The 56722-nt window shown below is 46.0% G+C and carries 48 protein-coding genes, 1 pseudogene and 1 riboswitch; of the genes and pseudogenes, 23 read left to right on the top strand and 26 right to left on the bottom strand.

All coding sequences use genetic code 11. From position 1 onward, the window contains the following. Nucleotides 1-31 precede the first annotated feature (31 nt). Nucleotides 32-633 (bottom strand): annotated as a pseudogene (locus HGP28_RS13670) (IS4 family transposase); the annotation flags it as partial. A gap of 339 nt (nucleotides 634-972) precedes the next feature. Here HGP28_RS13670 and HGP28_RS13665 point away from each other — a divergent pair. Further along, a complete protein-coding gene (locus HGP28_RS13665; RefSeq protein ID WP_168837029.1) occupies nucleotides 973-1590 on the top strand; it encodes a hypothetical protein in 618 nt (205 codons plus the stop codon). Between the two features lie 214 nt (nucleotides 1591-1804). Here HGP28_RS13665 and HGP28_RS13660 read toward each other — a convergent pair whose 3' ends face one another. Together HGP28_RS13660 and HGP28_RS13655 are read right to left on the bottom strand one after the other, a co-directional pair. Beyond that, nucleotides 1805-3172 carry a DEAD/DEAH box helicase gene (locus HGP28_RS13660; RefSeq protein WP_168837028.1) on the bottom strand — a complete coding sequence of 456 codons (1368 nt, stop codon included), beginning with the start codon at nucleotides 3170-3172 and terminating at the stop codon, nucleotides 1805-1807. Then, nucleotides 3166-3690 carry a VspR family transcription factor gene (locus tag HGP28_RS13655; RefSeq protein WP_168837027.1) on the bottom strand — a complete coding sequence of 175 codons (525 nt, stop codon included), beginning with the start codon at nucleotides 3688-3690 and terminating at the stop codon, nucleotides 3166-3168. The genes HGP28_RS13660 and HGP28_RS13655 overlap by 7 nt, the downstream gene beginning before the upstream one ends. A 103-nt stretch (nucleotides 3691-3793) precedes the next feature. On the opposite strand from HGP28_RS13655, the gene HGP28_RS13650 reads away from it, so the two are divergent. Then, on the top strand, nucleotides 3794-4111 hold the full coding sequence (locus HGP28_RS13650; RefSeq protein ID WP_168837026.1) for a helix-turn-helix domain-containing protein: 318 nt from the start codon (nucleotides 3794-3796) through the stop codon (nucleotides 4109-4111). A 142-nt stretch (nucleotides 4112-4253) separates the two neighbouring features. On the opposite strand, the gene HGP28_RS13645 is transcribed toward HGP28_RS13650, so the two are convergent. The 13 genes from HGP28_RS13645 to rsxA form a co-directional block, all read right to left on the bottom strand. Then, nucleotides 4254-5399 (bottom strand): hypothetical protein, encoded by a 1146-nt coding sequence (locus tag HGP28_RS13645; protein ID WP_168837025.1) that lies wholly within the window; start codon nucleotides 5397-5399, stop codon nucleotides 4254-4256. Between the two features lie 23 nt (nucleotides 5400-5422). Beyond that, nucleotides 5423-6166, bottom strand: coding sequence for a helix-hairpin-helix domain-containing protein (locus HGP28_RS13640; protein ID WP_168837024.1), 744 nt, complete (start codon nucleotides 6164-6166; stop codon nucleotides 5423-5425). A gap of 358 nt (nucleotides 6167-6524) precedes the next feature. Beyond that, complete coding sequence (locus HGP28_RS13635) at nucleotides 6525-6944, bottom strand: hypothetical protein (RefSeq protein WP_168837023.1); 420 nt, start codon at nucleotides 6942-6944, stop codon at nucleotides 6525-6527. A gap of 10 nt (nucleotides 6945-6954) precedes the next feature. Further along, nucleotides 6955-9267 (bottom strand): hypothetical protein, encoded by a 2313-nt coding sequence (locus HGP28_RS13630; RefSeq protein ID WP_168837022.1) that lies wholly within the window; start codon nucleotides 9265-9267, stop codon nucleotides 6955-6957. Beyond that, on the bottom strand, nucleotides 9264-10916 hold the full coding sequence (locus HGP28_RS19235; RefSeq protein ID WP_168837021.1) for a hypothetical protein: 1653 nt from the start codon (nucleotides 10914-10916) through the stop codon (nucleotides 9264-9266). The genes HGP28_RS13630 and HGP28_RS19235 overlap by 4 nt, the downstream gene beginning before the upstream one ends. Beyond that, on the bottom strand, nucleotides 10906-12231 hold the full coding sequence (locus HGP28_RS13620) for a site-specific integrase (protein ID WP_168837020.1): 1326 nt from the start codon (nucleotides 12229-12231) through the stop codon (nucleotides 10906-10908). Before HGP28_RS13620 ends, HGP28_RS19235 begins: the two co-directional genes overlap by 11 nt. Nucleotides 12232-12337: 106 nt before the next feature. Then, nucleotides 12338-12991 (bottom strand): endonuclease III, encoded by a 654-nt coding sequence (gene nth / locus HGP28_RS13615; protein WP_168837019.1) that lies wholly within the window; start codon nucleotides 12989-12991, stop codon nucleotides 12338-12340. A 58-nt stretch (nucleotides 12992-13049) separates the two neighbouring features. Then, nucleotides 13050-13742: an electron transport complex subunit E gene (locus HGP28_RS13610; RefSeq protein ID WP_168837018.1), complete on the bottom strand. Its 693-nt coding sequence runs from the start codon at nucleotides 13740-13742 to the stop codon at nucleotides 13050-13052. Beyond that, the gene (gene rsxG, locus HGP28_RS13605; RefSeq protein ID WP_168837017.1) at nucleotides 13735-14370 is read right to left on the bottom strand and encodes an electron transport complex subunit RsxG; all 636 of its coding nucleotides are present in this window, start codon (nucleotides 14368-14370) and stop codon (nucleotides 13735-13737) included. Before rsxG ends, HGP28_RS13610 begins: the two co-directional genes overlap by 8 nt. Before the next feature lie 2 nt (nucleotides 14371-14372). Continuing rightward, entirely contained in the window at nucleotides 14373-15425 is a 1053-nt protein-coding gene (rsxD, locus tag HGP28_RS13600) for an electron transport complex subunit RsxD (RefSeq protein WP_168837016.1), read from the bottom strand. Beyond that, entirely contained in the window at nucleotides 15425-17905 is a 2481-nt protein-coding gene (gene rsxC / locus HGP28_RS13595) for an electron transport complex subunit RsxC (protein WP_168837015.1), read from the bottom strand. Before rsxC ends, rsxD begins: the two co-directional genes overlap by 1 nt. A gap of 8 nt (nucleotides 17906-17913) precedes the next feature. Next, nucleotides 17914-18498, bottom strand: coding sequence for an electron transport complex subunit RsxB (gene rsxB, locus HGP28_RS13590; protein WP_168837014.1), 585 nt, complete (start codon nucleotides 18496-18498; stop codon nucleotides 17914-17916). A 2-nt stretch (nucleotides 18499-18500) separates the two neighbouring features. After that, entirely contained in the window at nucleotides 18501-19079 is a 579-nt protein-coding gene (gene rsxA / locus HGP28_RS13585) for an electron transport complex subunit RsxA (protein WP_168837013.1), read from the bottom strand. 875 nt (nucleotides 19080-19954) lie between these two features. On the opposite strand from rsxA, the gene uvrB reads away from it, so the two are divergent. The 3 genes from uvrB (at nucleotide 19955) to HGP28_RS13570 (ending at nucleotide 24194) form a co-directional block, all read left to right on the top strand. After that, a complete protein-coding gene (uvrB, locus tag HGP28_RS13580) occupies nucleotides 19955-21985 on the top strand; it encodes an excinuclease ABC subunit UvrB (RefSeq protein ID WP_168837012.1) in 2031 nt (676 codons plus the stop codon). A gap of 387 nt (nucleotides 21986-22372) precedes the next feature. Further along, nucleotides 22373-23758, top strand: coding sequence for a quorum-sensing sigma-54 dependent transcriptional regulator LuxO (gene luxO, locus HGP28_RS13575; protein ID WP_439333861.1), 1386 nt, complete (start codon nucleotides 22373-22375; stop codon nucleotides 23756-23758). 76 nt (nucleotides 23759-23834) lie between these two features. Then, complete coding sequence (locus tag HGP28_RS13570; protein WP_168837011.1) at nucleotides 23835-24194, top strand: Hpt domain-containing protein; 360 nt, start codon at nucleotides 23835-23837, stop codon at nucleotides 24192-24194. 30 nt (nucleotides 24195-24224) lie between these two features. On the opposite strand, the gene yvcK is transcribed toward HGP28_RS13570, so the two are convergent. Then, the gene (gene yvcK / locus HGP28_RS13565; protein WP_168837010.1) at nucleotides 24225-25136 is read right to left on the bottom strand and encodes a uridine diphosphate-N-acetylglucosamine-binding protein YvcK; all 912 of its coding nucleotides are present in this window, start codon (nucleotides 25134-25136) and stop codon (nucleotides 24225-24227) included. A gap of 204 nt (nucleotides 25137-25340) precedes the next feature. Then, nucleotides 25341-25538: riboswitch (molybdenum cofactor riboswitch) on the top strand. On the opposite strand from yvcK, the gene moaA reads away from it, so the two are divergent. The 12 genes from moaA (at nucleotide 25527) to HGP28_RS13505 (ending at nucleotide 37074) form a co-directional block, all read left to right on the top strand. Next, entirely contained in the window at nucleotides 25527-26516 is a 990-nt protein-coding gene (moaA, locus tag HGP28_RS13560) for a GTP 3',8-cyclase MoaA (protein ID WP_168837009.1), read from the top strand. (Overlaps the previous riboswitch by 12 nt.) A gap of 99 nt (nucleotides 26517-26615) precedes the next feature. Then, nucleotides 26616-27128 (top strand): molybdenum cofactor biosynthesis protein B, encoded by a 513-nt coding sequence (gene moaB, locus HGP28_RS13555; RefSeq protein ID WP_168837008.1) that lies wholly within the window; start codon nucleotides 26616-26618, stop codon nucleotides 27126-27128. A gap of 9 nt (nucleotides 27129-27137) precedes the next feature. After that, nucleotides 27138-27623 (top strand): cyclic pyranopterin monophosphate synthase MoaC, encoded by a 486-nt coding sequence (moaC, locus tag HGP28_RS13550; RefSeq protein WP_168837007.1) that lies wholly within the window; start codon nucleotides 27138-27140, stop codon nucleotides 27621-27623. Further along, on the top strand, nucleotides 27620-27865 hold the full coding sequence (gene moaD / locus HGP28_RS13545; RefSeq protein ID WP_168837006.1) for a molybdopterin synthase sulfur carrier subunit: 246 nt from the start codon (nucleotides 27620-27622) through the stop codon (nucleotides 27863-27865). The genes moaC and moaD overlap by 4 nt, the downstream gene beginning before the upstream one ends. Before the next feature lie 2 nt (nucleotides 27866-27867). Beyond that, a complete protein-coding gene (moaE, locus tag HGP28_RS13540) occupies nucleotides 27868-28317 on the top strand; it encodes a molybdopterin synthase catalytic subunit MoaE (protein ID WP_168837036.1) in 450 nt (149 codons plus the stop codon). Between the two features lie 473 nt (nucleotides 28318-28790). Beyond that, complete coding sequence (locus HGP28_RS13535) at nucleotides 28791-30419, top strand: ABC transporter substrate-binding protein (protein ID WP_168837005.1); 1629 nt, start codon at nucleotides 28791-28793, stop codon at nucleotides 30417-30419. 255 nt (nucleotides 30420-30674) lie between these two features. Beyond that, the gene (oppB, locus tag HGP28_RS13530) at nucleotides 30675-31595 is read left to right on the top strand and encodes an oligopeptide ABC transporter permease OppB (RefSeq protein WP_168837004.1); all 921 of its coding nucleotides are present in this window, start codon (nucleotides 30675-30677) and stop codon (nucleotides 31593-31595) included. Between the two features lie 12 nt (nucleotides 31596-31607). Continuing rightward, complete coding sequence (oppC, locus tag HGP28_RS13525; protein ID WP_168837003.1) at nucleotides 31608-32510, top strand: oligopeptide ABC transporter permease OppC; 903 nt, start codon at nucleotides 31608-31610, stop codon at nucleotides 32508-32510. A 12-nt stretch (nucleotides 32511-32522) separates the two neighbouring features. After that, nucleotides 32523-33491, top strand: a complete 969-nt coding sequence (locus HGP28_RS13520; RefSeq protein ID WP_168837002.1) for an ABC transporter ATP-binding protein — start codon at nucleotides 32523-32525, stop codon at nucleotides 33489-33491. Then, a complete protein-coding gene (gene oppF, locus HGP28_RS13515; protein ID WP_168837001.1) occupies nucleotides 33491-34480 on the top strand; it encodes a murein tripeptide/oligopeptide ABC transporter ATP binding protein OppF in 990 nt (329 codons plus the stop codon). Before HGP28_RS13520 ends, oppF begins: the two co-directional genes overlap by 1 nt. A 528-nt stretch (nucleotides 34481-35008) precedes the next feature. Continuing rightward, nucleotides 35009-36031 (top strand): ABC transporter substrate-binding protein, encoded by a 1023-nt coding sequence (locus tag HGP28_RS13510; protein ID WP_168837000.1) that lies wholly within the window; start codon nucleotides 35009-35011, stop codon nucleotides 36029-36031. Further along, entirely contained in the window at nucleotides 36031-37074 is a 1044-nt protein-coding gene (locus tag HGP28_RS13505; RefSeq protein WP_168836999.1) for a histone deacetylase family protein, read from the top strand. Before HGP28_RS13510 ends, HGP28_RS13505 begins: the two co-directional genes overlap by 1 nt. Before the next feature lie 248 nt (nucleotides 37075-37322). On the opposite strand, the gene HGP28_RS13500 is transcribed toward HGP28_RS13505, so the two are convergent. Then, entirely contained in the window at nucleotides 37323-37712 is a 390-nt protein-coding gene (locus HGP28_RS13500; RefSeq protein WP_168836998.1) for a DUF302 domain-containing protein, read from the bottom strand. Nucleotides 37713-38185: 473 nt separating this feature from the next. Between HGP28_RS13500 and HGP28_RS13495 the strand changes: the two genes are divergently transcribed. Next, complete coding sequence (locus HGP28_RS13495) at nucleotides 38186-39463, top strand: MgtC/SapB family protein (protein WP_168836997.1); 1278 nt, start codon at nucleotides 38186-38188, stop codon at nucleotides 39461-39463. Nucleotides 39464-39951: 488 nt separating this feature from the next. Here the strand turns inward: HGP28_RS13495 and HGP28_RS13490 are convergent, their stop codons facing one another. The 5 genes from HGP28_RS13490 to HGP28_RS13470 form a co-directional block, all read right to left on the bottom strand. Continuing rightward, the gene (locus HGP28_RS13490; RefSeq protein WP_168836996.1) at nucleotides 39952-40866 is read right to left on the bottom strand and encodes a hypothetical protein; all 915 of its coding nucleotides are present in this window, start codon (nucleotides 40864-40866) and stop codon (nucleotides 39952-39954) included. Continuing rightward, nucleotides 40863-42671 carry an ORC-CDC6 family AAA ATPase gene (locus HGP28_RS13485; RefSeq protein WP_168836995.1) on the bottom strand — a complete coding sequence of 603 codons (1809 nt, stop codon included), beginning with the start codon at nucleotides 42669-42671 and terminating at the stop codon, nucleotides 40863-40865. The genes HGP28_RS13490 and HGP28_RS13485 overlap by 4 nt, the downstream gene beginning before the upstream one ends. Further along, a complete protein-coding gene (locus tag HGP28_RS13480) occupies nucleotides 42661-43854 on the bottom strand; it encodes a metallophosphoesterase family protein (RefSeq protein ID WP_168836994.1) in 1194 nt (397 codons plus the stop codon). Before HGP28_RS13480 ends, HGP28_RS13485 begins: the two co-directional genes overlap by 11 nt. A 485-nt stretch (nucleotides 43855-44339) precedes the next feature. After that, complete coding sequence (gene pta / locus HGP28_RS13475) at nucleotides 44340-46484, bottom strand: phosphate acetyltransferase (RefSeq protein WP_168836993.1); 2145 nt, start codon at nucleotides 46482-46484, stop codon at nucleotides 44340-44342. A 136-nt stretch (nucleotides 46485-46620) separates the two neighbouring features. Then, nucleotides 46621-47817, bottom strand: a complete 1197-nt coding sequence (locus HGP28_RS13470; protein ID WP_168836992.1) for an acetate kinase — start codon at nucleotides 47815-47817, stop codon at nucleotides 46621-46623. Between the two features lie 405 nt (nucleotides 47818-48222). On the opposite strand from HGP28_RS13470, the gene yfbV reads away from it, so the two are divergent. The 4 genes from yfbV (at nucleotide 48223) to HGP28_RS13450 (ending at nucleotide 51916) form a co-directional block, all read left to right on the top strand. Then, on the top strand, nucleotides 48223-48675 hold the full coding sequence (yfbV, locus tag HGP28_RS13465) for a terminus macrodomain insulation protein YfbV (RefSeq protein WP_168836991.1): 453 nt from the start codon (nucleotides 48223-48225) through the stop codon (nucleotides 48673-48675). 476 nt (nucleotides 48676-49151) lie between these two features. After that, on the top strand, nucleotides 49152-50117 hold the full coding sequence (locus HGP28_RS13460; protein ID WP_168836990.1) for an ABC transporter substrate-binding protein: 966 nt from the start codon (nucleotides 49152-49154) through the stop codon (nucleotides 50115-50117). A 75-nt stretch (nucleotides 50118-50192) separates the two neighbouring features. Then, nucleotides 50193-51125, top strand: coding sequence for an ABC transporter permease (locus HGP28_RS13455; protein WP_168836989.1), 933 nt, complete (start codon nucleotides 50193-50195; stop codon nucleotides 51123-51125). Beyond that, complete coding sequence (locus HGP28_RS13450; protein WP_168836988.1) at nucleotides 51122-51916, top strand: ABC transporter ATP-binding protein; 795 nt, start codon at nucleotides 51122-51124, stop codon at nucleotides 51914-51916. Before HGP28_RS13455 ends, HGP28_RS13450 begins: the two co-directional genes overlap by 4 nt. Before the next feature lie 207 nt (nucleotides 51917-52123). Here the strand turns inward: HGP28_RS13450 and dusC are convergent, their stop codons facing one another. Beyond that, entirely contained in the window at nucleotides 52124-53080 is a 957-nt protein-coding gene (gene dusC / locus HGP28_RS13445; RefSeq protein ID WP_168836987.1) for a tRNA dihydrouridine(16) synthase DusC, read from the bottom strand. Between the two features lie 156 nt (nucleotides 53081-53236). Here dusC and HGP28_RS13440 point away from each other — a divergent pair, with 156 nt between their 5' ends. Continuing rightward, on the top strand, nucleotides 53237-53845 hold the full coding sequence (locus HGP28_RS13440; RefSeq protein WP_168836986.1) for a YecA family protein: 609 nt from the start codon (nucleotides 53237-53239) through the stop codon (nucleotides 53843-53845). Nucleotides 53846-53949: 104 nt separating this feature from the next. Here HGP28_RS13440 and dsbB read toward each other — a convergent pair whose 3' ends face one another. Together dsbB and nhaB are read right to left on the bottom strand one after the other, a co-directional pair. Beyond that, entirely contained in the window at nucleotides 53950-54492 is a 543-nt protein-coding gene (gene dsbB / locus HGP28_RS13435) for a disulfide bond formation protein DsbB (RefSeq protein ID WP_168836985.1), read from the bottom strand. A gap of 81 nt (nucleotides 54493-54573) precedes the next feature. Continuing rightward, nucleotides 54574-56160 carry a Na(+)/H(+) antiporter NhaB gene (gene nhaB / locus HGP28_RS13430; RefSeq protein WP_168836984.1) on the bottom strand — a complete coding sequence of 529 codons (1587 nt, stop codon included), beginning with the start codon at nucleotides 56158-56160 and terminating at the stop codon, nucleotides 54574-54576. Nucleotides 56161-56722: the final 562 nt, after the last annotated feature.

Raw genomic sequence — 56722 nt, 5'->3', positions numbered from 1 at the left:
GAATATGAAAACGCCCGCTAAAGCGTATGAATTAGCGGCTTAAGTTGTCCAATTTCGGCTGGGTCATTACAGCCCAGTGATATTGGGATTCTTTGATCCGGTATCGTCGATGACTTCGAGCCTCTTTTCCTAACCTTGGGATTGATAAAACACAACGATGCTTGATGGTATTGGCTTGGAAGTCATAGTGCCATTTTGCTTGCATGGTGATTAAGCCATTCCACCACATGATAATTTCGGCCATCAATGCCATAAGCAGTAAGATATCAATGCGTTTGGTGCAGCGAGTTCGGTTATGGCGCAGTGCCAACCCATAGGCTGGACTTTTTAGATCTCGGAATGACTCTTCAATTTGCATTCTTTTAGCGTACAAACGGGTAATCTTAATACCATTAAGCACATGATTGGGGATGTTGGTGACCAAAAGCCAAGGTTCTTTCGCTCCTTTATTGAACACTTTTCCCGCAGAGTGTTTCTGGCAGGTTCGACTGTGCCTATGGGCTTTCTGCCTTTGGGGTGACTCTTGTATAGGTAAGCAAAGCACTTGAGTGGCGAGCGTTTAGCGAGTTGGCTTTCCCCTAAAAATGTTGGTTTGTCTGTTGCTTGAGGGTAGAAGGTTTTGTTCCACTGCCAATGTAATGGCACACCGAATTGGGTCTCATAGTTAGATTAGAAATAATATGACAAATTAAGCCTTGGGATTTATGTGTTAAATCTGTCGAAACAAGGAATGGGGCAATTCTGAGTTACGAAGTGCCATCTGTGAAAGTTCTGGACAAAAATGAGTTTGAATTCGGGTCATACCAACACCGCGTTAAGGGGCAAAGGACAGCGGCTCGCCGCGTCGTTGCCTTTGCCCCTGAGGAACCTACTTAAACGCTATGTTAGGCATTTTCTGTGTATTCCTCTGCCGTGTACCCAAACAATGACGTTGACAAAGATCAATACAACTACCTGTAAGAGACCAAACAAATGAAAAAGACATTAGTAGCACTAGCAATCCTATCAACATCAGTTTCATTTGCTGCTGATGCAGCATTCCGTTCTAACAACTGGACTGATGACATGACTGATACCAAGGTATTCAGTGAGTACACATCAGTTAAGTCATCAGGGCATAACAACTATCAGCAGTTCGGTTGGGAATGCCGTTTACGTGATGGGTCTGATTCAGCTAAGACTATTGAATTGATGTATGACGGTGATGAAGCTATAGCAACACCAAATTCAATCACTGATGTTCAACTCCGTGTTGATAAGGGTAAGGTATACAAATTAAAAGGGCGTAACTACAGCAATTCATATCGTGGTGGTCTGATTCATAATGTCCCTTCTGAGTTGTTCAGTGAGCTTAAATCAGGTAGCAAACTACACGTTAAGATTGGCAATCTAGGTTCAGTTGATGTGATGGAGACATTCAGCTTATCTGGTTCGACAGCTTCACTAAATAAGATGGTGAAAAACTGCGGTCTATCAATCGGTGAATCTGCTGATGTAGTAGCGGCTAAGAAAGCAATCAATGATAAATACGATGTAATGATTGCTGACCTTGAGAAGCAACGAGCAAAAGAACTTAAAGCTATTAAGTAAGTATAAATAACAAAGCCTATTCGTATTGAGTGGGCTTGATTGCATGCGCAATCGCGAGACACCAATTTACTAGAACGTTTTGGGGCAAAAACAATTCACGAAACAAGATGCTTAGCAATAGGGCAACAGCTTGTTGCCCAAATAAATCTCGACATGGTTATAGCGCTCGCTATATGTCTGGGGCTATAGATAGGCTATACAAACATCACACAGTCTAACCAAACGCAGATATAACACGTTGCTTGAACGCTTGAAGTGAGAGTTCATCGGAATGTTTACCAGCTTGCTTCGACACTAAATCGCTACTACCTACTCTCCAATCAACAATGCCTGTTGGATCATTTTCACCAATTGCATTCCCGCAGATCCAATTACGCAAAACCTGAAAATCCTCCGTATCACAGTTCTTCTCAAGCTTCACCATCACACATGAATCGGGAATATCCTGCTCAAGTCGCTCTGCAAACTCGACTAAGTTTTGCTCAGCAAACGTGAACAGCCAAGCTTCTTGCGGCGTAGTACCATTAGCGCGTAGCACTCGGCCAAGCACTTGCCGGAAGTACAGTTCCGTTTTTATAGCGCTTAAATGGCAGCAAACTTGAAGCCTTGGAATATCTGTACCTTCGCTAATCATCCCGACACTGACGATCCACTGCTGATTGCTACTTCTAAATCGTTCAATTTCCGCTAATGGCTGCTCATGTTTGTACGTGACAATAATCGTCGATTGTCCAAACTCACTGATCAGTAGCTGCTCGATTTGTAAAGCATGTTCGACAGAGGTGGCGACCACAAGACCTGCTGCATCTGGGTTATGTATTCTCAAGTGATTCAGCTTTTCACAGGCCAGTTTGAGCAAATGTATCATCGCTTCCTGGTTGTGGATGACATGCTGGTATGAATTATCTGTTCGCTTCAACATTTCTGCGATGGAGGTGAATGATTGAGAGGACTCTTTGCCAACTACCGACAGTTGATTGCTATCAACCAATACAATTTTCGGTGATCGACACACGTTATCGATAACAGCCTGTTTTAAAGTGTATTGGTAATCTACTCGCAGGGTGCCAGGTTCATTGGTGTAATTGGCCATTACGATTGGTAAGGCATCGGAACGCCACGGTGTACCTGATAATGCGAGAGTATAGGACGCAACTTTCTGAATCTTCGCTAGAACTTGTTTACCCCACACATTGCCGTCACCGATTTCTGAGCCAGCACAATGATGAATCTCATCAAAAACAGCAAAGACCCTGTAACGACTGAGCTCGAGCAAGAATTCATCATTAATAAACTGCAGTGATTGGTAGGTCATTGATTGACCTACCGAACCTAGTGCGCCACTTAATGGTCGACCTAATATTGTTGAAAAGGTTGTTTTCATCCCATCCGCGATAGTTCGTGATGGAGAAAAACAAAGAACGAGATCAACAAAATTCAGCTCAAGAAGCCTTGATGCAATGGTCGCAGCAAGCACTGTTTTCCCCGCTCCTGGCGTTGCCTGACAGAAGAAATGACGTTCACCACTGAGATATTTATTGACGGCCGCTGTGGCGCATTCTTGTTGCCAAACCCTCAACATGCCTTTTGCTCACGCGCGATCGTATCAAGGACCGTCGTCAACACATTCACCTTACCTAGCAACTGCGCAGAACGCTCTCTGGCTTGATTCAGCAACAGAGCAAGTTTTGGTTCAAGTTCAGGGAAGCGTTGAATTAATAACTGGTATTCACCCACTTCACCAAGTGCTATCTCCAATTCACCACGCGACTCATTCCGCTCACTGGCTAATACCGACCAAGTGGGGCTTTTTGCCTCAATGACTTCGACAGACGCGGGTTTCGGTACAAACTCATTGGCATGTAGCGACTCCGTTTGAAAATAGCGTTTATTGGTACGTGAGCCTTCAACTCTCAGCCAATTGTTGCGTTCAAAGCGCAATAATTGTCGATAGAGCCGCAAACGCAGCTCAACCAAATCACAGCTTTGATCAACGTAAGGCAGAGATGCATCACGTAATTCGACGACTGAAAAACCATCCATTCTTTTTTCAATCAATAGCTTGTGCATTAGTGCATCAACTTTTCTAGTTCGTCTCATTGATAACTCAAACAACCGTTAAAACTAAGGATTGCTTAGTATACGCAAATCAGCAAAACTAAGAAAATCTTAGTTTGACAAAGACTACCAATATGATGACTACGTGCCATTCCAAAACCCATTTCCGCAGCGCCTCAAAGAGGCCCGCAAGCAAGCAAGCTTATCCCAAAAAGCCTTGGGTATTCTCATAGGCATGGATGAGAGTACGGCGAGTGCGAGAATGAACCAATACGAGAAGGGACGCCACACGCCAGATGTACAAACTTTGAAACTCATCGCTGATGCGCTTGAGGTACCACTGAATTACTTTTTTTGTGAGGATGAGGTGTCGGCAGAACTCGCCATTGCAATCTCAAAACTCTCTGCCGACCAGAAGAAGAGAATAGCCGAGATCATCGCCAGTCTTCCTTCTGAAGAATGACGATGTTGATTAAATTAAATTTAGTAACAGTTCTTCAGACCGCCACAGAAGATTCCAACCAAATCACTTTTGGACAAAAGTGTTTTAGGACACTCACTCTGAATCATTTGTTTATTTTAGTTAAACTTGAGAAGTCAGCCGTCTAAAATTCATCAGTTGTTCCTATAAACTTAGTCCCAGCATTTTTACCTTCATGAGTTTTAGTAAATACCATTCGTTTGGGTTCATTTGGAGACAATCCCCCAACTGAAAGGGCTAAATTAGATAGCAAACCATGTATTTTGTTTGCATATTCTAGGCAATCATATTTCCCATATTCATCAAGCGACTTTTCACATAAAGCATCAAACTGTTCAATGTACTTGCGAAAGTCCCCTCTACGACACCGATCTTTGTAGACCGATTCAATGTTATCTGGTAGAGGAAACCTTACCGAGGGAAGCTGCTTTCCATCAGGAAACTCGTGCACAATTTGAATAGCATACAAATGATGGCTGGCAATGCTAATGGGAGCAGTATGCATAACGAGATCCCTGTATATTCCTAGCTCGAATAACCACCCATCAGGTGCCATACTTACCTTAAGTTGCTCTTCCAACTCTGACAGTTCAGGGACATTATTTAACGCTTTCAGCAAACCGTTTGCAGTTGTAATCTCTTTTATTTTTTCAGAGTTCTTATGCGTCAATTTTAAACCAGCGGTTGAAGAAAAATTGTAAACATACTCGCACAGGTAATCTCTTAATATTCCTGCTTCAAACAGGAATGAATGGAACTCTTGATACACGAGATTGGTAAAGCCATCATGGAATCTTTGTCCATCGATAAAGTCATTCTTTAAGACAATTGCATTAAGCTGATCTCGATACTTAATTGATAGATTCTTAAGCTTATCGTTGAGGGCATTTAATTGATATGAAATACGATTTGATAAGTCGTAACCAAGTCCATCTTTGGCCTCAAAAGAAGAAAGTGCTAGGCTGCGCCATAACTGAAATGCATCCCAATTTGGCCAGATTTTCTGCTGTTTAGCATAACCTCGAAACTGTGTAGGAGCCTCTCCTAAATACTCACTTTGATCAGTTATAAACTCAACACCAACAATACAAAAGTCGTATTTCTCCAGCGCATAATATAATCGTCCAAAAGTCGGGATCGATATTTGGACCTCCTTGCCATCGGTACTTTGGGGCCACAAGATAACTTGGTCACTCATAGGTTCGACTTGGGCAGTCAGACCACCTGCAAGGTGTACAATTCTCCCACATGGGGGCCAATTTTTTGTCATAAGTAACTCATATTCGTAGACGTTCAAAGCACTCGACTAAACTGTGCTAAGATTTCCTGTGCTCTTACTCTTCCAATACCCTTGATGTTAATCAAGTCATCTTCTGTAAGGTACGAGAGCTCTTTGATTGTTTGGATGCCTGACTCTTTTAAAGAGGATGCAATTTTATCGTTAACGCCGTTTACAAGAGTAAGTTTTTCAGGCTTATCTAGATAGTATTCAAAACGTTCTGATTCCGTGATATAACGGACCATCACATCAACGATGCTTGACTCCCTATAACATTTCAAAATACCTTGTTCTATCTGTTTTTTTTCTTCGCTATTTTCAGCATAAGACACTGCTTCAGCCATTTTTTCTGAAATGGTTTTATCTGATTCAAAAATACGCAGAAGCCCGATAGCATAAGCTATATATTCTTCAGCTTTTACTTCCCCTGCATCTGACGAACAAGTCCTGCTTTCGGCAAGAAAGTCATAAGCACTATCTAACTTTGCAATCCATACTCCATCTTGAGGACTGCCATATTTTGGAGGCTCACCTTCACCTAAATAGACTTCTCCATGCCTTTCTAATACAGCTATAGGAGTGCGCAGTTGGCATGTTGCATGAAACTGCATTCCCTCTATTAAGTCTGCATTCTGTGAGGCTAATGTTTTATATTGCTTAGGGGCTTGCTTTACCTCTGATGAAACTTTGTTAGTTTCATCGTTTTTAACTTGCTCTATAGATTTTCTTTTACCAAAGATAATGTCAAAGATTCCCATTAATCAATCCTTATCGTTTGCTGAGTGCAGATAGATTACATGCATAAGAAAAAATAGGTCAAACAACCTCTTTTCGTGATGAGGTACAGAACAGTTCTAGCTTGGAATGGGGCATTAACGAGTTTGAAATTGCTAACTCAATAGTTCTTTCAGGTAGCTATTCCGCTTATGAGAGTGACTAGGTGCCTCGGTGATCTGCCTCATGTCATCACTACTTCCAACGATATGAATTTCGCTTTCTGCTCTTGTAATTGCCGTATAGAGCCATGCTCTATCGACTATTCTGCGCTTTCTGCTGACCACTTGCCATTTTAAGCCCTCAATTAGATCAAAAATACAAAGAGTTGCGTTTAGTTCTTTATTTACTGTCCTCGATACTCCGCATCGCTCTTTGAAAAATAGTCATTACATTTGGATCGCTTTGACCGATATTGGCGATTTTTTGAATAAACGCTTGTAGATAACCGATTTCATCTTTTGCCACTTTTAATTCCGCTTCTAGCTGAATGATTTTTTCTGCTAAATCAATATCTTTTTGTAGATAGGTAAGTAGCTCAGTATTGTCAGCGGAAACAGTTTGCCCTTTGAGTGAGCGTTTTCTATCTTTGTATTCATTTTTTATATTGAGATATTTATCAAGTGTTTGCCGCGTCGTAGTGATCGCAAGGCTAGAGTCAATTTTCGTGACTAATAAATCCCAAGTCAGCTTTCCTTCCCAACTTCTAATTAACGCTTGAATGGAGATTTGTTGATCAGTGTCTAATGATTTAGTTGCCATGTGTATTTCCCTATACTGATCCCAAAAAGCCTAAAAAGTTATCTTTAGCGGAGTCGTTATTTGTTTGGGTTGTTGCAGCAAGAGCCGCTTGAAGAGATTCTTTCGCATCTGGTAGCGATAGCTTACGTTCTGTTACTGTCTTGGTTTCTAAATCTGTAACTCGCATGACATTTGAACGAGTCAAAAAACGAACAATAGCCCCTTCTTTGATGGAGTCGTCTGATAGCACTTCAATAAGACTCTTGAGCATACAAGTATTTTGGTAGTGGGTTTCATACCATTGCTGCATTCCTTTGCTGGTTGCAAAGTTAATGGCCTCCTGAACTTGCTTTAGGTTGTGTTTCTGGATTGTTAAATCCTTATTTAGCAGTTCAATCGCATCTTTATCATGCGCAATATGGCATGAGGATGAACAGAGTGTGCATTGTGTTTCAAATTCCGTCATGTAAGTGCAAGGGGTTAACGTTAAATCTTGGGTGCAAAAGCCGACCTCACTGACAAAAGTTGGGCTTAAGTTATCGGTGGCATCATCGTATTGAGCTTTACTCTGTAGGCGTTTGCCAACCTTATCTTGTACTTCTTCCTCGGTTTCTTTTTCATATAAAATATCACTGATCACTGAGGCATTTTGGGCATCAGTCGTGTGGATATAGGTGAGTGTTTGCTCAGGGTTTTTACGGCCAGACAGCATCGTTATGAGTAAGTGGGGCAAACCCTTATTGGCTAGGTAGTTATTTTGCCAATGCCTGAATTGGTGAGGGGTGATTGCGAAACCTGTTGAGAAACTATGCCGCTCAAAGATGGTAGCGTAACTGTCTTTGCGTTTTTTGATGTTTCTGTCAAAAAGAGAACCTAAAGATTCGATGGGAACTAACAGGAAGTGAGAGGCTTGCCGAGTGCTTAATTGTTTTTCTGTATAAGTAAATAAAGCCTGCTCATAATTGACACGCTTGGTCTTAACTTTATTGTATCCTGACATAGCTTGTTGATTAATTGTAATGTAATGGTTTTGAAATTCTGCAACCGTCATTTCTGTTTGACCATTGAAATATTTACTCAATTGGGATTTTCCGCTGACAGCAGCGCCAACAAGTAGGGGTGGATAAGGACATTGGCTTTTAATTTCTAGTTTATCGAATGGCAGCAGCTTGGTGATGTGTTTGATAAATAAAGGGAAACCTTTATTTTTTGTGGTATCAATCGCACCCTTGGTATCGAACGTAACACGGGCATAGCCATCGCTGCCATCATAAAAGCCCAATAAAAAACCAAGCTGGATCAGGTTGGTCGGTTTACTGTCGTTGGGTTTGAGTGCATCTAGGTTTTTGGCACTTGGCTTAAACTCACCTAACACCTTTTTTAAACTTAGGTTTGGGTTTTGATAAAACCTTGCTAATACTCTCGCTGGCTCAGTTACAAGAGCGGTATAGTGTAATGCTCGGTCTAGGCTTTCGGCCATTTCAGCATTGATATGATTCTGATAGTCTTTATATCCTTTGGACCCACGCCAATTAAGGTAGTAGACAGTATTAATGTCGTTATCGACCGTTTCATTATGGGCTTTCACTCGTTGCTTGGTTAGTAACACTTGCTCTGCTGCCGCTCGATTGGGGGACGACATCGCAAGTGCTGACATGGTGCAAACATAACTATCGAGTTGACTCGTTGTTGGATGGATGAGAGCAGCCCAAGAATTTTTATTCTTGATGTCTTGATAAGGCGGGATGGCATCATAAAAGATCGCCCCGAGTGCCAATAACGCCTTTTCATCAGGCAGTTTACTGTTTTCAGCCTCGATAGCGTCATCACCGCTTTTGGCTCTTGTTGAGTTTACCGCCTTGGTTAAGTTCGGAGTCATACTCGCTGGAAGCATCTTATGGGCATTTAGCCACTCAAAAAATGCAGAAAGAGTCTGGATATAGTTCATTTCATCGATGGTGTTTTGAATCTCATCCAGACTGGAAGAAGCGATATTTTCATTAAGAGCAATAAGAATTTTTCTTGCTGCAGTGACTTTATCTTTCTTCCTAGTGTTAGAAATATTTTCTTTCAGCACATCAAGAGCAAAGGCAAAGAGTAGATGGTGCGTATGTTCATCGAGCCTGTCTTTATCGGAAAAAGTTGAGTTAATCTTAGCGTGGGGTTGATTATCGTTATTAAAAAGGAGGTTAATAGGGATCCCTTTGTTGCTGGTAAAGGTAACAGCAATGTCCCCCCACGTTGCTTGCTTTCCTGATGGTGTGGTAAAACCAAGTAACGGCTGTTTTTTCCTTTCGGCGATATAAGCGTGTTGATTGGTTATGTAACGGTTGAGCGTGTTCATTTTTCATCTCCAAGCTTAGCCGTTTTTCTTTCTTCACAAATGGCTATGGTCGCCTTGATGTATAGAATGATTTTCTTGAGGCGTTTCACTGTAGCAGGGTGTGCTGATTGACTATTTATCACCAGTTTTCTTTCCGCTTTATCAAGATATTGTTGATGGTTTGCCGTTTCTAGAGGCCTAAAGTTGTCACAGGGATAACAGGCCATAGGCGCACCGCCTTTTGACTGACAACTGGAACAGTTAGCAGGATTGAGTTTATGGCCAATTTCTTCATCAAACCTGCTTTTTACTTTGAAATCATCGTGCGTTTGCAACTCTTTTACCGACAGGCTATCAAATCGCTTGATGATATGGTTCCCAGCATACGCCTCATCAATTTTTATTCGCTCTGAGGTTTTCAAATCAAGATAGGGAGTAATCGCTTCAATGGTGACGCCTGTTATGGCAGCAAGGTGGGCAGGGCTTAACCCATATTTTGCACCTTGGGTGAGAATGGTGTGTCGCCAGCGATTGTTACCAAGTCGCAAAGAATCGTTTGGACATCTATCGCTGTTTGGCTTGAGTTTGTTTTCGAATAAATAACGTATATTCGCTCCAAGGGTGACCGAATTCATATGATAGGCTTTTGAGGTATCACTGATGGAGATAAACAGTTCTGCTTTAGATTCAAAACTAGAGCTAAATAAGCTTTGGTCAGGCAATACAGGTAGGCGTCTCATGAGTTCTTTAGTTTCATCTTCACCTAATGAAATATATTGCGTTGAAAGCGAATGTAAAAGGTAGTGTTCATAAACCTGATAGTAACGCAAAAGCAGTCGAGAAAAGTCTGACTCTAGGCGGTGTGAGCGTGATTCCGCATCACCGCGAAATTGTCCATCCTTGCCTTTAAAGGTGCGAACGTGCAATTGCTCCACATCTGAGAACAAGTGTTGAGTAACGGGTTTCCAGTTAAGGTTTGATTCTTTATGAGATAAAAAGGTTTCCCCTACAGGTAATACATCACACCATTTAAGTTGCACAAGCTGAATTGGTCGTCTTATCAGGGCGAGAAGTAACTGACTGGCTATGACATTCCGTAGTGCGGTAAACTTGTTTTGCGATAGTATTTCAACCTCTAATACTTGCTGTGTTTCAATTCTTAAGCTTTCAAGAATATTGTCGTGCTCAACTTCACTGTAAGCACCAGTTTTTGGATCAAGAATGCCTTTCATTACATCTTGGCGCTTTAAATTTTCATCTTTAACTGTGTCATATAACGGTTGGAGAGTATGACAGGTATAACCATTTCTTGGGTGGCATAGGGCGTATAAGCTATCTCTGACATTTTTCTTGTAAGTATCTAGTGTGAGCCACCACGCCTGAAAATCGTAAATGTCGAGATATTTTACAATGGATTTGAGGGTGCTAACGTGGCTGTATAGAGAGTTATAACTGTAATGCTTTGCTGCATGAGCTATTGCTAACCTTAAATCCAGATAGGTATTTGTATCAATATTTAGTTCATTCAGCCAATTTAGATATAAATAGGATTTATAACCAAGCTCCCACGTATCTGAAAGCACATCAAACGAGTAACCATCTTCTCTTGCATTGAATATGCGCTGCCCATCGTAATCCTTTTTTAACGTTGTGATATGGTTATGACTCATGATCACCTCCTAACCTCGGAACAGCTTTAGATTGGGTTTTAGCGGAAATATCAGCCACAGTGACCGCCAATTGATATTCGTTATATACGGACGCCATTTTCGAGTCTTCAACCCAGCCCATTGCATATTTGCGTAAATCTTCAATTTTTTCAGGCGTTAACCCATGCTCTCTCGCCTTATCTTCAAAAACTTCATTCCACTTATGACGAAGTTTGTGAGGGTGGAGCTTGATACCTAATGCCTCACCAAGTTTATCTACGATTTTGTGAATGGATTTATACGTGAGCGGTTGCCCTGATGTTGCCCCTTTTTCTGAGATGAACACAAAGTCATGTTCACGGGTGGTTGTATTTTCTGCTCGCACAGTTTGTATGTAGAGCTTGATAAGCTTCATTAACTCTGAGGAAATAGAAACCGATAGCGCTTTGGTTTTATTTGATGGGCGTTCTAACCTTGGATCAGTCGGATCATTGGGAGTTCTGGTCAATAGGAAGCGAGGATTATCCCAATCGTCAATCAAGTCACTGACTTTTAGCTTTAAAACCGCACCAACGCGAACTCCTGTGTTAATTAGAATTTGCATGATGAGTTGGTTTCTTAATTTGCTGGATTTAAATGGGTTCGCAGGTGAACTCTCTTTGATGATATCAAGCAAATAAAAGAACTTATCTGAAGGTATTACCGACTCAAATGCATCTTTAACTATGGTGTTATTTTTACGTGTGCCGCCAATAAACGTGTTGATGTATAACTTAAACTTATTGAATTGGTCGTCCACTCTGGCTTGAGTATTAGTTGGCTCTTGATCATAGTGGTGGCAAACAAACAAGTATTCGATATAAGCCCTCAGTCGAATTAAGCGCTGACGTAATGTGTGTGCGGAAACTTTTGGTTGGCTATGTGAAGTTGCATGGATGGCATCTCTTATGCGCTTGTCAGAAATTGCTACGATATTACTTTCATCAATAGTGCCTTCATTAGCATAAAGCTTGCACGATCTAACAAAATCATCGACCTCTTGCCTTGAAAGAAATTCACCAGAGCTGACACGCTCAACAAGATCGATACCTTGCTCGATAAAATAACAGTATAAAAATTTCAGCTCATAGGCGTATTTTTTTAGTGTATGAAAAGCTGGAGCTTGAGTGCTTGCTTTATTCTTTTTTGCCGAAAGTGGGGAGTTATGGTTTCCGTTAAGATAAGCATTAAGGTACAAGCAAGCGGGAAATACACCAGATCTTACAATGAGGGGAAAGCTGTACCCACCGGTATCTTTATAGATTTTTACTGCAACATTTTCACTTAATTCATTCATTACAAAATCACAAGTTGGTTACATATTAATCCAACATAGTTACACCTGGTGATTTTGTAAAGTACAAAAATGGCTCATTAAAGAGCCATCAAGGATTTAAGTGTATTTATTTCTTCTTTTTCTTTACGCCTTCTTTTGGTGGAGAGTACTCACACAGATCTTCAATAACGCAGCTGCCACAGCGAGGCTTGCGAGCCACACAGGTGTAGCGGCCATGTAAAATGAGCCAGTGATGTACGTCGAGTTTAAATTCCTTCGGCACGACTTTTAAGAGTTTTTTCTCAACATCATCGACGGTTTTACCGATCGCAAATTTCGTGCGGTTGGACACGCGAAATATATGAGTATCGACGGCAATGGTGGGCCAGCCGAATGCGGTGTTGAGCACCACATTGGCGGTTTTTCTACCAACGCCGGGTAATGCTTCAAGCGCTGCGCGATCTTCTGGCACTTGGCCTTGGTGTTGTTCGAGTAAAATTTGACAGGTTTTGATGGTATTTTCGGCTTTAGAATTAAATAGCCCAATGGTTTTGATGTACTGTTTTAAACCATCCACCCCCAAATCAAGAATGCCCTGTGGCGTATTCGCCACAGGGTAAAGTTTTGCGGTTGCTTTGTTGACGCTGACATCCGTTGCTTGCGCGGAGAGCAGCACTGCAATGAGCAGTTCAAATGGCGTATTCCAATTAAGCTCTGTTTGTGGATTTGGGTTGTTTTCACGCAGGCGCTCTAAAATTTCGCGGCGTTTGATGTTGTTCATACGGCTTCCTATCCCAATCGCTTTTTACCCAATCACTTTTATTCGTTGTGCGCGCGAGCTAAACATTGGTCACGCGTACACGCTCGATTTTCTCTTTTTCCACTTTTGGTTGACGCAATTGTCTGCGGTGATCAATCACATTTTTTAGTGCGATCAATAGACCTACGCCAATAAATGCGCCGGGCGGTAATAATGCCAACAAAAAGCTGTTATCAAAATCAAATAATTGAATTCGTAGTGAAGCGGCCCATTCGCCTAAAAGCAGGTCAGCGCCATCAAATAGCGTGCCATTGCCTAAAATTTCGCGCATGGCGCCTAAAACCACCAGAACGGCGGTCATGCCTAACCCCATCCATAAGCCATCAAGAGCGGCAGCAGCAGGGTGGTTTTTCGACGCATAAGCTTCGGCGCGGCCAATGATGATGCAGTTGGTGACAATGAGTGGAATAAAAATGCCAAGCGAGACATAAAGACCATAGGCATAAGCATTCATCAGCAATTGAACGCAAGTAACCAAGGCGGCAATGATCATGACGAAAATGGGAATGCGCACTTCTTTTGGTACGTAGTGACGCAGCAGCGATACCGCGACATTGGAACCGACCAAGACCAGTAAGGTGGCGAGCCCTAAACCTAGCGCATTGGTCACCGTTGCTGAGACGGCAAGGAGTGGGCATAAACCAAGTAATTGCACTAAGGCCGGGTTGTTATTCCACAGACCGTTAGTCATCAAAGTACGATGTTCACTCATGATCCTCTCCGCAGTTGTATGGTTGAGCCAATAGCGTAGCACGGTGAGCATTCACGTATTGCGTTGTGCGCTTAACCGCATTAACAATGGCTCGAGGGGTGATGGTTGCTCCGGTAAATTGATCAAATTCACCACCGTCTTTTCGTACTGCCCAGAGCGCAAGATTATTATCATCCACTTGCTTGCCACTGAATTTTAAAATCCAATCACTGACACGAAGTTCGATTTTATCGCCAAGCCCCGGCGTTTCTTGGTGAGTTAACACACGTGTACCAAGAATCGTACCATCCTCTGCGATACCTGTAATGAGCTTAATATTACCGTTATAACCATCGGGTGCAATTGACTCAATCGCCAGTGCAGTTGGTACGCCATTTTGCGTCGCGATATAGACGGGCATCGGTTTTTGAGTACCAAGCTCGGGCGAACGAGTAAGGGTACAAGCCGCAACCAGCGCATTATCGTGCAGCGAATGCGGTATTACTTGGTTAAGAATCGAGAGCAATTGGGCTTGCTCTTGACGTTTAATTTCATCTTGAGTTAAGTACTGGGTGATTGCGACGAGTCCTGTGGTGGCACACGCAAAGAGCGCTAGGGTGAGCCCATTTTTCTTAATTGCGTTCAGCATGATTACCCCTTGTGACCATAGGTACGCGGTTTGGTGTAATAGTCGATAAGTGGCACCGTCATATTGGCAAGCAGCACTGCAAACGCGACGCCATCAGGAAAACCACCCCAACTGCGGATCACGAACACCAAGGCACCAATGAGCGCGCCAAAGACCAATCGCCCTTTGACCGTCGTGGACGCCGAAACCGGATCGGTGGCAATAAAAAACGCCCCCAACATTGTCGCACCCGAAAACAGCTGGACTAACGTGCCAGCGGTGCTGCCGGGTTGGAATAACTGAAAAACCAAACTGAATAGAGTGAGACTGACTAAAAACGCAATCGGAATGTGCCATTCAATCACGCGCATTTTTAACAGTGCTAAACCGCCAAGTAGATATGCCGCATTGACCCATTGCCAGCCAACTCCCGCCATCGAATCAAAGATCGCACTGTCGAGAATTTCATGGGGTGTTGCTCCGTTTTTTATTCCCGTTTTAAAGGCATCAAGTGGCGTCGCCATGGTGATACCATCAATGCCTGCACGGACTTGTTGTAACGAGAAACCGTCCAGCGTTTGTCCGCCAAAAATCAGCGCTAAGGTATCAGTAAAGGGAAGTGCGCCTCCGGCCAAGGCAATTGGCGTACTCCAACTGGTCATTTGTATCGGAAACGAAATTAAAAGTACCACATAGGCGACCATCGCCGGATTAAAAGGGTTTTGCCCTAATCCACCATAAAGCTGTTTGGCAATGACAATCGCAAAGATAAGCCCAAGAGTGATAATCCACCATGGCGCTAACGGTGGAATGGCCACGGCCAGTAACCATGCAGTAACGAGTGCGCTATTGTCACGCAGCGCGCTCATAGGTGAGCGCTTGCGAAGTAGCATCACAAGCCCTTCTAAGCTCAGCGCAATCACAATAGCGAATACCAGTTGAACGAGCGTTCCCCAGCCAAAAAAGTAGCTTTGAGCAAGTAGCCCAGGCAGAGCGCAAAGTGCAACACTCATCATTAAAGAGGGCGTGCTGCGACGATTATGTGCGTGTGGCGAACTGGCAGTAAAAAACGCCATTATTCGTTCTCCTCGTGATTATTTTGTTGTGCTCGACGCGCTTTAGCGCGGGCGATGGCTGCGGCAACCGCGGCTTTTTTCGCGTCATTTTCTGCGGCAGGCTCTGCCTGTGCCTCTGGCGTCTCAGCCGATTGCACTTTACGTGCTTTAGCGCGGGCAATAGCCGCAGCAACCGCGGCTTTTTTCGCATCGTTTTCGGCGGCAGGCTCAACTGGTGCTTCTGGCGCCTCAGCCGATTGCGCTTTACGCGCTTTGGCGCGCGCAATGGCTGCTGCAACCGCGGCTTTTTTCGCGTCGTTTTCGGCGGCAGGCTCAACTGGTGCCTCGGGCGTCTCAGCCGATTGCGCTTTACGCGCTTTGGCACGTGCAATGGCTGCGGCAACCGCGGCTTTTTTGGCATCGTTGTCGGCGGCAGGCTCTGCTTGTACCTCTGGCGTCTCAGCCGATTGAGCTTTACGCGCTTTGGCACGGGCAATGGCTGCGGCAACCGCGGCTTTTTTCACGTCATTGTCGGCGGTAGGCTCAACTGGTGCTTCTGGCGCCTCAGCCGATTGCGCTTTACGCGCTTTGGCGCGGGCAATGGCTGCGGCAACCGCAGCTTTTTTCGCGTCGTTTTCGGCGGCATGCTCTGCCTGTGCCTCTGTTGTTTCAGCCGATTGCGCTTTACGCGCTTTGGCGCGGGCAATGGCAGCTGCGACAGTCGCTTGCTTGTCAACGTTAACCGATTCTGGCGAGCTTGCGTCAGCGCCGTTCTCAATAGCGGTATCTGCGGCTTGTTCCCGAGCTTTGCGCTCTCGAGCTTGGCGTTTGCGCTCTTCGCGCAGTTTCATCATTTCGCTGTTATCTGGCTCAGCGGCGCCCGCTTTTAGCGCTGCGGCTTGCTTGGCTTTGGCATTAGCAATTGCGGCCGCGACAGCCGGTTTTACTGGTGAATTCTGAGCGTCAGATTTTTGCGCTTTGACTCGAGCGATAGCCGCCGCTATCGCGTCGGTACCCGCAGAGGACTTCATTTCTTGGCGACGTTCGTCGGCGGCTTTCTTAAAGCGATTTTCGCGCTCAGATTTTTCCCGCTCCATACGCGCCTTTTTCTCTTCAAATCGAACTTTAGCGCGATCGGCGGCCTGCGTATCGAGCAGTTGCTGGCGCATTTCCGCTTTCGCTTGACGATAATATTGCACTAGCGGTATTTCACTCGGGCATACATAGGCACATGCGCCGCACTCAATACAATCTTTGAGATTCAATGCGTCGAGTTTGTCGTATTCTTTGGATTTGGCATACCACTGTAATTGCTGAGGCAAAAGTGATGCAGGACAAGCATCGGCGCAATTGCTACAGCGTATGCAAGCCATCTCACGACGTGGCTCGGCAATTTCGCGTCGAGTTGGCGCGAGAATGCAGTTTGATGTTTTGGTAATTGGCACCTGACCGTGGGGCAGTGTAAAGCCCATCATCGGGCCTCCCATGATCAAGCGCGGACGCTTCTTATCTTGGGTGTAGTCAAATTCATCCAGCAAGGCTTGAACTGGCGTACCAATGCGAGCCCAAACATTACGTGGCTGGGCAAAAGTATTTCCCGTTAGCGTAACAATACGCTGAATCAGCGGCTCATCGTCGACAATGGCGCGCTTAATAGCGTACAAAGAGCCGACATTTTGCACCAAAATGCCAATGTCAGCAGGAATACCACCGGATGGCACTTCCAGATCGGTCAGCAGTTTAATCAGCTGCTTTTCGCCACCCGAAGGGTATTTTGTCGGAATGACACGGATCACCATATTGGGGTGATCTTTGGCAGCGCGGCTCAGCGCCGTTATGGCCTCTGGTTTGTTATCTTCAATGCCAATAACCGTCAGCTTAGGCTTTAAAATGTGCTCAGTGATCTCGATGCCTTGAATGATCTCTTCAGCATAGGTTTGCATCAATACATCATCTGCGGTGATATAGGGTTCACATTCGGCGGCGTTGACAATTAAGATCTCGGTGCGTGCGACACCAGTCTGAATTTTTTTGGCGGTAGGAAAGCCGGCGCCGCCCATTCCTGCGATGCCTGAAAGACGAATAATATCTAACAGATCACTTGCACTGTGCTGGCGAAAGTTCGTTATCGGGTTGCGCTCGCGCCAATTATCATCGCCATCTGGCGTTAAAATTAAGCAAGGCTCGGCTAAACCTGACGGGTGGGCAACCGTATGAGGCTCAATCGCCGTGACTGTCCCTGAAGTGGGGGCATGAATTGGCACCGTAAAGCCTGCATCAGAGTCTGTGAGTGGCTGCCCCTTGAGAACGTGCTCTCCTACAGTGACCAAAAGACGTCCGGCTTTACCAATGTGCTGTTTTAAGGGCAACACCAGTGTCGATGGCAGTGATGCTTGAGTCAGTGGTGTGTGATTGGATTGTTTTTTGTTTTCAGCTGGATGAACACCACCTGGAAAATCCCAAAGAGCACCATTGCGAATTTGTTCGATCAAAGACTGCATATTGATCCTTAAAGTTTATTGCCATCAGTCGTTGGTGCGTCTGTCACATCAACGATAGGGATGGCATTAAACTGCCATTTCCAGTTGTCCGTTGTGGTTGCAACGGGAATCATTTCAATACAATCCGTTGGACATGGCGCAACGCAGAGATCGCACCCGGTACATTCATCCTTAATCACGGTATGTACCGCTTTAGTCCCACCAACGATGGCATCAACGGGGCAGGCTTGAATGCACTTGGTGCACCCGATACACATATCTTCGTGAATGAACGCAACCGTCTTGACCTTGTCTGTCACGCCATCGGTTGCCGCATCCGCATCGACACCCATTAAATCCGCAAGTTTTTCTATGGTCGCTTGACCGCCTGGCGGGCATTTGTTGATGGCATCGCCATTCGCGATGGCTTGAGCATAGGGACGACAACCAGGGTAGCCACACTGACCACATTGTGTTTGTGGCAAAATGGCGTCGATTTGGTCAACGATAGGGTCAGCATCAACCTTAAATCGAATCGAGGCAAAGCCTAAAATGGCCCCAAAGAGGGCCGCAAGGGCAGCAAGACCAATAATCGCAATAACGATGGTATCCATAGTTATTTCACCAACCCAGTAAAGCCCATAAAGGCAAGGGACATCAGACCTGCGGTGATCATTGCGATAGAAGCGCCTTTAAATGGTGTTGGAACATCGGCAGCGGCGATGCGTTCGCGCATGGCGGCAAACAAGATTAATACCAATGAAAAACCTAACGCCGCGCCAAATCCATAAATAATCGATTGAATGAAGTTATGATTTTCATTGATGTTGAGCAAGGCCACTCCCAAAACGGCGCAGTTTGTCGTGATGAGGGGTAGAAAGATGCCAAGCAAGCGATACAACGTGGGGCTGGTCTTGTGAACAACCATTTCAGTAAATTGCACCACGACGGCGATAACCAAAATAAAGCTCATGGTTCGCAAGTACTCAATCCCCAACGGGCGCAAAATGTAGCTTTCAACCAAGTACGCGCAGACAGACGCTAACGTCAGTACGAAGGTGGTCGCAAGTCCCATGCCAATGGCAGTTTCAAGCTTTTTCGATACGCCCATAAATGGGCACAAACCGAGAAATTTGACTAAGACAAAGTTATTGACGAGTACCGTGCCCACCAATAACAATAGATATTCGGTCATAGATCCAGCTAAAAAGAGTTCTGATCCCAACATTATCGTGTTTTGCGCGACTAATAACAACCAACTAACTACATGGATATGCTGAACGTAGAAAAAATGTTCATCGTGGCATATACCTTGTCCACTTGGGTATAGTGCATTTCTCAAAAAAATTAAGGGACTGGCTCGCACAAACCTCATCACATCGTTCGTCTATGTACACGAAGTGCTCAAAGGCTTGGCTCGTTTGCCGCCGACCTGCCACTCCAAATTGTTTGGGTATAATACGCGGGTGATTGTTTAGTTTAGGCGATGTCGTTTTTCATTTTTCCCGGCGTGTTATGGTTATGCGTTTGGTTTCTTATTGATTGAATCGATCTCTTATTTTTTCGGCAGCGACGAAAAAATTGCTTTACTTTCTGGCAGTGCTTACCAGCACTCGCGTAGTTTTAGTTATCCACTAATATTGTGGATAACCGTGTTGATGAATTCTTGGTAACTTAAATTAGGGTCATCATAAGGTGATTTATCAATCGATGAGAAAATAAAATCATTTATGATTTTTCTATTTTTTCATGAGGTTAAATGATTTCTGCATAAAATGGCGCTGTTTGAAAACAAACCTAAGTGTCATCGTTTAGCAATTAATCAGCACAAATTGGGGAAAAGTTGTGGATGGGCATTGAAAAAGAAGAATGCCGCCGAATTTTGAAGGGGCATAAAGCATAGCAAAGCTTTTAATAAATGCCCATATTTCTTACTTAATTATTGTGATTTAGTTTCACAATCATAAGGTTGCGTTGACATTGCGAAACGAGCATTTTGAGGTGAGTTGGGTATATACTCAATCTAATGCGCTGTCTTGCTATCAAAATCTGCAATCGCAAAGAGGATACATGAGCAATACGTTTAACTTGGTCTCAAATTACGCCCCTTCGGGGGATCAGCCCACCGCCATCGCGCAATTACTTGATGGCCTTGATTCTGGTATCGCGCACCAAACGTTGCTTGGGGTGACGGGCTCAGGTAAGACGTTCACGCTCGCCAATGTGATTTCGCAAGCTCAGCGTCCCGCGCTGTTGTTGGCACCGAATAAAACACTAGCCGCGCAGCTTTACGGTGAAATGAAAGCGTTCTTCCCCAACAATGCGGTGGAGTATTTTGTCTCTTACTACGATTACTATCAGCCAGAAGCCTATGTGCCATCCACCGATACCTTCATTGAGAAAGATTCGGCGGTGAATGCGCACATTGAACAAATGCGGCTTTCAGCAACCAAAGCGCTGCTGGAGCGCAATGACGCCATCATTGTCGCCTCCGTCAGTGCCATATATGGTCTTGGCGATCCGCAATCGTATTTGCAAATGATGCTGCATGTATGCCGAGGCGATGTCATCAATCAAAGGGACATTTTGCGCCGCCTAGCCGAATTGCAATACAGCCGTAATGATATCGCCTTTGAGCGAGGACAATTCCGCGTACGTGGTGAAGTGATTGATATATTTCCGGCAGAATCGGACCAAGAGGCGCTGAGAATCGAGCTGTTTGATGATGAAATCGAATGTTTGAGTCTCTTTGACCCCTTAACCGGGGTGATTAAACAGCGCGATCTTCCCCGCTACACCGTCTATCCTAAAACTCACTATGTGACGCCACGAGAGCGCGTTCTAGAAGCGATTGAAAATATTAAGCTTGAACTGGTTTCTCGGCAGACCTATTTGCGTGATAACAATAAGTTACTTGAAGAGCAGCGTATTACACAACGTACTCAATTCGACATTGAAATGTTGCAAGAGTTGGGTTTTTGCTCAGGAATCGAAAACTATTCGCGCTTTTTGAGTGGCCGCGCAGAAGGAGAAGCGCCTCCTACCTTATTTGACTACTTGCCTGCTGACGGTTTGCTCATCATTGATGAGTCCCACGTTACCGTGCCGCAAATTGGCGCTATGTACAAAGGTGACCGTTCACGCAAAGAGACATTGGTGGAATATGGCTTTCGCTTGCCTTCTGCCTTGGACAACCGGCCGTTAAAATTTGAAGAGTTTGAGGCATTGGCGCCGCAAACCATCTATGTCTCGGCCACTCCAGGCAATTATGAGCTTGAAAAGTCTGCCGGTGAGATTGCCGATCAAGTAGTAAGACCAACAGGGCTGCTTGACCCCATCTTAGAAGTGCGTCCGGTCGCGACTCAGGTGGATGACCTGCTGTCAGAAGTGCGCATTCGCGCGGCAAAAGATGAACGTGTACTCGTCACCACATTAACCAAACGTATGGCCGAAGATTTGACCGAGTACCTTCACGAACACGATGTGCGAGTTCGTTATTTGCACTCTGACATTGATACGGTAGAGCGGGTTGAAATTATTCGGGATTTGCGTCTTGGCGAATTTGATGTTTTGGTCGGAATAAACCTGCTTCGTGAGGGGTTGGATATGCCAGAAGTGTCGTTAGTCGCGATTTTAGATGCCGATAAAGAGGGCTTTTTACGTTCAGAGCGCTCGCTTATTCAGACCATAGGTCGTGCGGCGCGTAACATTAACGGTAAAGCCATATTATATGCCGATAAAATTACCAATTCGATGCGTAAAGCGATGGACGAAACGGAACGTCGCCGCGAGAAGCAAGAAGCCTATAACCTTGAAAAAGGGATCACGCCTCAGGCGCTTGCACGCAACATCAAAGATATTATGGAGCTGGGAGATGTGACCAAGTCACGCAAACAGCGTACCAGCAAGGTTGTGCCCCTAAATAAAGTTGCCGAAGAAGCGGGAGAGTATGCGGCGCTCACTCCACAACAATTGGATAAAGAAATCAGCAAATTGGAAGCGCAGATGTACCAGCACGCCCAAGATCTTGAATTTGAATTAGCGGCGCAAAAACGTGATCAGATAGAAGCGCTGCGCGCACAATTTATCACCAACAGTTAACTTTCTAGTAAATGAGTTATTGACGGCAAGGTGGAATGAAACCACCCACAACCTGTGATCTTGTGCGTGATCTGGCGCAACAAATTTAGGATGAAATTGCAGTTTGCAACGCATAATGCAATGATAAATATTCAAATAATTATAGGTTCTCAATTCATTTATAGATTTTTGATTGCGTTATGACCCAATGAGCGAGAATGCAGCTGCTCTTTTTACTCTGCGTAAAAATCAAAAAACGTAAATGACTTATACCCAAATAACTTGAAAATGCAGGTAGGCGACCAGCGAACAACGCTGCAACTTCAAGTAGCACGGGTATACACCCAGCCCATTTGGCGGTGCCGTTAAATGGCATGGGGATAAGAACCATCAAGTTGGCGAACATTAATGAGTGACTACACCAAGGCACGTTACGTGCTCATGGTAGAAGATACCGCGTCGGTGGCGGCGTTGTATCGTTCTTACCTGATGCCGCTAGGCATCGATATCACAATTGTTGGCACCGGCCGCGATGCATTGGAAAGCATTAGCGAACGTATACCCGATCTGATCTTGCTTGATTTACGCTTGCCAGATATGACGGGTATGGACGTTTTGAGTTCGGTTAAAGCGACCCATCCTGATATTCCCGTCATTTTCATGACAGCGCACGGATCGATTGATACCGCGGTGGAAGCAATGCGCTATGGCGCGCAAGATTTCCTTATTAAACCGTGTGAAGCCGACCGATTGCGTGTGACAGTCAACAACGGTTTGCGAAAAGCGAATAAACCCAAAACGCACACAATGAATCGCGAAAACAGCGGTTATCAAGGTTTTATCGGTAGCAGTCAAACCATGCTCGGGGTGTATCGCACCATTGACTCTGCCGCAACCAGTAAAGCCAGTATCTTTATAACCGGTGAAAGTGGCACCGGTAAAGAGGTGTGCGCAGAAGCAATACACGCGGCCAGTCAACGCGGCGAGCGGCCTTTTATTGCAATTAACTGCGCTGCGATCCCCAAAGATTTGATTGAAAGTGAACTGTTTGGCCATGTCAAAGGCGCGTTTACCGGCGCGGCAACCGATCGGCAAGGCGCGGCTGAACTGGCCGATGGTGGCACCTTATTTTTGGATGAACTGTGTGAAATGGATTTGGATCTGCAGACCAAATTATTGCGTTTTATTCAAACCGGCACCTTTCAAAAAGTTGGCTCATCGAAAATGCAAAGTGTCGATGTCCGTTTTGTCTGCGCAACGAACCGAGATCCTTGGCAAGAGGTGCAAAACGGCCGCTTTCGAGAAGATTTGTACTACCGGCTTTATGTGATCCCACTCCACTTACCGCCACTGCGAGAGCGCGGAGAAGACGTGATTGAGATTGCCCACTCGCTGCTTGGGTATATGTCCCATGAAGAGGGCAAAAATTTTGTTCGCTTTAGTGAATCTGTGGTGGAGCGTTTTCGACAGTACGAATGGCCGGGTAATGTGCGGCAATTGCAAAATGTGCTGCGTAATGTCGTGGTATTGAATAACGGCAAAGAGATCACGCTTAATATGTTGCCGCCACCGCTGAATCAACCCATTGAACCCAAGCAAGAGTGGTGCGAGCCAGACTCTTTTTCTGTGAGTGATATTGTGCCGTTGTGGTTAACCGAAAAACGCACCATTGAACAAGCGATTGCCGCTTGTGACGGTAACATTCCTCGCGCCGCAGGTTGTTTGGATGTCAGTCCTTCAACGCTGTATCGTAAGTTACAAAGCTGGGAAAAACGTCAAAAAGAACAGGCTTAACCTTTTTGAAACTGTTTGATTTTGGTCACGGAATACAACCGCAGGAATGCGGTTGCTAAGGTCAAGGAGCAGCACTATGGAAATACTCAACGTCGAGAAAGTCACCGCACTGGCCCATGATATTGGCGAGCAACATATGCCGACATTATTGACCATCTTTGTGCGAGAGTTGGAGGAGTACAGTGAGCAACTGCAAGAAAATCGTGACGATGACCAATACATGATCACGATAAGCCACGCATTAAAAAGCAGTGCCGGTAGCTTTGGTGCTGATGCACTTTGTACGCTTGCTCAGCAGATCGATGCGGCTGCGAAACAGGGCGACCGAGCGCAAGTACAACATGCACAAGTGGCGATGATTGCGACGTTGAATGAGACGCTGATGGCATACCAGAGACTCATTCACGCTGGCATTAATTTACACTCGAACGTCTAATCCATCAGGTTGGTATATACCCAAGTAACCTCAAGTTGTTTGGGTAAAGTCAACAGACCCTAATTGCTGCTCAATCGCGAGCCGCAATTTTTCTCGGTCATGCCGCCATTGTCGATTGTTTGATGCCAAAGATTGCGTCACAAAGTGCCATGTGTCGTGATCGCTGGATTGTTCGGGCTCACCCAGTACCACATCAATTTTGCGCCCCTGACAAGCGCGCTCGCACCATTGTAACTTTTGCGCCAGCGACATGCGGCCTGCGGGGCCATGTTCTGGACTGAGGTTAGCAACAAAGATCACTTTAGCTTTGGTGTTTTGTGCAATGGCTTTGCCAATTTCGGGTAGAAGAAGCGGCGGCATCACGCTCGTGAGAAAGCTCCCGGGGCCGAGAATAATCGCATCGGCCTGTTCTAGCGCCGTTAATGCTTCTTGAGTGGCAGGAACCTCGGGATCCAGATCAAGGCGTAACAACTCATCGTTCATCTCGTCGACATTGGTTTCGCCAGTGACCCAATGCCCACCAACAGACAAGGCGCGAAGATCAGAAGGGTGTTCTGACATTGGTACCAGATTCACATCCACCTTGAGCATGTCGCGCACCAGATTAATCGCATCAAGGGGGCGTACGGATAAGTTACCCAACGCCGTCATCATCAGGTTACCAAGGTTATGGCCATCGAGCTCCCCAGCACCGCGAAATCGGTATTCAAACATCATTGAGCTGATTGAGGGTTCCGTAATGAGCTGGTTAATGCAATTACGCGTATCTCCCCATGCAATGCCACCTTGGCAGTGTCTGATCCGTCCGGTTGAGCCACCATTGTCTGTCGTGGCGACGATTCCTGTTGCGTTACTACCGAAATGTTTTAGTGCCGCCAACATTCGCCCTAAACCATGGCCGCCGCCGACGGCGGTGATTTTTTTGTTTTGATATATGCTCATTGGTTTTGTTATTGTCATTCAATCGAAGAAATGTGTCTTTGATGCGAATCCTGGTCGATAAATCACCGTTCTCTATAAAATCGAGGTGAATTTCTTGGTTTACTACTGGATTCCATTACAATTATTGCGTATGTTACCGCAAAAGCTGTCAATCGTGATGAAGCTGTTTTCAATCTGTTGAGACTAAGCTCAAAATTTTCACGATGGCTGCCATAACTCCGAGCTGAGTCCGGCTAAGTTTGCCGCTTTCGCGCTCTGTATTACGAACCGAATAAGGTCGTCTTCATAGCGTGGCAGTGGAATTGCAAATAGGCCAGTCCAGCCAGTGACATTAGGTCACAAGGGCGTCGTAAGAAATGGCGGCGCCTCCCGTGTTTGGAAAGGTGTTCCGTGGCGAAACAATTTGAAGATAAATTCCACCGCAAATTTTATTACTTGCGTCTGTCGATCACAGATGTGTGTAATTTTAAATGCACTTATTGCCTGCCTGATGGCTATAAGCCAGCAGGCCAGAAAAACTCATCCTTTATTTCTCTGCCCGAGATCCGTCGTGTCGTGAAGGCGTTTGCCGACTGTGGTACCACCAAGGTGCGAATCACAGGGGGCGAGCCTAGCTTGCGTAAAGATTTCAGCGCCGTCATTGAAACGGTGGCAAACACCGCAGGGATCACCAAAGTTGCGACAACCACCAATGGTTATCGTATGGCCAAACAGGTCGATGCGTGGCAGGCTGCGGGCCTGACACACATTAATGTCAGTGTCGATAGCCTCGATCCGCGCCTGTTTCACCAGATCACTGGCGAGAATAAATTTCACCAAGTCATGGCCGGGATTGACCGTGCTTTGGAAATTGGCTATTCGCAGGTGAAGGTCAATGTGGTTTTGATGAAAGATCTCAACCACCAATCACTTCCTACGTTTCTTAATTGGATCAAAGACAAACCGATCCAACTGCGGTTTATTGAACTGATGCAAACCGGAGAAATGGACACATTATTTGAGCGTCACCACGTCTCTGGGGTCGCGATTCGCAATCAACTGATTGCCAATGGCTGGCTACTTAAAGTGCGTGCGGCAAACGATGGCCCGGCTCAAGTGTTTGTTCATCCGGACTATCAAGGTGAAATTGGTCTCATCATGCCTTATGAAAAAGGATTTTGTGAGACCTGTAACCGTCTGCGTGTCTCGGCCAAGGGTAAACTCCATTTGTGCCTTTTTGGCGACCGTGGCGTGGAGCTGCGCGATTTGCTGAATGACGACGCCCAAGAGCCGGAACTGATTGCACGCATTCAAAGCCAATTGCAGACCAAAGCGGTGAGCCACTTTTTGCACGATGGCGATTCCGGTATTACGCCGCACCTTGCATCAATCGGCGGATAATCTGCGATTAAATCAATAACAAGTGGCATGGCGGCGCAGTCAAAGACGCGCAGTTGTGCTACACCCAAATAAATTCATTTTTAAATACAGGTAACTTTTATGGGACACGCTGAAAGCAAATTTCAACCTGCCAATATTGCTGTTTTAACCGTTTCAGATACGCGTACAGAAGAGAACGACACCTCGGGTCGCTATCTGGTTGAACACGCCGAAGAGGCGGGTCATAAGGTAGTGGCAAAACAGATCGTTATTGATGACATGTATCAGATCCGCGCTATCGTTTCTCAGTGGATTGCCGATACCAGTATTCAAGCGATTATGATCACTGGCGGAACCGGGTTTACATCACGCGACAGCACACCAGAAGCACTAAAGCCCCTTTTTGATAAAGAAGTGGAAGGGTTTGGTGAGCTGTTTCGATTGGTGTCGTATGAAGAGATTGGCACCTCAACGATTCAATCTCGCGCGATTGCAGGCTTTGCCAATCATACGGTGATTTTCGCCATGCCGGGCTCAACAGGTGCGTGTCGTACTGGCTGGACCAAGATTATTCGCCAGCAACTTGATGCCAGCCATCGCCCATGTAATTTCATGCCACACTTGTCGGTTTAGGGGGCAATGATGACTCAGAGTCAACTCACCCACATTAATGCCTCTGGTGAAGCCAATATGGTCGATGTTTCCGCCAAAGCAGATACGGTTCGCGAGGCACGTGCTGAGGCGTTTGTCACGATGAACGCTAAGACACTTGAACTGATTGTTTCTGGCGCGCATCACAAAGGCGATGTGTTTGCGACCGCGCGTATTGCAGGTATTCAAGCGGCAAAGAAAACCTGGGATCTTATTCCGCTCTGTCACCCGCTTTTATTATCGAAAGTGGAAGTGCAACTTGAACCTTTGCTTGAGACTAATCAAGTTCGTATCGAATCTGTGTGTAAGCTTGCAGGGAAAACCGGCGTTGAGATGGAAGCACTGACGGCCGCATCGGTTGCGGCGCTCACCATTTATGACATGTGCAAAGCAGTGCAAAAAGATATGGTGATTTCTCAGGTGCGTTTGTTAGAAAAAAGCGGTGGTAAGTCAGGTGATTTTAAGGTGGCAGAATGATTAACGTATTGTTTTTTGCTCAGACCAAAGAGCTAGTCGGCGTCGATAGCCTAAAACTGGAGCAAGAGTTTGCCACGGTGGAAGCGTTGCGGGCGCATCTTGCCAGTCAGCCCGGAAAATGGGACTTGGCACTTGAAAAAGGCAAATTGCTTGCGGCAGTCAATCAAACGCTCGTGACCTTTGATCACCCGGTGAAATCTGGTGATGAAGTGGCCTTTTTCCCACCGGTAACAGGAGGCTGATGATGGACACTCGTGTCTCCGTTCAGACGGCAGATTTCTCAGTGGCGGATGAATACGCAGCGCTGTCGCAAGGCAGTGATGCGGGAGCCGTCGTCATTTTTAGTGGCAAAGTGCGTGACATGAATTTGGGTGATTCAGTGACGGGGCTTACTCTTGAGCATTATCCTGGTATGACGGAAAAGAGCTTGAATGATATATGCGATGAAGCGCAAGCTCGCTGGCCACTGCTGCGCGTTCGCGTGATTCATCGCGTGGGTAATCTTGCCATTGGTGACCAGATTGTCTTTGTTGGTGTCACGAGTGCCCACCGCGAAGCCGCGTATCAGGCCAATGAATTTATTATGGATTATCTAAAAACGCGCGCCCCTTTTTGGAAGAAAGAGCAGACGACGGACTCAAGCCGTTGGATTGAAGCGCGTGACACTGATGACAGTGCGGCAAAACGCTGGTAATAAGGCGCGGTGCATTTTTCACATTTGTCACTCACTTAGCGCCTCCCATAATTTCGCTATTCCACGCTAGAACTCAGTTGACGAGCTTAACTTGACGGGAATCAATGTGCGTGCGAGGGAATAGCAATAATCGCCTTTTTCTCGCTAGACTTGCTTTGGTGTAAATGTTAAGTTCGGTTATCGATTCAGAATAAAGCACTAACTATTCAACACAAATAAGAGAAATAGACGTTGATGGTGGTGAAAGTTGTGATTATTTATTGAGCAACGTTCTGAATGGAAAGCCAAAAATGCAGTAAGGATGATTGCGTTTTAGCCACCTAGGAACTTGAGGTGGACATTTACTCCTTTCTTACCTTGCTGCGGATGGTGCTCCTTGGAGTCAGTCGCGTCAGCCATGACATAAACTGTGTGTTTCCGTTCAAACACTTCCAAGGTGCACTGGGAAGTAATGGAAAACTTGGAGTTTATGCATGTACAACAAAATTACCCAAAGCTTGCTCATGGGCGCAGCCGTTGCGCTTAGCACTGTCGCACTACCAACATTTGCTGCTGAGGTTCCTGAAGGAACAAAATTAGCGCCGGTTCAAGAGCTGGTTCGTGGTAACGGTACTGAAGTTGCAACGTTAGATCCTCATAAATCACAAGGGGTGCCGGAATCTCATGTGATTCGCGATTTGCTCGAAGGCCTTGTCAACCAAGATGCTGACGGCAAAACCATTCCAGGTGTTGCGACCGATTGGCACACACCAGATAACCAAACGTTCACCTTTAATCTGCGCAAAGACGCTAAATGGTCTAACGGTGACCCAGTGACCGCGCACGATTTTGTCTACAGCTTCCAACGCGCAGTGGATCCTGCGACCGCTTCGCCATACGCGTGGTACATGGAATACACCAAGATGAAAAACGCGAAGGCGATTGTCGCAGGAAAGCTGGACAAAGCTGAGCTGGGTGTTCGCGCGGTAGACGATCATACTCTTGTGGTTGAACTTGAAACCGCAGTACCTTATTTCGTTATGATGGCCGGCCACACGACTATGATGCCGGTTCATAAAGCGACCATTGAAAAGCATGGCGATCAGTGGACTAAGCCAGAGAACTTTGTTGGCAACGGCGCTTATGTGGCGAACAAGTGGGTGATCAATGAGCGTCTTGAATTAACCCGCAACGCGCAATATTGGGACAATGCAAAAACGGTATTGAATACTGTGACGTTTTTGCCAATTGAGAACCAAGTGTCAGAAATGAATCGCTACCTATCGGGCGAAATTGACATCACAGAAACTGTGCCAATGGAGCACTTTAAGCGTTTGCAAAAAGAGCACGCAGAGTCACTGTCGATTCAGGGCAGTCTGTGTACTTACTATTATCAGTTCAATACCAAACGTGCGCCATTTGATGATGTTCGCGTTCGTAAAGCGATCTCTTACGCGATTGACCGCCACATAGTGTCAAACGCGATTTTAGGCCAAGGTCAAAAGCCTGCTTACTTCTTAACTCCTGAAATTACCGCGGATTTTGAGCCACAAATGCCAGAATATGGCTTAATGAGCCAAAAAGAGCGTAATGAGGAAGCCAAGCGTTTGTTAGAAGAAGCTGGTTATGGTCCTAACAACCCATTGAAATTCTCACTTCTTTACAACACCAGCCAAGATCATAAAAAACTGGCGGTTGCCCTAGGCTCTATGTGGAAGAAAACGCTGGGCCTTGATGTCACATTAGAAAATAAAGAGTGGAAGACCTATCTTGATACCAAAGATCAGGGCGACTTTGATGTGGCACGTGCGGGTTGGTGTGGTGACTACAACGAAGCATCGGCGTTTTTAACTCTGATGGTATCGGGTAATACCACGGCAGGTCAGCACTGGGCGAACACCGATTACGATAAACTGATTGATAAAGCGATTAAATCAACCTCTGAAGCCGAGCGTACCGCCTTGTATCGTGACGCTGAAATCATGATGGCAAAAGAGATGCCAATCGCACCGATTTACCAGTACGTGATGCCGCGTTTAGTGTCGCCAAAAGTCGGCGGCTTCCCAGTTAACAACGCGGAAGCGAAGATCTACTCTAAAGATCTCTACCTAAAAGCGAACTAAATCGAGTGACCTTAAGCCGTTGACATCCAGTTACCACTTGATGTCAACGGTTATACCCAACTTAGCTGACGTTACAGCGCATTACGTGACAAAGTGAAGACCACGGGTTCTCACACTTCTCAGTGCTTAGCAACACAATGTACTGAGGCCTTGTTCGTTTGGTGCCTAATTGTCATTTCAAGCGGTTTGGGTATAGAGCAACGCTGCGCTCAAGGCGCAGTTTTTTGATTTCCCACGGACTGAAAGAGTGCGTATATGCTTAAATTTATCGCAAGAAGGATAGTGGAAGCGATCCCAACGTTGTTGGTGCTGATCACTCTCTCTTTTTTCCTGATGCGTTTTGCGCCGGGTAACCCCTTTTCATCTGAACGCCCATTGCCGCCAGAAGTGATGGCAAACATCGAAGCCAAATATGGTTTAGATAAGCCGGTGTTCGAACAATACACCACGTATTTGTTCAATATTCTTCAAGGGGATTTTGGTCCTTCATTTAAATATCAAGATTATACCGTTAACGAGTTGATTGGGACGGCGCTACCCGTGTCTGCCAAAGTCGGCGCGATTGCGTTTGTCTTCACGTTGGTTATCGGGGTTGGTGTCGGCACTATTGCCGCATTGCGGCAAAACACCTGGATGGACTACGTGATCATGTCGACAGCGATGCTTGGGGTGGTTTTGCCCTCCTTTGTGCTCGCCCCAGCGCTGATTTACCTGTTTTCATTGCATTGGCAAATTCTGCCGGCTGGTGGATGGCACGACGGCCAATGGCAATATTTGGTCTTGCCAGTCGCGGGCATGTCGATTTTGTATGTTGCGGCATTCGCTCGTATTACTCGTGGCTCGATGATTGAAACGCTAAACAGCAATTTTATTCGTACCGCACGCTCAAAAGGGCTGAGTTATCGATACATCGTATTGAAACATGCATTGAAACCCGCGTTATTGCCTGTGGTGTCGTATATGGGGCCTGCGTTTGTCGGCATCATCACAGGTTCTGTCGTGATTGAAACCATTTTTGGCTTGCCGGGTATTGGCAAATTGTTTGTTAACGCTGCATTTAACCGCGATTATTCGCTGGTGATGGGTGTGACGATTTTGGTCGGTTTCTTATTTATTTTGTTTAACGCCATCGTGGATATTTTGCTGGCGTTGATCGATCCGAAAATTCGTTATTAAGGAACCGCTGTGATGTTAAGTAAAAAAGAGAATCTCGCTGCGGTTGAAAAGTTCAGCGAAAGCTTAGAGATTGAAGGGCGCAGCTTATGGCAAGACGCGCGCATTCGTTTTATGCGTAATAAGGCGGCGATGGTCAGCCTCTTTATTCTAACGCTGATTACTCTTGCGGTGATCATTTTGCCCATGCTGGCACCTTATACCTTTGATGATACCGATTGGTATGCAATGCACGCAGGTCCCAGTGCCGAGCACTGGTTTGGTACGGACAGCCTTGGGCGAGATTTGTACGTTCGTACTCTGATTGGCGGGCGCATTTCTCTTATGGTGGGCGTGATGGGCGCACTGGTTGCGGTGTTGATTGGGACGCTTTATGGCGCCGCATCGGGCTTTATCGGTGGACGCACTGACCGCATTATGATGCGCATTTTGGAAATTCTGTACGCAGTTCCGTTCATGTTCTTAGTGATTGTACTGGTGACTTTTTTTGGCCGAAATATCGTGCTGATTTTCGTCGCGATTGGCGCAATTGCTTGGCTTGATATGGCGCGTATTGTGCGTGGTCAGACGCTGAGTTTGCGTAATAAAGAGTTCATTGAGGCCGCTTATGTGTGTGGTGTGAGTAAGTGGAAAATCATCACACGGCATATTGTGCCGAACGTGCTTGGTATCGTGGCGGTTTATTCAACCCTGCTGATCCCCAGTATGATTTTGACTGAATCTTTTCTCTCTTTCCTTGGACTTGGCGTGCAAGAGCCAATGACCAGCTGGGGCGCTCTGCTACAAGAAGGCTCGCAGACCATGGAAGTGGCGATTTGGCAGCTGATATTCCCTGCGCTTTTCATGGTTGTGACGTTGTTTTGTTTCAACTATGTGGGTGATGGACTGCGTGATGCGCTTGACCCGAAAGATCGCTAAGAAGGAAAGAAAATGAATTTATTGAATGTAACCGATCTTCGGGTTGAATTTACCACCCCTGATGGCGTAGTCACGGCGGTGAACGATCTCAATTTCTCGCTCGACCGCGGCGAAACCTTGGGCATTGTTGGCGAGTCTGGCTCAGGCAAATCGCAAACCGTATTTGCCATCATGGGGCTGTTAGCCAAGAACGGCATTATTAAAGGTAGCGCCAAATTTGAAGGGCAAGAGATCCTCAATTTGCCGGAAAAAGCGCTTAATAAAGTGCGCGCTGAACAGATCGCGATGATTTTCCAAGATCCGATGACCTCTTTGAACCCTTATATGCGGGTGAGCGACCAGTTGATGGAAGTGCTGATGCTGCACAAAGGGATGGGCAAAGCCGAGGCATTTGAAGAGTCGGTGCGTATGCTTGAGGCGGTGAAGATCCCAGAAGCGCGTCAACGTATCACCATGTACCCGCATGAGTTTTCCGGTGGTATGCGCCAACGTGTGATGATTGCGATGGCGCTGCTGTGCCGGCCAAAGTTGTTGATTGCCGATGAGCCAACAACGGCGTTGGATGTGACGGTTCAAGCGCAGATCATGGATTTGCTCAATGAGCTGAAACGAGAATTTAATACCGCGATTATTATGATCACGCATGATCTTGGCGTGGTCGCGGGCTCTTGTGACAAGGTGCTCGTCATGTACGCGGGACGTACGATGGAATATGGCACGGTGGACGATATTTTCTACCGCCCAAGCCACCCTTATGCTGAGGGGTTATTAAAGGCGATTCCGCGCATCGATAGTGAAGGGGAGATGCTACCCACCATTCCGGGCAATCCACCGAATCTACTGCGTTTACCACAAGGGTGTCCTTACCAAGAGCGTTGTCACCGTGTGATGCCGCGTTGTGGTCAAGAAAGTCCTATTTTGACCCCATTTGCTCAAGGCCGTATGCGCGCTTGTTTTTCTGATTGGGAGGCGTGGAACTGATGTCAGCTCAACAATTATTGGATGTGAAAGGCCTAAAAGTGCACTTCACCATTGCGGCGAAATCGGCATGGCCGTGGAGCAAACCTTCGATACTGAAAGCGGTCGATGGCGTTGATATTACCCTTTACGAAGGGGAAACGCTGGGTGTGGTCGGTGAGTCAGGTTGTGGCAAATCAACGTTTGCGCGCGCCATCATTGGCTTGGTTCAGGCAACCGAAGGTGAAGTGGTTTGGCTGGGTCAAGATGTAACCAAAATGCGTGAAGTGGCGCGCCGTGACACGCGAAAGTCGATGCAGATGATTTTCCAAGATCCGCTCGCCTCACTCAACCCGCGCATGACGGTGGGCGACATCATCGCAGAGCCATTGCAAACCTTCTACCCGCAGCTCTCAAAGCAAGAGGTGCGTGATGAAGTGAAAGCCATGATGGATAAAGTGGGGTTATTACCTAACGTGATAAACCGCTACCCTCATGAGTTTTCAGGCGGGCAGTGTCAACGGATCGGGATCGCGCGCGCGCTGATTTTGAAGCCGAAAATGATCATTTGTGACGAGCCTGTCTCCGCGCTCGATGTGTCGATTCAAGCTCAGGTGGTCAACTTGCTTAAGTCGCTGCAAAAAGAGCTCGGCCTGTCGCTGATTTTCATCGCGCACGATTTGTCGGTGGTTAAACACATTTCTGATCGCGTCTTGGTGATGTATTTAGGCAATGCGGTTGAAATGGGCACATCACAAGCGCTGTTTGCCAAGCCAATGCACCCTTACACGCAAGCGCTGATGTCGGCGGTGCCGATCCCAGATCCGCAGCTGGAGCGCAATAAACGTATCCAGATGTTAGAAGGGGAGTTGCCGTCACCGATGAACCCGCCTTCTGGCTGTGTGTTCCGCACGCGCTGCATTAAAGCAACGCCAGAATGTGCGCAGCAAAAACCGCAGTTGCAAGGCACAAGCGAGCATCAAGTTGCTTGTTGGCAAGTGGCGCTGAGTTAGCCACCTAGCTGCAATTGCAGATAGTTTGGACATAGATAAAAAGGGACTCAATGAATGGGTCCCTTTTGACTATTTATACCCAAGTAACCTCAAGATGCATGGTTCAGCGAGAATGACTTGGTTTGTCAGTGAGGCGAGGATTTGAAGATTGAGTGGTTCTCAATCGAAAATCGTCAACAAAGCTGATGAGCCAAGACAGCTCGCCCTTTGGGAGCCAATCACTGAACCGACGGCTGCGTTAAACAACTTGAAAATAGACTCGCTATTTCGCTGCGTTGTTTGCCTTGCTCTCAGCTCAGTGAGCCGGCTCTGAATCCTGCATCTTGAAGTCACTTGGGTATATACCCTTCATGCCATATCACGTCGTTTGGGTATATTTTCTTAAATAACCGGTCAAATGGTGAGTTGGAAACATAAAATGATATTAATTTAATTGCTTTGCAGCATTAACTGCTATCTAATCAGCATCGGCGCAATATCGCGTCATTATTTAATTATTTTATGTTCCTTGTATTTGATACCTAAAAAATGAAAAAAAATCTTGCTGTGATCGCCCTCGCTGGGCTTATTTGTGCGCCGGTTTCTGCAACCACCTTGAATGTTTACAACTGGTCTGAATACCTTCCTCAATCTTTGATTGAACGCTTCACCAAAGAGACGGGCATTAAAGTCAACTATGCCACGTTCGAAAGCAACGAAACCATGTACGCCAAGCTCAAACTGCTTGACGGTAAGGGTTATGACATCGTTGTACCGTCCACTTACTATGTGTCTAAGCTTGCCGAAGATAATTTGCTCCATCCATTAGATAAAACGCAAATTGCGGCCTTTTCAGACCTTGACCCCACCATATTGAATCAAAGTTTTGACTTAAATAACCAATACTCTCTGCCTTACATGTGGGGAAGTACGGCGCTAGGTTACAACTCTGACGTGATTGATGGCAGTCAACTCACTGGTTGGAAAGATTTGTGGAATCCGGAGTTTGCTGGGCAACTTATCCTGACCGACGATGTGCGAGATGTGATGGGTATGGCGCTTATCTTGGGTGGGTATGATGTCAACTCACAAGATCCGCAGCAGCTTGAACAAGCGTATCAAAAACTAGTGACGCTCAAGCCCGCAGTAACGGTGTTTAATTCAGATGCACCACATGTGCCGCTGATCACTGGTGAAGTGAATGTCGGTATGCAGTGGAACGGCACTGCTTATCGCGCGCAGCAAGAAAACCCGGCGATTAAATTCGTTTATCCGCAAGAGGGTGCGATTTTTTGGATGGATAACATCGTGATCCCACGCGAAGCTGAGAACAAAGCCGCCGCGTACGCTTTCATTAATTTCTTGATGAAACCGGAAAACCAAGCCACGCTGGTGCAAGAAATCGGTTATGCCGCGCCAAACCTAAAAGCATTAGCGCATTTGCCGAATGAGATCCGTAACAGCGAGATTATTTTCCCGCCAACGCAAGTGAAAGAAAAAGGCCAATTCTTAGGCAGTGTTGGCAGCGCGGTGAGCCTCTACGAGCGCTACTGGATGGAGCTGAAAAAGTAATGAAGGTTATCTATACCGACAAGCAGCGATTGCATCGAGTGAAATATGAATTTCTCTCTGGTGAGCCGACGCCTTGTTTTGAAAAACCAGAACGTGCTGATATGGTGCTTAATGCACTCAACCAGCACGGTGGGTTTGATGTGGTTGAGCCTAAGACATACAGCACCGAGCCGATGACCTGGGTGCATACGCAAGATTATGTCGATTTTTTGCAGTCCGCGTGGTCTGAATGGGAAGCGCGTTATGGCGATGAGCACGATGCGTCACCATATTGCTTTGTTAGCCCGCGTTATTTGCGTCACCGCATTCCAAAAGACATCGAAGGTAAGCTCGGTTACTACAGTTTTGATATGACCGCTGCAATCACCAAAACCAGTTTTACCGCCATTCATGGCGCAATGGAGTGTGCGTTAACTGGAGCGGATATGTTGATGTCTGGCGAAACCGCCGCATTTGCTTTGTGCCGACCGCCGGGCCACCATGCCGCGCCCGATCTGATGGGGGGTTATTGTTATATTAATAACGCCGCGATTGCCGCCGAATCACTGCGACGCCAAGGCAAGCAAAAAGTGGCGATTTTGGATATCGATTATCATCACGGCAATGGCACGCAAAGCATTTTCTATGACCGCGATGACGTGTTGTTTGTCTCGATTCATGGCGATCCGGATTACGACTATCCACATTATATTGGTTTTGACGATGAGTGTGGCGAAGGTAAAGGCGAAGGGTTTAATCTGAATTTGCCTTTGCCCCAAGGGAAGACCGATTGGTCGCTCTACGGGCCAGCGCTGACCACGGCACTGGCAAAAATTGCCGAGTTTGGCGCAGAGGCTTTGGTCATCTCACTAGGCATGGACACTTATGAGCACGACCCAATCAGCTTCTTTAAGCTCAACCGTCGTGATTACCAGCAGATGGGCGAGCAAATCGGCGGCTTGAAGTTGCCAACGCTGTTTGTCTTTGAAGGTGGTTATGCCGTTGATGATTTGGGCCACAACACGGTTGCTGTGCTTGATGGCTTTCAACGTGTGCATGGTTAATATTCATCGCATTCTATAAGCATTCGATTTAGGCAAGCGAGCATAATGCGTCGAACGTTCGGCGCGTTATACCCTTTCCACTTGAAGTTGCAGCGTTGTTGGCTGACTCTCACAAACCTCATCACATAGTTCGTCTATGCTCAGAGGCTTTGCTCGTTTGCCGCCTACCTGCAACCCCAAGTGGTTTGGGTATAATCAAGGCATTCTCGCTGAATCGCACATCTTGAAGTTACTTGGGCGCGTGCTTATTAATCGACTAAATTATCGCAGACCCGTTGCAGCTTTTTGCGCAAGCTCTCAGCAATAATCAGCATGCTGGGATGCAGTGCCAGTCCCAGTGATTGACGAGGATCTGCAAAGGCTATCATGACGTCATTATCACGATTCTCCCACACCACAATTTGATTGGGCAAAAGGGTGCCAGTCGTCGGATCAAACGCTATCACTTGCTCTGCATAATAGGCGTGGTAGACCGAGAGTAATCGATAAGCAGACATCTTTGACTCTGACTTTTTATTCAGGCTTTGCTGCAAGTCCAGATCGCCATAAATCTCAAACCCTTCTTTACTCAACTCTTCGCTTAATCGCTCTAGAGCGAAATAAAAGTCACCGTCAAAACTGGTGGTAAATCCGTACATCACACCCCCCATTCAGTCATGAAATCAATCACTCAACCATGAAGCGAGTCGCGTTTCGCGTGAATACCCATGCTTTGGAAGCCATAACGCGAACACGTCAAGCTCCGTGGGTATCAGTTTCGTGAGTATCGACCTTGCTTCAAAAGCGTAGCCGCTAACACCTTGATTGGTGATAAGTCACGGCCGCTTTATGATGGCGTCGCACTTTGCGCCCGTTTTATTCAGATGAAGTGAATTAAACCTGATACATTGTCGCGGGTTGTCGACTCTTGTGATGCGCTTAAGTGAGCGTGCTATGACGGCGTAATAATAACGTATCGCATATGGCGTTCTACCAAAGCTCAAGAAGCTTAACGCATTGAAAACGTTGCTTCTCTCACGAAAAAGAGTGTGCTTATTGTGCCTTGTTCACAGTTCGAATTTACCATTTCGCTAGACTGAAATCAGTTGGTGACGCAACGTGAGGAGTCGGTATGGAGCTTGCGACCTTAGTGAACGACCAATATGCCTTATGGAATGTTTTTATTGCTTTGTTACTTGGCGCCATTATCGGTACGCAGCGCGGTTGGGTTCAGCGTAATAGTGCTGAGGGGAGCCGTGTTGCGGGGCTCCGCACCTACTCACTGGTGGGGTTACTCGGCGGTTTGATTGGTGTGTTGGCACTGCAAACATCGTTTTTAGTGATAGGTTTTGCGCTGGTGGCAACCGTGATTTTGGCCGCCATTGCGTTTATCGCCCAGCAAAAACAGAGCGACGATTTGAGCATTACCGGCGTGGTGAGCTTGGTATTGACCTTTGTGCTTGGGGTATTGGCCGTTTGTGGTGAAACCGTGGTGGCGGCCGCAGCGGCAGTGTTAGCCGCGCTGGTACTGGACAACAAAAAAGCGCTGCATCAAGGTTTGCAGCGGCTTCAAGAGTATGAACTCGATGCCGCGCTACGGTTATTACTGATTTCGATTGTATTACTGCCATTGCTGCCAAACCGAACCTTTGGCCCTTGGAATGCGCTTAATCCTTATGAAATTTGGTGGATGGTGGTATTGATTGCCAGTATCTCCTTTGTCGGTTATTTCGCGATTAAGATCGGGGGGCCAAAGCGGGGGATTTTGTTTACTTCGGTGTTTGCCGGGCTGAGTTCTTCTACCGCGTTGACGCTACAATTCTCGCACCTTTCTCGCGCCCAACCGAACATCAGCCCGCTGCTGGCCAGTGGCATTTTGCTCAGTTGCGGCACTATGTTTCCACGCTTACTGATTGTGCTTTCGTTGATCAATCCAGCGTTAGTGACACTGCTCTGGCCGATTGCACTGGTGATGATGATGGCGCTCTATTTACCGGCATGGTGGATTTGGCGTCGTAGCGATATTGGTGATATCGAGCCATCTGAGCAGCAAAGTAACCCGTTAGCGTTGCAGTCGGCGCTGTTTTTTGGCGTGGTGCTGGCGGCGATTATGTTGGCATCGCATGCGTTATCAGATTGGTTTGGTGAGGCGGGTACGCTCTTGTTGGCTGCGCTTTCCGGCATCACGGATGTGGATGCGATTTCGCTTGCGCTGGGGCGGCAGAGCACGCAGCAGCTTGGTGTTTCAACGGCGGCTTTGGGGATTTTAATCGCGGCGTCGGTGAATACGTTAGTTAAGATGGGTATGGTGGTGGCCATTGGTGATAGGGCGTTGTGGCGATGGATTGCGCCGGTGATGAGTGGGTGTGTGGTAGTGGGGGGGATAGTGTTTTGGTTTTTTGAGCGATAAGTTTTGGTGGCGGTGGTTTGTTCCGTTTAAAGGTATGTGCCTATTTGGGCTGAGTAGTGGGTTTGTCTCGCTTAGAGGTTTGTGCCTATCTTGAGCTTGGTGGAAGCGAGCCAGATACTCTTTGCCTTGCCAAAGAGTATCCAGAAAGGCGCTTTCGTTCTTTGGTGGGGTTCGGCACGGTTTTAGGCGTTCCCTACGCCGAAAACCTCAAAAAACGTCCTGTTTTTTGGCCTTGTTTGGAGTTAAATCTTGGTTTGGAAAACTCATTTTTGCCCCATTCTGAGTTTGAACTTTTCTATACCGCGTTTTTAGAAAAGACTATTTGAGCTATCTTCTTATACCTCAAGATGTATTGTGATTTGGCGGAGAATCAGAGCGCCATATAAGAACAGTTCTCTATTGACTCAAGTACTGGGATTAATTTGTTTGAAAATAAAGGAAAGGTGTTTTCCTTTCCTATTACAGATTAATGGATTAAAACATATCAGTTAAATATGGACAGTAATGCTTATGCTATATCCACTGGCCTTTCTGTCTACAGGTTGCTCTTCTAATTCAGAAGAAACTCGCCATACGGGAATTTGTGCACCGAACTCCAAAGACACTAATACACTAAGAGCTGTAAGTATTTTGGGGCCAAGAGGAGCAAGCAATGGGGATGTAGACTTGGAAACTGCATTTACTAAATCTCTCATATCAAGATACGTGTTGTAAGGTTGATCTAATCTGTATTTTATGATTCTGCTAGAGGGAACTTCATTAAGAATCGCTTTATTATTTTGAAGAACAGACTCATCAAACCTCGAATCTATGCCTATTGGTAGGAATACGAATATGTGCTCTGAATCAATGTAATTAGCCAAACCAATAGCTTTACCATTTTCATATCCTAGCCCTAATACTAGTGATGTAGGTTTAGTAAGGTCACCTATTGCACCAGATAACTCAGGGATTACGTCTCCTACAGTTTTGATAGGTGATAGACCCTCAGGAGCACTCACAAACTGAGAAATTTCATATGAGATCGTCAGAGTCGATCCAGCAGGTAATGCTATTATTAGCTCATATAAAAGTGCTGAAAGTCGAGATCGCGAGAGCACGGTGATATCGATAAGAACATTCAGTTGTTGAGCTTTAGATTTAATTTTCGAGTCGAGCCATTCACGTGTATAAAGTCTAATCTCTACGTCATCGCCTTCAAAAATGGAAGCTTTACTATCCGAATAATTCAGTTTGTTTTCTTTGTACTGAGGGGTTTCGTTGTGCTTGTTATATCCTAGCACCAAAACGTCACCAAGGTTACTGCGCTCTTGAGTAAACCTTTCAAGAGCACGCTTTTCGTAACCTAGACCTAAAATTGATAGGTGAAAAGGTCCATTGAAACTATCTTCTATTACTTTCATTTTAGATCCAGTGAGTATTGTTCGTGACTAGGGAAGTTTAACAAATCGACCATTTTAATCTTAATAGAATTTAACTCAGTCTGGTTGATAAGATCTACGATGTCGATATCACTCTGCTTCGTAAGAAGTAGATCGTAGTGATGTGAAAATATGTAAGACAACCTACACCGCTTATTCAAGTTTAAGTTGTTAAGAGAGTCAGTACTATTATCAATCGAAATTAATGCACCAGCATTAAGAGCATATCCTATGATTTCATTTAACTCATCATTTATAGAAGTTTTTACGGTAATAGAGCCTTTAGGTTGAGGCTTAAATTGTGAACCATGAATTTCGTCCCTAAAAAATTTGGCAATTTCTGAGATTAAATCATAGATGTTATTGAATTTATTATCACCTGATTCGACAGCAATGGTGCCTAGAAGAGAACGGTAATTTAAAAAATACTCGTTTAGGCATGATAACTGTTGTTTTAAATTAATACTTCCGTCTTTTGCTAGTGGTATAAAATTATTCATCAAGCCTATTAGCATTCGAGGGTTATATTCTACTGCTTTACATATGTTTTTAAATCCTCCATAGTAGTCCGCAGGTCGCCGTCTGGCTTTTTTATTGCCATTTTTATCCATTTGGAAGTTTCTAATATGGGTGACGAATTTTATTTTTCGAAGCTGACTATTTTCATTTGTATAAACTTCTGACTTAAAATTTCGTTCCGAAAGATATGATTCAAAAGAAGAGTCTTTTAATATGAGTTCATTGAAGTCGTTATTAATGTCAATTTCTTTTGGTTCTTCAAAGTATGACTCTACATTAGAGTATAGCCCTTTTCGGATGAATAAAGACGTACAAAGTTGGTGTGCAAATTTAGAACCATCAGTGTCACTTAGGCCAGTCAAATTAATTAACTCAATATCTTCTCCTTTCATTGCACTATCAGTATCATCAGTTATTGATACTCCTTTGTGGTATGGAGAAAGAGCTAGCTTGAATATGATGTCCTTATGGCCGCCTCTCATTTCATTGACTAGAGGTTTGATTACTTGATTCGGAGCTAGTTCTAGTTCGTCAAACAAAAAAGCCCACTTTCCACTTTTTTCGTCGAAGTAGTTATTTACGGTTGCGACTAAACTTTCTAGGTTATCTATTAGATCAAACTCTAAGAACTCTGGTATTTCGTTTAGTCGACCTGACATTAGATTGTTTACAGTTGTTGATATGTTTTTCTTCTCTAAAATTACCGTTGTCAAAAGGCTTTTTAGAGTGGACATTTTAGGTGTTACTTTCAATATTTCAGATATATGTGTTACAAGCTCGATCTCTGAAGATTTTTCTAGTTGAACCGATTTGAAGCCAACTTTCTTTTTGATGGTTCTGCTACATCGATAACTTACAACTGACAGGAAATTTTCAATAACATGAAATGAAAATAGTTTTTCTAATAAAGTAATCGCTGTGTTTAATTTCAATGTATCTGAAGAAGAGCAATCTTCTGCCTTTAATCGATTTTCAATTTTTTGATATTGAGTCTTCCAATAGCGATCTGTTGGGATGAAAACCCCAGAGAATTTAATCCTGCTACGATATTCTTGTGCTGTTTCAGAATTCCATAACTCTAGAGATTCCACATCGAGCATTCTCATCAGCGTTGTTTTTCCACTTCCTCGAGGGCCAATCATGATACAGTGATTAGGACAAGCAAGTTTTTCATAAAAGTCATTTGTAATGAATGAGTTACATAGTTCCTCGGTCGGTGAGGTCTTAGCGTTAAATGACTCACTAATGCTCGGGATTCTATTTATCATTGTCAGGCCCTATTTGAATTTGAATAATACATTGATTTTGAGCGTCTATCTCGGCAACAAGAGAATTAGCCGCTAGTCTTTTCGTGAACTTTTCGAATTCTTTTGGCAAAAAATAGCCCAACTCTAGGTTTATGCGTTCTAGTTCTTCACCCTCTAAGAACTCTTCATTTTCGAGTAGTCGATTAAGTTCTTTAATTAGGCGTGTAGCTGTTTCTCTTGATCCGAGGCCACTTCTGGCTGGCATCTTAGAAGATTCAGAAGGGGCCCAGCCACCACCGGGTGTAAATTGGTGTGTTTCAAATGTACCAACTATACGTTCTTCTTCTTTAGTTTTTTCAATATTTATGTTAAGTGAGTAAAACTGGTTCTCAATTAGATCTTTGTATTTAGCGGACGCACTTCCTGCTGAAAATACGATTGGCGGGGTTTGTCCTTCGCTTGATGCTGTGGATATACATGCATAGTGTTTGTGACCATGAAGAATTAACCAAGGGCCTTTGTCAACATTTTGGATCGAATGAAGTAGTTTCTGCCCACCTGCCATTTGCTGACCATCATAATCATTGTGTGCATGTTCCATTCGCTGAGGGTGGTGATGGCATATGAGAATATTTAATGCTTTTATTTCTTCTAAGGATTCGAGATGCTCTTCAATTTGATTTACTGTTTCTAAAGCTATTCGACCATGTTTGTACTCATCATTAAAGCCATGATATGCGCTAGTATTAACAAGTAATAGGTTTGAGTCGGGACAGGTATCATCCATATACCAATTCCATGCCCAGAAATGTGTGTTTTTTTCATGAGAAACGAATGGAAATGGAGGGCTACAAAATTGGAGTTGATGCTTCGGTGAAAAGCCACTCTGTATATCTGCTGGATCTGGTCTAGATTGGTGGTCATGGTTTCCGGGAGCACATATAAGTTTGGCTTTTGAAAAATGATTACTTATCTTGTGTAAGAACTTCCAACCAGCCAAAAACGATTGTTGACAGCCTTTGTTTGCAATGTCTCCACAGCATACAATAAGGTCATATTGAATGCCCAAGCTCGTAATGTAGGTGACTAAACCATCCCCCCACTCACCGCTCCCGGTAGAGTCAAGATGAAGCCGAGTGTTACTGAAGTTCTTAGAGTCACCGTCAATGACAGCATGTAGATCTGAAAGAAGTAGTATTTTCATTTTTTATTTACTGCTTAAATTCTTGTGGGGTGGTGCAATGGCAAGTGTCTCGTATGGTAGCTATGCAATTGAATGTGAGTAACCACACTTATAGCCCCCAATAACTGGTAATTAAAAATAAAATTATTATATCACCCTAGTCTCATATCAAATAGTGTTTAATCAACGGAAGAAGAAACGTTTAAGCGAGACAAACACCACTCAGCCAAATATGGAGGCGGTAACAGGCCAAAAATCAGGACGATTTTTGAGGTTTGCGGCGTAGGGAACGCCTCAAACCGCGCCGAACCACACCAAAGAATAAAAAGCGCCTTTCTGGTTACTCTTTGGCAAGACAAAGAGTAGCTGGCCCGCTAACACAGAGCTTGAGATACGCTCTTGCTTACAAGCGGGTCAAACAAACTGCGCAACACTTTTCAAACACAAAAAAAGCCCCTGCATTGCAGGGGCTTCTCATCTCTAGCATTCACAAAAGAAAGTCTAAATTAAACCATCTCTTGAGTCGCTTGAATCGCCGTCAAAGCAATCGTGTAAACAATATCATCTACCAACGCACCACGAGACAAATCGTTCACCGGCTTACGCATACCTTGCAGCATTGGACCGATAGAAACTAGATCCGCTGAACGCTGTACCGCTTTGTAAGTCGTGTTACCCGTGTTGAGATCTGGGAATACGAACACCGTCGCTTTACCAGCAACTGGAGAGTTAGGCGCTTTAGAAGCTGCTACGTTCTCCATGATCGCCGCATCGTACTGTAGAGGACCGTCGATGATAAGATCTGGACGCTTCTCTTGAGCCAGTTTGGTCGCTTCACGTACTTTATCAACGTCTGCACCCTTACCAGATTCGCCAGTAGAGTAAGAAATCATAGCCACGCGAGGTTCGATACCAAATGCCGCTGCAGAATCCGCAGATTGGATAGCGATTTCAGCCAATTGCTCAGCCGTTGGATCTGGGTTGATTGCACAGTCACCGTACACCAATACTTGATCAGGCAGCAGCATGAAGAAGATTGACGATACGATAGACGCGCTTGGCGCAGTCTTGATGATTTGGAACGGAGGAACGATGGTGTTTGCCGTGGTGTGAACCGCGCCAGATACCAGACCGTCAACTTCGTTGTTCTCAAGCATCATGGTGCCTAGGAATACAGAGTCTTGCAGCTTCTCACGAGCAACCACTTCAGTCATGCCTTTCGCGCCACGTAGCTCAACCAAACGAGCTACGTAGTTTTCACGGATCGCATCTGCATCAATGATTTGCACGCCAGCGCCTAGCTCAACGCCTTGTTGCGCCGCAACGCGACGGATTTCTTCTGGGTTACCTAGCAGCACACATTCAGCAATACCGCGCTCAGCACAGATGGCTGCCGCTTTAACGGTACGTGGCTCGTCACCTTCAGGAAGCACGATGCGTTTGCCCGCTTTACGAGCAAATTCAGTGAGCTGGTAACGGAACGCTGGTGGGCTTAGGCGACGCGATTTTTGCGTGCCTTCGGTCATGCTGTCGATCCACGCGCCATCAATGTGGCTTGCAACGTGTTCGCTGATGAACTCGATGCGCTCTTTATCGTCTGCAGGCACTTCTAGGCTGAAGCTTTGTAGGTTCAGTGACGTTTGCCAAGTGTTACCTTGCGCTTTGAAAATTGGCAGGCCAGTTTCAAATGCAGGCTTACACAGGTCTGCGATTTCAGCAGGCATATCGTAACCGCCAGTCAACAGCACAGCACCGATGTCTACGCCGTTCATTGCAGCAAGAGATGCGGCAACGATAACGTCAGGACGGTCAGCCGAAGTCACTAGCAGTGAACCTGGTTTGAAGTGCTCAATCATGTTAGGTAGAGAACGTGCACAGAACGTAATGCTCTTGATGCGACGAGTGTTCATTTCACCTTCGTTGATGATTTCAGCATTGAGGTGTTTTGCCATATCGATTGCGCGAGTTGCGATTAAGTCGATATTCCAAGGCACGCAGCCAAGCACGCGGATTGGGCTAGAGTTGAAGATTTGCATCACTTCTAGCTGGTTCTTAGTCGCGCTGTCGGCATCGTCGAAGATCTCAGAAAGATCAGGGCGAGTGCGGCCAGCGTCATCAACAGGGGCGTTTAGCTTGTTGATGATAACGCCTGAGATCGCTTTGTTTTTGGTACCACCAAAGTTAGAACACGCCACTTCGATGCTGTCTTTAAGCTGAGCTGGGTTGTCGGTGCCCGGCGTTGCAATCAACACGATTTCTGCGCCAAGGGTTGCTGCGATTTCAGCGTTCACTTGGTTGGCAAATGGGTGCTTACGCGTCGGTACTAGACCTTCGATAAGCGTCACGTCTGCATCTTTGTTGATCTGGTTGTAACGTTCAACAACCGTTTCTAGCAACTCGTCCATGTTGTCGTTACCGATAAGGCTCTCAGCAACGGACATCGGCATAGATTGACCGATTTTAATGTCGCTGTTTACCGCAACGATGGTTGACGTTAGATCAGGCTGATCGCCGCCATCACGTGGCTGAGCGATAGGCTTATAGAAAGACACTTTAACGCCTTTGCGTTCCATTGAACGTAGAACACCCATGCTTGCGCTTGTTAGGCCAACGCCAGCGCTTGCAGGGATAAGCATAATCGTACGAGACATTCGCAGAATACCTTTAGCTATTGGGGATAAAAGCTCAACTCTTATTCCGTGAGAGTCAGGGAATAGGGGTTGAGCCCCAGATAAACCCTTGTGAAAGAAAACTGGCTAGCCATGAGGGGCTAGCCAGTCAGTTTGATTAAAGACCTGCTAGACGTGCAGTGTCTTCAGCGATAACAAGCTCTTCGTTGGTTGAGATAACCATCGCTGGAATGCGGCTGTTCGCAGTGGTGATAGTGCCTTCGCCGCCAAAACGTGCTTTCAGGTTCGCTTCGCTGTCTACTTCGATACCGAAGATAGCAAGACGGTTCAATACCATTTCACGGATTGGGCCAGAGTTCTCACCGATACCGCCAGTGAAAGTGATCGCATCTAGACGACCTTCCATAGACGCAGTGTAACCTGCAACGTATTTCGCTAGGCGGTGACAGAACACGTCCATTGCGCGAGTTGCTTCTTCTTTTTGACCGTAGTTGTCTTCAACAAAGCGGCAGTCAGAAGTCACTTCAGTCAGACCTTGCAGACCAGATTCTTTGGTTAGCATGGTGTTGATTTCGTCAACAGAGTAGCCTAGCGCGTCATGTAGGTGGAACACGATAGCAGGGTCGATATCGCCACAACGCGTACCCATTACAAGACCTTCAAGCGGTGTCAGACCCATAGAGGTGTCGACAGATTGGCCGTTCTTGATAGCACAAACAGAAGCACCGTTACCTAGGTGACAGTTGATGATGTTTACTTCTTCAACAGGTTTGTTTAGCAGGCCAGCCACTTCACGAGTGATGAATAGGTGTGAGGTACCGTGCATGCCGTAACGACGGATGCCGTGCTCTTTGTACAATTTGTACGGTAGCGCGTATAGGAATGATTCCTCAGGCATGGTTTGGTGGAACGCTGTGTCAAATACTGCAACGTTCTTAAGTGCTGGGAAGTTGTGCTTCGCCGCTTCGATACCGATTAGGTGAGCTGGGTTATGAAGTGGTGCAAATGTTGCCGCATCTTCAATACCTTTCAGTACTTCGTCAGTGATTAGCGCAGATTGAGTAAAGTGCTCGCCACCGTGAACGATACGGTGACCGATAGCGCCTAGGTTCTCTTTAAGCTCTGGCTTAGAAGCAAGAATAGTTTCTACCATGAAGGCTAGTGCTTCTTCGTGAGCTGCGCCATCACCAAGTTGTGCTTCGTGTTTGCCATCCAACTTCCATTTGATGCGAGCTTCAGGAAGGTGAAGACATTCTGCAAGACCGGTTAGGTGCTCTGCGCCAGTTTCCGCGTCAACAATCGCGAATTTAAGAGAAGAACTACCACAGTTTAAAACTAAAACTAGCTTAGACATGAGTGACTACCTATTATGTGTCTGATAAAACTATCAGTCAGGATTAAAAATTAACCACAAGAATAGTCGAAGGTCTCAACCCTCGTCCTATTTTGAGTCAAAAAACGTTGAAATCCGTATACCTTAGATGCGGTGAATCTAGATTCGCCCGCGATGCGATCCTTTGCGAGGTGATCTCACAGTTGCTTAAATAGTAAATAAGGGCAACAATGAGATTGAAGGTCGTAAAGGATAGCGACTAACGGTGATGATAACAAAAAAAAATTGAGTGAATTTTAATTTTGGTCAAATTATTCAATTTTCAGTTGAATTCTTCAACTTAATTTTAGTTTTGACCTTAATTTAGAGGCAAACAGTCACTTAAAAGCAGATCCAAAGTGACAAACAGACTGAGTGAGAGCGCGTATGAGCAACAGAATCGGACTGGCCCATAGTCTTAAAGATGGGCAAAAGTACATGAATGTGTGGCCTATGCGAAAAGAGCTCAATGCGATTTTTCCTGAGCAGCGCATTATTAAGGCGACCCGTTTTGGCATCAAGTTTATGCCTGCCATTGCGGCTATCAGTGTGTTAACGCAAATGGCCTTTGAAAACCATGCCGCAATGCCACAGGCGGTGGTGATCGCTTTATTCGCTCTGAGCCTTCCTTTACAAGGGATTTGGTGGTTGGGCAATCGTTCGAATACTCGTTTGCCGCCGTCTTTGGCAAGTTGGTATCATGAGTTGCACCAAAAGATCATTGAAACCGGATGCGCCTTAGAGCCAGCGAAATCTCGTCCTCGCTATAAAGAGTTAGCTCACATTCTCAATCGTGCTTTTCGTCAGTTGGATAAAAGTGCGTTGGATCGCTGGTTTTAGTGTCTAAGTGACATGAGCGCCCGCTCATGTCACATTGTTCCACCTCTTCGCTTGAGCGTCTCCTTGCTCGCACGCATCACGCTCACCGCACAACCTTTCCCAAAGATGCCCAAGTAACGTCAAAACGGTACCTAAATGCTTTTGATGTTGGTTAGCGAAACGCAACCAATTTGGCGGAATCTTGGTGATTTTGCTGATTGTTTGTTGCGAAAATTGCACATTCGTTAATCCAGGCTTGGCAAAAGTTCTGATTCCGAGTAAAAGTAATAACGATAGGTTACACCCAGAACGTTTGAAAAGCGTTGCAATTTCAAGTGGGAATAGACCTGCCATCGTGTCGTTAAGGATGATTCAGATGGCAAAAGCTCGGTAATAAAAGCGGGCTTTCGACATTTCAAAAAGAAAAGAGTTATCAACATGGCGGGCTGAAAGCGAGCCCCACCTTGTTGCCGACCAAGCTAAATCAAGGAGTAAAGATGAAAGCGAATCAATGGATTTCTACCGCCCTTGTGGCATCGTGTGCGTTATTGGGTTCAATGACCGCCAGCGCAGAAATGGCGCGAGTGGCAGTGTCACAAATTGTGGAGCACCCCGCTTTGGACGCAACACGGCAAGGTTTGCTTGATGGGCTTAAGGCAAAAGGGTTTGAAGAAGGGAAGAACTTACAGTTTGACTTTAAAACTGCGCAGGGGAATCCGGCCATTGCGGTGCAGATAGCGCGTCAGTTTGTTGGCGAAAAACCCGATGTGTTGGTCGGCATTGCGACGCCAACGGCGCAAGCGTTAGTCTCGGCAACGCGTAATATTCCCGTGGTGTTCACGGCGGTGACCGACCCAATTGGCGCCAAACTTATCAAACAGCATCAAAAACCGGGCAAAAACGTCACAGGCTTGTCGGATCTTTCGCCCGTCGGTCAGCACGTTGAGTTGATTCAAGAGCTGTTGCCAAATGTCAAATCGATTGGGGTGGTCTATAACCCTGGCGAAGCGAATGCGATGGCATTGGTTGAGTTATTAAAGCAACATGCCGCCGCCAAAGGCATTGCGGTGGTTGAGGGGACGGCGCTGAAAAGTGCTGATGTTCAATCAGCGACTCAAGCGATTGCGGCAAAATCGGACGTGATTTACGCGCCGACAGATAACACCGTCGCCAGCGCGATTGAAGGCATGGTCGTCGCCGCAAATCAAGCCAAAACCCCCGTGTTTGGTGGTGCAACCTCTTATGTGGCTAAGGGCGCTCTTGCGGGACTGGGTTTTGATTATTACCAAGTGGGTGTGCAAACTGCCGATTATGTCGCAGCGATTTTAACCGGTTCAAAACCTGGCGATCTCGATGTCACTGTCGCAAAAGGCTCTGACTTGGTCGTCAACGATAATGCGGCGAAGCTATTGGGGATCACCATTCCTGAGTCGGTACGCAGCCGCGTTACCGCGAAAAATTAATCTCTAAGATTGTTTAAAATGACCGACAGGGCTGTCGGTCATTGCGTTATTTGTTAAGCAGTACAAGGAGTAAGTATGTCTGCTTTTGCCTTTTTTGGTGCGCTTGAGATTGGCTTGGTCTATGGCCTTGTCGCACTTGGCGTTTATCTTACCTTTCGAGTTCTCGATTTCCCTGATCTGACCGTTGATGGCAGTTTTCCCATGGGCGCGGCCGTTGCTGCCACCGCGATTGTTGCGGGCATCAACCCTTGGCTTGCGACCGCGCTTGCGGTACTCGCTGGCGCGACCACAGGCTGGATCACCGCATTTTTAGCAGTACGCTGTGGTATTTTGCACCTGCTCGCGTCTATTTTGACCATGATCGCCGCGTTTTCAATCAACATTCGTATCATGGGGCGCCCGAATATGGCGCTGCTCGGTGAGGAGACCATTCTCACGCCGTTTGAAATGATGGCCGATCCTGTCTACGTGCGCCCACTGGTGGTGGGCGTTTTGGTGCTCATTGCCGCTTGGTTCGTGGTTCGCTTGCTCAACAGTGATTTTGGTTTGGCACTGCGCGCAACCGGCGTCAATGCGCGTATGGTGGCAGCGCAAGGTGGCAATACCGCGTTTTATACCTATTTTGGCTTGGCGTTATCCAACGGGTTTGTCGGGTTTGCCGGCGCACTTTTTGCGCAAACCAACAGCTTTGCTGATGTGACATCTGGAGTGGGGACCATTGTGGTGGGTCTTGCCGCGGTTATTTTAGGCCAGACGCTGATCCCAGGCCGTAAAATTTGGGTCGCTGTGGTCGCGGTTATTGTTGGTTCGGTGCTGTACCGATTGGCAGTGGCCTTTGCTTTGTCGAGCGGTATGTTTGGCTTGCAAGCGTCCGATCTTAACTTAGTCACTGCGGTACTGGTCGCGATTGCGTTGATTGCGCCAAAACTGAAACGCCACTTTGCCGCTCAGAAGAAGGCAAAGCAAAAGCCTAGCGCGTCGAAAACCAAATCGGAGGCAAAGGCATGATTGAGTTAAACGATATCGAAGTGACGTTTAATCCTGGGACCATATTGGAAAACCGCGCCTTGAGAGGCGTCTCTCTGCGCGTGCCTGAAGGTCAGTTTTTGACCGTGATTGGGTCCAATGGCGCGGGCAAGTCAACCCTTCTTGGCGCGGTGACAGGTGAAACACCTATGGTGGGTGGCGAAGTCGCCATTGATGGTATTGATATGACGCGTTGGCGTGTAGATCAGAGAGCCACCCATTGCGCGCGCGTATTTCAAGACCCATTGGCGGGCACATGCAGCTCATTGACGATCGAAGAAAATATGGCGTTAGCCTATTGCCGAGGGAAAACGCGAGGTTGGCCATTGGCGCTGTCGAGTCAGCGGCGAAAATTGTTTCAAGAGCGGATCAGTATTTTGGGTTTAGGTCTTGAAGACAGGCTGAGTGACAATATTGGTTTGTTATCGGGTGGGCAACGACAGGCGGTGAGTCTGGTCATGGCCACGCTTTCCAATAGTAAATTGCTGCTACTTGATGAACACACCGCCGCATTAGACCCAAGAATGGCGGCGTTTATTATCGATTTGACCAAACGAATTGTGCAAGAGTTTGATCTCACCGCAATGATGGTCACTCACTCAATGAAGGATGCCTTGGCATGCGGTGATCGCACTGTGATGCTGCACCAAGGACAAATCGTACTTGATGTTGAAGGTGAGTCGCGTGCTCAAATGGGTGTGTCTGATTTGTTAGAGATGTTTACTAAGGTGCGCGGTGAAGAACTCAGTGATGATAGTTTATTACTGAGTTGATTTTTAAAGCGAAAACGCCTCGTTCTCATCAGATAATGCTGGGGTATACCCAAACAACTTGGAGTTGCAGATAGGCGGCAAACGAACGAAGCCTCTGAGCATAGACTGACTATGTGATGAGGTTCGTGAGTGCAAGCCCCCACGTTCTAACGAAAGCGCTGCAACTTCAAGTAGGACGGGTATAGAACGAGGCGCTATTGATGTGGCTTAGCTCGCTTTTTGTAGATTATCGCGATAGCGTTCAATATGCTCGACAATCGGCGCTGCTTTATTGAAGGTGCGAATATCACGAAATAACGCCGCGGCCTCAGGGTAGGCTTGGCGCAAATAAGAGAACCACTGTTTGACGCGGTTAGGGTAATACAAACCTTTATCCCCTTTAATTTCAAAGGTGGAATAGTGCAGTAATAAATCGACCACGTCAGGCCATAGCATGGCGCCATGGTTGTATTTCACCATATTGCCCAGGTTTGGAATATTAAACGCGCCGCGACACACCATGAGATTATCAACCCCAGTCGTCTCAATGCATCGTTGGCCATCGGCAAAATTCCAAATCTCACCATTGGCGATCAGCGGAATATCAAATTGTTCGCGAATCTTTGAGATATACTCCCATTTGATTTCAGACGCTTTGTAACCGCCATTTTTGGTGCGCGCATGGACGGTCAGTTCATTGGCGCCAGCAGTTTGGATCGCATCCACAATAGCAAAACAATCTTCAGGATCATCCCAACCTAAGCGAATTTTTGCACTGACAGGGACGCTGCTAGGTACGGCATCACGGACGGATTTCACCACTTGATAAATTAGCTCAGGGTGTTGCAGTAAGGCCGCGCCCCCTTTGCTTTGATTGACCATTTTTGCCGGGCAGCCAAAGTTGAGATCAATGCCTCGAGCGCCCAATTCGGCGACACGAAACGCGTTTTCGGCCATCCAGTGCGGCTCTTGGCCCAAAAGCTGAATGTGCACCGGAACACCAGAAGGGGTTTGAGAGCCCTGTTCAAGCTCAGGGCAGAGGCGATAAAAAACATGATCAGGCAGCAGCTGATCCACTACGCGAACAAACTCAGTGACACAGAGATCGTAATCATTAATTTCAGTGAGCAGGTGGCGCATCAAATGATCGAGCACCCCTTCCATTGGGCCAAGGACAAGTCGCATTAGGTTACCTCTTTGTGGGAACGCGCGATTTTAGCGGTTAGCTTGATTAAGCTCAAGTGACGTTGTTGGGGTATCTCATACGTTTGGTTTTCTGCTGAGCTGGTATCGCTTGAAGAGTTGGGTATAATGCGCGCAATCAAGCAAGGTGGTAATAGAATGCAATACCAATTAATGTCAGTCGATACGCTCAATGACAGCGGATCTAGCCTATTTTTTGAAGGTGCCGTTTTTGCCGCAAACTTAACGGTGAAACCATTGGCGCCTGAACAGTGGCTGCCTCTGCTGGTGGATGAGCCAACGCGCGAGTTAGTGCAGGCTGTAACAGAGCAAATCCATCGTCAGCACAATCTGATTTTGCGCAGTGAATACCAGCTTAGCCAGCTTATCGACTCTTCAGTTGATGCGCTGCCAGAATTTGCTTACGGTTTTATGTCCGTCTGGCCAAGCATTGAGAGTGATTGGAACGAGATGACGCTCAACGATGGCAGCGCGCGTATGTTACAAGCGTTTTTGACCACGTTAATGTTGGCACTCGATGAAGCGCAAACTCATCAGCAGATGCGTGATGCAGGTTATGAGCACTTACCGACGTTAGCGGACTTGTTACCTCAGCTTGACATTATGGTCAACGAAGTGGCACTGGCTGCTGATGAGCTTATGGTTGGCCAAAAAGGGCAAAGCGTGAACCCATACAAGACCATCGGGCGCAATGACGAATGTCTTTGTGGTAGTGGCGAAAAATTCAAACAGTGTTGTGGCCGTTAACGCTATCGCACTGTGATGTCACTGAGTGACAAAATCAGAATAGAAATAAACGCCGACGTTCGTCGGCGTTTGTGTTTGAGAGGGCTTGAATAACACGCCACTGGTTATAATGAGCGAATTGGGTTTCCGCGCTTGCTGGGGAAAAATTGCGCCAGAACGATAAACGCAAGTGCAATAAGATTCGCCGCAAAAATGATCACCAACCACTGTGGCATAGAGAGTGAGAGGAAGATCCAATCGACTTCTGCACAATCACCAGAGGCAACAAACATCCAAGGCGCCCACTGATCGAGCGGCAGCCAAGAAGGGAAGGTGACCCAAAGATCGCAACTGGCAAATGGTGACGGGTTGAATTGGTACTCAACATGTTGCGCCGAAATTTCCAGGCCTCGGTAGGCACTGTAGCCCCAACCCGCAAGACCAAGCCAGCGCAAAACACCATTTTGTGGTGCTAACAGACCTATGATGGCAGCGCCTGCAATTCCTAGCATCGCAACTCGCTCATAAATGCAGTTGACGCATGGTGAAAGCATCATAATGTGCTGAAAACCCAGCGCGCAAAGCTCGAAAAAGATCATAAACGCCAGCAGTAACGCCCATGAGAGACGCTGCTTTGAAAACTGATTGAGAACGCGAAAAAATGCCACGATAACCGCCTTGTTAACAATAAAAAAACTCTGATTACTCAGAGTTTTTTACTTTGAATTAGTTTCGTATGCAAACGAAATTTAGTGACCAGCTGCTACTTCTGTCGCACTTGGCATCGCGTGATGAGCAATCCAACCTGCGTCATAATAATAAGCTGTCATCGGCTCAAGGAAGAACATAATCCCCATCAAACCTACGAGTGCAAGCACAACAGTATATGGTAGTGCCATGATAACCATGCGACCGTATGAAAGGCGAATCAACGGTGCCAAAGCAGATGTTAGCAAGAACAAGAACGCGGCTTGACCATTTGGTGTCGCAACTGACGGCAAGTTGGTGCCTGTGTTGATCGCTACTGCTAGCAAGTCAAATTGGTCACGAGTAATTTGACCATCCAGTAGTGCGGATTTCACTTCGTTAATGTAGACCGTTCCGACGAAAACGTTGTCTGAAACCATTGATAGCAGACCGTTAGCCACATAGAACATCGCAAGCTGAGTGCCTTTATCTTCAACCGCAAGTACCGCATCAATGACGGGTTTAAACAGCTGTTGGTCGATGATCACCGCCACAATGGCAAAGAAGACCGCTAGTAGTGCAGTAAAGGGTAGCGCTTCTTCAAACGCTTCACCCATTGAGTGCTCTTCGATAATACCAGTGAAGGCGGTTGCCAGTACGATAACCGAAAGACCAATGAGGCCAACCGCAGCCAAATGCATTGCAAGTGCCACAATTAACCACACCGCAATGATGCTTTGAACCCAAAGTTTTGCAACATCTTGCTTAGTACGAGTGGTGCGCTCTTCGCGGTCAAACTCAACCAAAATCATGCGAACGTTTTCTGGAAGTTGAGCGCCGTAGCCAAACACTTTGAATTTTTCGACTAGCACACAAGTTAACATGCCGCAGAGGAAAACAGGCAATGTCACTGGTGACATACGAATTAAGAACTCACCAAAGAGCCAACCCGCTTGGTCTGCAATAATCAGGTTTTGTGGTTCACCCACCATGGTAGTTACGCCACCTAGCGCGGTACCAACACCTGCGTGCATCAGCAACGAGCGCAAAAAGCCACGATAATTTTCCAAATCGTCACGGGTTAACTCAGTGATGGAATCATCGCTGGTTGGATCGTGATCGCCAATCGGATTGCCTGAAGCCACTTTGTGGTAAATTGAGTAAAAACCGACGGCAACACTGATGACCACTGCAATAACGGTTAATGCGTCCAAAAAGGCAGAAAGAAACGCCGCTGCGAAGCAAAACGCCAGTGAAAGCATGCTTTTTGAGCGAATACCAAGCAATATTTTAGTGAAGATGAAAAGCAGCAGGTTCTTCATGAAGTAGATGCCAGCAACCATGAAAACAAGCAGCAGCAGTACTTCGATATTAGCGACTAATTCGTGTTTAACTTGATCGGCACTTGTCATGCCAATGGCGACAGCTTCAATCGCCAGTAAGCCGCCAGGTTGTAGCGGATAACATTTTAGTGCCATTGCAAGAGTGAAAATAAACTCTGCGACAAGCAACCAACCGGCAACGAAAGGATCAACAAAGAAAAATACGATGGGGTTTAGAATAAGAAAGGCGATGATGGCTAATTTATACCAATCAGGTGCTTTACCAAGGAAGTTCTTGATAAATGCATTTCCGAGCGACATTGGCATGGTGGTAATACTCTTATAATGTGTAATAGCTACCTTTCGAGCTGAGCGTTGAAGTCACGTTAGCAGTGCGTAATACCCACATTACAGCAATTATCTGTGCTTTAAAGCTTTATGTGCTGCGCAACGATCCTCGGTGCCTGACTGTCTAGGTAACGGCTTTTGGGTTTTAAGCGCTAAATTTGCCCATAATGATACTCTCATCATTACAAAAACAATATCTTAGAAAGACTACAGTTAAAAACTGTATGCAGCCTTGCCAAGTTACTCCCTGCAAACTTGAACACTTGTGACAATCGACCGCAACTCTACTCCTCAGCAAACGTTAGTCAACAACAAAACCGTATTGCTGCGACAAAATGTTATTTTACTGCCGTAAACGCGATCAATGTATCGATAGTGTAACAACAAAAATGTAAAAAAATTAGGGTTGGCTCAAATTTTAATAGTAACTAAAAAAAATCCTCAGACAACATGTGGGTTAATAATAAAAATGAGCAGTTAGTTTGCAAATTTCTTCTCAACTTTAATTGTGCTAACTCATTGAGTGAATTGTGTATTATTG

The organism is Vibrio agarilyticus, assembly GCF_012641465.1.
In the GTDB taxonomy this organism is placed as follows: domain Bacteria; phylum Pseudomonadota; class Gammaproteobacteria; order Enterobacterales; family Vibrionaceae; genus Vibrio; species Vibrio agarilyticus.
This window is presented reverse-complemented; position numbering and strand designations above follow the sequence as displayed.

Bases quoted from the DNA above. Each gene is read 5' to 3' on its own strand.
- HGP28_RS13665 (WP_168837029.1), top strand. From the start codon at position 973: ATGAAAAAGACATTAGTAGCACTAGCAATCCTATCAACATCAGTTTCA.
- HGP28_RS13660 (WP_168837028.1), bottom strand. From the start codon at position 3,172: ATGTTGAGGGTTTGGCAACAAGAATGCGCCACAGCGGCCGTCAATAAA.
- HGP28_RS13655 (WP_168837027.1), bottom strand. From the start codon at position 3,690: ATGAGACGAACTAGAAAAGTTGATGCACTAATGCACAAGCTATTGATT.
- HGP28_RS13645 (WP_168837025.1), bottom strand. From the start codon at position 5,399: ATGACAAAAAATTGGCCCCCATGTGGGAGAATTGTACACCTTGCAGGT.
- HGP28_RS13640 (WP_168837024.1), bottom strand. From the start codon at position 6,166: ATGGGAATCTTTGACATTATCTTTGGTAAAAGAAAATCTATAGAGCAA.
- HGP28_RS13635 (WP_168837023.1), bottom strand. From the start codon at position 6,944: ATGGCAACTAAATCATTAGACACTGATCAACAAATCTCCATTCAAGCG.
- HGP28_RS13630 (WP_168837022.1), bottom strand. From the start codon at position 9,267: ATGAACACGCTCAACCGTTACATAACCAATCAACACGCTTATATCGCC.
- HGP28_RS19235 (WP_168837021.1), bottom strand. From the start codon at position 10,916: ATGAGTCATAACCATATCACAACGTTAAAAAAGGATTACGATGGGCAG.
- HGP28_RS13620 (WP_168837020.1), bottom strand. From the start codon at position 12,231: ATGAATGAATTAAGTGAAAATGTTGCAGTAAAAATCTATAAAGATACC.
- nth (WP_168837019.1), bottom strand. From the start codon at position 12,991: ATGAACAACATCAAACGCCGCGAAATTTTAGAGCGCCTGCGTGAAAAC.
- HGP28_RS13610 (WP_168837018.1), bottom strand. From the start codon at position 13,742: ATGAGTGAACATCGTACTTTGATGACTAACGGTCTGTGGAATAACAAC.
- rsxG (WP_168837017.1), bottom strand. From the start codon at position 14,370: ATGCTGAACGCAATTAAGAAAAATGGGCTCACCCTAGCGCTCTTTGCG.
- rsxD (WP_168837016.1), bottom strand. From the start codon at position 15,425: ATGGCGTTTTTTACTGCCAGTTCGCCACACGCACATAATCGTCGCAGC.
- rsxC (WP_168837015.1), bottom strand. From the start codon at position 17,905: ATGCAGTCTTTGATCGAACAAATTCGCAATGGTGCTCTTTGGGATTTT.
- rsxB (WP_168837014.1), bottom strand. From the start codon at position 18,498: ATGGATACCATCGTTATTGCGATTATTGGTCTTGCTGCCCTTGCGGCC.
- rsxA (WP_168837013.1), bottom strand. From the start codon at position 19,079: ATGACCGAATATCTATTGTTATTGGTGGGCACGGTACTCGTCAATAAC.
- uvrB (WP_168837012.1), top strand. From the start codon at position 19,955: ATGAGCAATACGTTTAACTTGGTCTCAAATTACGCCCCTTCGGGGGAT.
- luxO (WP_439333861.1), top strand. From the start codon at position 22,373: ATGAGTGACTACACCAAGGCACGTTACGTGCTCATGGTAGAAGATACC.
- HGP28_RS13570 (WP_168837011.1), top strand. From the start codon at position 23,835: ATGGAAATACTCAACGTCGAGAAAGTCACCGCACTGGCCCATGATATT.
- yvcK (WP_168837010.1), bottom strand. From the start codon at position 25,136: ATGAGCATATATCAAAACAAAAAAATCACCGCCGTCGGCGGCGGCCAT.
- moaB (WP_168837008.1), top strand. From the start codon at position 26,616: ATGGGACACGCTGAAAGCAAATTTCAACCTGCCAATATTGCTGTTTTA.
- moaC (WP_168837007.1), top strand. From the start codon at position 27,138: ATGACTCAGAGTCAACTCACCCACATTAATGCCTCTGGTGAAGCCAAT.
- moaD (WP_168837006.1), top strand. From the start codon at position 27,620: ATGATTAACGTATTGTTTTTTGCTCAGACCAAAGAGCTAGTCGGCGTC.
- moaE (WP_168837036.1), top strand. From the start codon at position 27,868: ATGGACACTCGTGTCTCCGTTCAGACGGCAGATTTCTCAGTGGCGGAT.
- HGP28_RS13535 (WP_168837005.1), top strand. From the start codon at position 28,791: ATGTACAACAAAATTACCCAAAGCTTGCTCATGGGCGCAGCCGTTGCG.
- oppB (WP_168837004.1), top strand. From the start codon at position 30,675: ATGCTTAAATTTATCGCAAGAAGGATAGTGGAAGCGATCCCAACGTTG.
- oppC (WP_168837003.1), top strand. From the start codon at position 31,608: ATGTTAAGTAAAAAAGAGAATCTCGCTGCGGTTGAAAAGTTCAGCGAA.
- HGP28_RS13520 (WP_168837002.1), top strand. From the start codon at position 32,523: ATGAATTTATTGAATGTAACCGATCTTCGGGTTGAATTTACCACCCCT.
- oppF (WP_168837001.1), top strand. From the start codon at position 33,491: ATGTCAGCTCAACAATTATTGGATGTGAAAGGCCTAAAAGTGCACTTC.
- HGP28_RS13510 (WP_168837000.1), top strand. From the start codon at position 35,009: ATGAAAAAAAATCTTGCTGTGATCGCCCTCGCTGGGCTTATTTGTGCG.
- HGP28_RS13505 (WP_168836999.1), top strand. From the start codon at position 36,031: ATGAAGGTTATCTATACCGACAAGCAGCGATTGCATCGAGTGAAATAT.
- HGP28_RS13500 (WP_168836998.1), bottom strand. From the start codon at position 37,712: ATGTACGGATTTACCACCAGTTTTGACGGTGACTTTTATTTCGCTCTA.
- HGP28_RS13495 (WP_168836997.1), top strand. From the start codon at position 38,186: ATGGAGCTTGCGACCTTAGTGAACGACCAATATGCCTTATGGAATGTT.
- HGP28_RS13490 (WP_168836996.1), bottom strand. From the start codon at position 40,866: ATGAAAGTAATAGAAGATAGTTTCAATGGACCTTTTCACCTATCAATT.
- HGP28_RS13485 (WP_168836995.1), bottom strand. From the start codon at position 42,671: ATGATAAATAGAATCCCGAGCATTAGTGAGTCATTTAACGCTAAGACC.
- HGP28_RS13480 (WP_168836994.1), bottom strand. From the start codon at position 43,854: ATGAAAATACTACTTCTTTCAGATCTACATGCTGTCATTGACGGTGAC.
- pta (WP_168836993.1), bottom strand. From the start codon at position 46,484: ATGTCTCGTACGATTATGCTTATCCCTGCAAGCGCTGGCGTTGGCCTA.
- HGP28_RS13470 (WP_168836992.1), bottom strand. From the start codon at position 47,817: ATGTCTAAGCTAGTTTTAGTTTTAAACTGTGGTAGTTCTTCTCTTAAA.
- yfbV (WP_168836991.1), top strand. From the start codon at position 48,223: ATGAGCAACAGAATCGGACTGGCCCATAGTCTTAAAGATGGGCAAAAG.
- HGP28_RS13460 (WP_168836990.1), top strand. From the start codon at position 49,152: ATGAAAGCGAATCAATGGATTTCTACCGCCCTTGTGGCATCGTGTGCG.
- HGP28_RS13455 (WP_168836989.1), top strand. From the start codon at position 50,193: ATGTCTGCTTTTGCCTTTTTTGGTGCGCTTGAGATTGGCTTGGTCTAT.
- HGP28_RS13450 (WP_168836988.1), top strand. From the start codon at position 51,122: ATGATTGAGTTAAACGATATCGAAGTGACGTTTAATCCTGGGACCATA.
- dusC (WP_168836987.1), bottom strand. From the start codon at position 53,080: ATGCGACTTGTCCTTGGCCCAATGGAAGGGGTGCTCGATCATTTGATG.
- HGP28_RS13440 (WP_168836986.1), top strand. From the start codon at position 53,237: ATGCAATACCAATTAATGTCAGTCGATACGCTCAATGACAGCGGATCT.
- nhaB (WP_168836984.1), bottom strand. From the start codon at position 56,160: ATGCCAATGTCGCTCGGAAATGCATTTATCAAGAACTTCCTTGGTAAA.